The sequence below is a fragment of the Paenibacillus sp. FSL R10-2748 genome (assembly GCF_038005565.1).
Lineage (GTDB): Bacteria > Bacillota > Bacilli > Paenibacillales > Paenibacillaceae > Paenibacillus > Paenibacillus polymyxa_B.
Genome location: NZ_JBBOTK010000001.1, coordinates 1,268,774 through 1,326,444, shown reverse-complemented (window position 1 = coordinate 1,326,444; position 57,671 = coordinate 1,268,774). Strand labels below are relative to the sequence as shown.

The following is a 57,671-nucleotide window of genomic DNA, read 5'->3' as shown; positions in this document are numbered from 1 at the left end:
CCCAAGAGACGGTGTACCGCATGCGTTTCGATCTGTTTTCACATTTGCATCGACTACCGATTCCTTTCTACGGCAAACGTCAGCAGGGAGAGATTATGAGCCGTCTGACCAATGATATCGAAAATGTCAGTTCTACGCTTAACAGTTCCGCCATTCAGATTTTTTCGAGTATATTGACGTTAATCGGTACACTCACGGTGATGCTGTGGTTAAGCCCGCTGATGACCCTGCTGACCTTTATCGTGGTGCCGCTAATGGCTGCCGGGATGCGCTGGATTACACGTCGCACCGGGCCCTTATATAAGGAACGCCAGAAGAATTTGGGCGAACTGAACGGATACATCGAAGAAACACTGTCTGGGCAGCAGATTATTAAAGCATTTTCGCAGGAAAAGAGAGTCATCCGTGGTTTTGGCGAGCGTAATGACCGTATTCGGCTATCGGGCTTCTGGGCACAAACGATTTCAGGCTTTATACCGAAGCTGATGAACGGACTGAATAATCTCAGCTTTGCTATTGTAGCGGGGATCGGTGGGATTTTGGCCATTCGCGGCTCCATCACTATAGGTACAATTATTGTATTCGTAGAATATGCCCGCCAGTTCACCAGACCGTTGAACGATTTGGCTAACCAGTGGAACACCCTGCTGTCCGCTATTGCCGGAGCTGAAAGAGTATTTGAAATATTGGATGAAGATGAAGAGTCCAAGGATGAACGCGGCGCAGTGGAGGTAGAGCATGTGGAGGGGGCGGTGCGGTTTACGGATGTTTCCTTCGGTTATGATGAGGGAAGCGCTACGCTGGAAGGTATTTCTTTTGAAGCCAAACCTGGTGAAATGATCGCACTAGTCGGCCCGACCGGGGCAGGAAAAACGACACTGATCCAGCTCCTTTCCAGATTCTATAGCCCCGACCAGGGAACGATTACGCTGGACGGGCGCGATATCACTACCATACAACGTGAAAGCTTGCGCTCCCGCATGGCATTTGTGCTACAGGATTCCTTCCTGTTTCAGGGGACGATTCGTGAAAATATCCGCTTCGGCAGACTGGACGCCACCGATGAAGAGGTTGAACAAGCATCGAAACTGGCCAACGCCCATTCCTTTATCATGCGGATGAAGGACGGATACGACAAGGTGCTGCAAGCGAACGGCAGTGGCATCAGTCAAGGGCAAAAACAACTGCTGGCTATTGCCCGTGCTATTTTGGCCAACCCTTCCATCCTTGTACTCGACGAGGCAACCAGCAGCATCGACACCATTACCGAGATGAAGATACAAGAAGGACTGGAGCGGCTCATGCAGGGGCGAACAAGTTTCGTCATCGCGCATCGGCTGAATACCATTCGTCAGGCTGACCGGATTCTGGTCTTAAAGGATGGCCGTTTGGAGGAGCAGGGTTCTCATGATGAACTGCTGGCTCACAAAGGCTTTTACAGTAATTTATATTATGGTCAATTGAGTAAGCAAAGCTCTTAAGCCGGCTCGCGATCTACAGATTTACATGCATACTTAAAAGGACTACCTCGGGGGTGGCCCTTTTTAAGTATGCCTTTTTACAGGTACGTACTCTTAAAGAGGCGTTTGAAATGAAGATACTGCTTTCACACCATTAAATATACCCATACCCCGTATATGTATGTTAGTATGGATGTGCAAGAATAAAATCCCACTTCAAAGGAGAGATCATCATGAAAATCGCAATCATGCTTTTCGATGGAATTACGGCATTAGATGCAATGGGTCCATACGATGTATTTGCTGCTACACTGAAATGTGAAGTGAAGTTTGTCGCTAAGAAAAAAGGGTTAATCAAGCTGGACTCAAATATGGGTTATTTGCATGCCGATTACAGCTTTTCTGAAGTTAGTTCAGCTGATATTCTTGTTGTTCCAGGTTGCAGTCCGCCAAATTATAAAACTCCAATGAATGACGAAGAAACGTTAAATTGGATTCGCCAAATACATGAAACTACGAAATGGACCACGTCGGTTTGTAACGGCTCTTTGATTTTGAGCGCCGCAGGCTTGTTAAATGGAACCGTAGCCACCAGTCATTGGGGTTCCTTAGACCTGCTCCAATCTCTTGGAGCCATTCCAACAGATGAGAGAGTGGTTCGTCAGGGCAAAATCGTTACAGCAGCCGGTGTCTCCTCTGGTATTGATATGGCACTCCAGCTATTGGCATGGGAATTGGGAGAAGATATGAGTAAAGGAGTTCAGCTGATTTTGGAATACGATCCTCAGCCTCCGTTTGACACGGGTTCACCAAAGAAAGCACCTGCTATATTGGTAGAACAAATAAGAGGTATGTTACAAGAGTTTGCAAAACAGGAGCCTAATGTGTAAAGCAAGAATAAAAAGATCTCTTTCTGGTATTAGCTTGGCATAATAGGTTTGTAATTTTATTTACAAGGGTCCCTATTTCAACTAATATAGTTTACACATAGTAAAGGGTTACATAGTGTAAATGGTTGAAGGGGGTTACAAACATGAGCAGCTTACCTAAGTCTGCTACATTTCCACTTTTCATTCTGATGCTGAATTTGTTTATTGCTTTATTGGGTCAAGGTATGGTGATTCCCATTCTGCCTGAATATCTGAAACAATTTAATGCGGCAGGAGCTGCTGCGGGGTATCTTATTGCCGCTTTTGGAGCAGCACAGTTTATTTTTTCGCCCCTAGGTGGGCAGCTTTCGGATAGATGGGGGCGGAAATCCATGATCATCACCGGTCTGTTTTTAACCGTCATCTCGGATCTTATGTTTGCTGTTTCTACGACATTGCCTCTTCTATATATTGCCCGATTTATCGGGGGGATAGGTATTGGCTTAATGGTTCCTTCCAATATGGCCTACGTCGCTGATATTACCACTTCTGAAACCCGAGCTAAAGGAATGGGATACTTGGGTGCCTCCATGAATTTGGGTATGGTGCTTGGTCCGGGGTTAGGCGGTATGATCGCTGAGTTTGGCATAAGGGTGCCCTATTTTTTTGCTGGTGGACTTGGACTTGTAGCTACGCTGCTTAGCTTGTATATGCCAGAGACACTACCTAAGGAAAAACGAAAACCCGCTAGCCAATGGGTCCGCCGGGAGCCAATTCGCAACCAAATCCTAAATTCATTTCGGACATCTTATTTTCGTTATCTTCTCCTCATTCTGATCATGACATTAGGTTTGATGAATTATGAAACGGTGTATGCTCTTTTTGTGGAACGAAAATATGGTTTTGATGCCACTAAAATCTCAATGATCATTACGGTTGGTGCAATTATAGGCATCGTTGTGCAGATATGGCTACTTGATTATCTCATCAAGAGACTTGGTGAGATGAAGCTTATACGTCTTTCTTTGATCATGACAGCCATCGCTTTACTGTTAATGATAATTAAGATCAATTTAGGTTATCTGCTGGCGGTATCGGCGCTGTTTTTTGCTTTTAATGCCTTCCTAAGGCCAACCGTAAGTACAATGATCGCGAACTCAGCTGGTGATCGTCAAGGATATGCCGCCGGATTGAATACGACGTATACCAGCCTTGGCAATATATTGGGACCCATTTTAGCGGGTTTGTTGTTTGACAAACACATTCATATTCCTTATATTTTTGGTGCACTTATCCTTGCATCTGCCCTTTTCTTAACCTTACAAAAATCGAAAAATGAGAAACGGATGGTTGTTAATGACTGAGAACTGGCACCAGAATTTGAAAAACAAAAATCGGGAAGAACTCATTGCGGCTGCCAAGGAACTTTTTATGAAGCAAAGCTTTCTCAAAGTTAATATTAAGGATGTATGCAACGTGGCTGGTGTAAGTCGGGTCACATTCTATAAGCACTTTCAGTCCATGAACGAACTGATCTTTGAGGTTCAGATGGAAATCCTTGAGAGCATGACCGAATTTGTTAGAAGGGCACCTTCAGCCGAAATGAGCGGTAAGGAGATGCTTACTTTGATGCTTGATGCATGGATTGATTACGCTTGGCAACATCCAGAATACATCAAGTTTATTATTCTATTCGATCTGCATTACGAAGCTTATGATTCAAATCAAGAACTCAAAGAACAGTACAAAAATTTTGTTAACCGGGAAAAGGAACGACATTTCCTGATGGATGCTCTGGAAGTTGGATTCCAAGATGGATCATTAAAGTCCGACACAGAACCCTTGAAGACCGCTCATTTTATCTTCACGTCTATGATGGGTATACTCCAGAAAATGAGTCTGACGTCCAAGGACGATTGGAATAACGAACTTGATGATATAGAAATTGCTAACCGATTTGCGGGAATGTTGATTCAGTATTTAAGTCCAAAAAGTGATAAATCCCCAACCTTTTAGGCAAGAGTCGCCTGCCGTATTCCAAAGGATTTCAGATCGTCCGATGAGTGAAATAGAAGTACAGGACTCAGTCTGTTAAACTGTGAAAATAGAGCGGTTGCAGATACGTTGTCGTGTTAGCCTTATCTATTTTTGTGGAGGTGCGGGGATGAACGGAAGTCTGTTTGAGCCACGGCTGCGTGACGGGGATTATATTCCCCGTTTTTTTGCTTACTATTACAAGCAATGGCATGACTACACCATGTCTTACCACGATCATCATTCTACCGAAATTATGTACATGATTTCCGGCTTTTGCAGGGTAGATGTACAAACGGGAGAGAATGTGGAAGAAAGCATCACGCTGCGTAAAGGCGAGTTTATTATGCTGGACGCTGGTGTACCGCATCGACTAGTGGTGGAAGGAGAACAACCGTGCCGGATGCTAAATGTAGAGTTTGGTTTTACGGAGGGAGTGAGGGTAGGGCCGTCTATCCGACAAATGGCAGCAGAGGAGCAGGAGGTCACGACTCTCATGTCACGTCCGTTCCCGTATCTGGTACTATCGGACCCGGAAGAGGTATATTATGCGCTGAAAAGTCTCGTGCTGGAGCTGGATCAACGAAAAGAACAGCCGGGTGCAATGGCAGAGATGCTTTTTATGCAATTGCTAGTACGAATTGCACGTCTACGGGAAGAGGCAGAGCGCAGCAACACGCAGCAAACGGATATGTACATCAAACGATGCATTGAATTTCTCCATCTAAACTATGACCGAGATATTGTGGTTAAGGACATGGCGGCAGCCGTGAATCTGCACCCAGGTTATTTGCACCGTATTTTCAAAAAGCATACTGGGCTAACACTCACCGCGTATTTAACGATGCTGCGAATGGACAAGGCCCGTATGCTTCTTCAGCAAACGGACATTCCCATTCAAGAAATTGCCGATTATGTAGGCGTGGCCAGCAGGCAGTATTTTCATATGTTGTTCAAAAAGCACACAGGCAAGACGCCTGTTGAATACCGCTCTGCTGTAGAGCGCAATGTGAGGAACTATGCGGAGGAGGATGGGAACTGATAATAAGAAGCCTCTGAACCATTGCCGATTTAGGTCGGTATGACTCAGAGGACGTGTGTTTTGAAGCATTATAACATGTGTCCGGGCTTCTTGAGAGCTAAAGTTGGGTCATTTCCCAAGCCACATATTTTCCATCTGTTCAAGTGATCTCCCCTTGGTTTCGGGAACCTTGCGCCATAAAAAGACTACGACGAACAACGAGATGGCTCCGAATAACCAGAAGGTATTGGACGGGCCGGCTGAACTCAGCAGAGGAGGGAATGCCTGCGATACCAGATAATCGCCGGCCCACAATGCCATCGAAGCGATGGCGACCGCTTTGCCGCGAATGCGGTTCGGAAAGATCTCCGAGATCATAACCCATACGATCGGCCCAAGTGATATAGCATAGGAGGCCACGTAGATCAATATCATGATGAGCACAAGCGGTCCGGTGGTCAAACCCATTTTGAATGCGGCTCCAATAATGACCAAACAGAGGGTCATCAACGAGGTGCCAATTATCAGCAGGACTTTTCGTCCCGCTTTGTCGATCAGCCATACGGATACGATGGTGAACAACACATTGATCAACCCGATCCAAATGGTCTGGGTCAAAGAAGCGTCCGTACCGAGTCCCATTCCCTTAAAAATAACCGGCGCGTAGTACAAAATGGCATTGATGCCGGTAATATGCTGCATAATGGCGAGCATAACACCGATAAAGAGAGCGACCCGAATACCAGGAGCGAACAATTGTTTCAATGAGTTGTTCTCATTTTTGAATGATTCCTTGATATCAAGCACTTCCTGCTTAGCGGCTTCTTCACCGTGAATTTTCAGCAAAATCGGCAGCGCTTCATAAGGCCGATTCTGTTTAATAAGCCATCTCGGGCTTTCGGGTATGAAGAGCATCAAGAGCATAAAGATCAGTCCCGGAACGGCTCCCACTCCGAACATCCAGCGCCAGGCTGTTGAGACACCCCAGGCTTCATCCCCCATGCTGACGATCCACGAATTCTGAAAATAAACCAGGAAAATCCCTGTTACGATCGCCAACTGATTTAAAGCAACCAAACGACCTCGGTATTTGGCGGGAGCGATCTCCGCGTTGTACACCGGACAAACGGTGGAAGTGATTCCTATGCCAATGCCGCCGATCATGCGAAAGATAACATACCCGGTGAACGTGTCTTGAAGCGCAGAGCAGATCGAGCCGACGACGAATAAAAATCCGGCGGCCAGTAATACCTTTTTTCTGCCGATCTTTTCACTCATGTAGCCGGAGAGAGCCGCTCCGGTGACACTCCCGACAATCAGACTTGACACCGCCCAACCAACCTGAAATTCGCTCAGCGAAAAACGCTGCTGCAGGAATTCGACTGCTCCCGAAACAACCGCGATATCAAAACCAAACAGGATACCTCCGAGCGCAGCTACGATGGATACCAACGTCACAAAAAGCATATTGGGTTTTTCTGATTGAAGCGCTTTCTGTTGAGCGCTTTCATTATTGATGATTACTGCCATATGATCATCTCCCCTCCAGATCTCTGGAACCTCATTCCGTTCTTCGAGGAGAAGTATAACATGCGCTTATAAAAGAAAGGCCGGTTATCGTCTTCATTAAACGGACCTTTTCCTGCACGATTTTGGCTTCGATTTCCGAATTGGAGACGGAGGGGCTGAACCTAGCATTACCTTGTCATTCGAGCTTAAAAAAATCCATGCCGATAGTCGGCATGGATGAATTTCTACTATTTTTGGCTTTTGAACTCAGTGGGAGGAACACCCGTTATCTTCTTAAAGACGCGGCTAAAATAGTTCGGGTCCTTATAACCCACTTCAAAGCTGATTTCCTTAAGAGTAAGGTTGCCGGCCTTAATCAGAGAGATGGCTTTATCAATCCGCAGCCGGGTTACGAAGTCGATGAATGTTTCTCCGTATTCCTGTTTGAAAATTTTGCTGAAGTAGTGAGGATTCAAATGGACAAAATCAGCCACTTCTTCCAGCGAAAGATCATCGTTGAACCGTTCCTCGATATACATTTTCGCCCTACCCAGCATAGTCAGTGTTTGAACCTCTCGCTGTTCGCGTATCCGTTGCAGTGCTGACATGACGTATGTCTGCTGAAGCATTCCATTCTCCGCTTTGATGGCAAGCAAAGAAGCGTTTCCAGCCTCTGATGACTTCAGTTCGTCAAAGTGGCAGAAACCTCCATCCCGCTTGCGTAGGGTGGAGGCAAAAACGGCTTCGAAATAGGACTTGCGAAGTCCTTCCTCGCCGCTATGCAGCGATCCGATTCCAATGGCCGTCTTTATACCAAGTTGCTGCTGGGCAAGCTCGGAGAGCTGCTGAACAAGGTGATTCACCAACTGCCGCCAGTCGTTTTCGCCGGTGACAGGTGGCTTTCGTAAAAAAGTGGCTACATGATGGTCGATCAAGGAGCTTACAATGGCATTCGGGCCATGCGTTTTTACATAGCTTCGGAAATGATCGTAAATTTTCTTTTTATCCTGCTCGTCCGTATATCCGTCAAAGGCGGCAATGATGGCGCTTCCCTGATCAAGAGGAAAGTCCAGCCATTCCGATAGCTGGGAAGCGCTTGAATCCACGGTCTGGTCGACCATAAGCATTAAAGCCAGCTCATTTTCTGCGAGCGGCATCAGCTGTGAGATTTTGTGCCTAAGCTCCAATTCTTCCGTACGTGCCCGCTTCTCGCACTCAATTTCTTCAATCAGTCGTTTCAGTGTACCGATGATCAGTTCTCGCTTCGCCGGCTTCAGAATATATTCTTTCACACCCAAAGAGAGCGCCTCCCGGGCATAGGCAAAATAATCATAGGCAGTAACGAGCACGAATCGGGTATCGGGAAGCCGTTCCTTTAATTCACGAAGCGCCGCAAGCCCGTCAATTCCAGGCATATTGATATCCAGAATGGCAATATGGGGACGGTGCTCTTCCGCACATTCAATCGCCATGCGGCCGTTGCCGGCATGAATAAACCGGAATATCCCCGGCATCGCCCGTTCCACTGTCAATTCCAGTCCTTCTCTCTCCAAAGCCTCGTCATCCGCGATCAACAACCGATACATCAGTCTGCTCACTCTCCTTCTTGACTGGAATTCGTATTGTTATGGTAGTACCTCGTCCGATATTGCTATTGATTTCAACCATTCCTTCCTTTCCGTAGAACAACTGCAGCCGCCTAAACACATTTTGCATTCCAAGTCCTGTTGAACTGCCGCTTTCGACTTCGCCTTTAAGATGGAGTACCGACAGTCGGGTTTCCTCCGTCATGCCCTTTCCGTTGTCCGAAATTTCAATTTGTACATCTTCGTTTGCTCTCGATAGCGTTAACATGATAATGGCTCCGTCTTCCATATCTGCCACACCATGAAGAAAAGCGTTTTCAATAAATGGCTGGATCGTCAGGGCCGGAATTTGCTGCTGAAGTACGGAAGCGTCAAAGTGAAGATCAAAGCGAATTCTGTCCCTGAAGCGCGCCTGCTGGATGGTTACGTATTCGCGGATATGATCCAGTTCCTCCTGGAGAGTTACGGGTTTGTCCAGCTTCTGCAGGCTGTACCGTAGCAGATTGGACAGCGAAACGATCAGGTCGCTGGTTTTCTCCGCCCCTTCCAGGATCGCCAGCTTGGAGAGCACATTTAAGGTATTGAATAAAAAGTGCGGGTTAATTTGATTTTGCAGAGCCAGAAGCTCCAGTTCCTTCACAAGCCGCCGCATTTCCAGACTCTGTTTATCCTTCTCGATAAGGATACTCAAATCGGTGGACATTTGCGAAATGGCGTCCGACAGTACGCCTAGCTCGTCATCCCGTCGCGGTTGGGGCTTGATATTCAGATCACCTGTGGCGATTCGCTTCGCCAGTCCGACAAGTCTGCCGACAGGGCCAGTAATGCTGCGCGAGACCCAGATTGCAAGCAAAACCCCCATCAGCGCGTTCATGCCGAACAACGCCACTCCCCATCCGTTCATTCGCTCATTCTTGTTCCGGATGTTCTCAATGATTGGCCGGTAATAAGCCAGTTCATCATCGATCAGTTGCTGACCCTCCTCATGAATATAGCTGACGGTTTTCTCCGCTTCAATATAATGTTCAAAAGCCGATTGAGGATCTTGTGCCTTTGCATCCAGAACTGCGGCTTGTTTCTCTTTAAGAAATGTAGCCAACAGATTCACGTAGTCCTCCTCGGCGAAAGAAGGGTCGGTCGAGGAGGAGACTTCCTGAATTCTGCCTTTCAACTGCATCAATTGGTATTCTGTCGGGCCCTGCACAGCCTTATCGCCTCTTGGATTAAGCAGATAGGCATATAGGAGATTTAAGTTGCTCTCCGCCGATTCGGAGGTTTGCTCGATGAGAAGAATGCGGCCAAGCATTTCATCGTAGCTCTGTTGTACGACCTTTCCGCTTTGGAATACAAAATAAGCGATGATATTGGCGAACACAACTAGAAGAGGGATGAACAGAAGCAGCTTCGTTCTGATCGTCATCGTCTGTCATCTCCGGTCATGTTGTCGGGAGTGTCCGCATGCATCTCATATATCCTGGTGTATGTTAATTCCTGGGGGGGATTCCCCTTTAGATAATCATTCAGTAATTTTATGGACTTAGCCCCCATTTCCTCTGGCTGTTGAACAATGGTCAGTTCGATTTTGCAATCTCTGATGGCTTTCAACGTCTCGGCCATATCGTCAAAAGCGAAAATCTGCAAATTCCGCGCTCCGCGTCGCTCCGAGGCTTCCAGAATGCCAAGGCCGTCCAGCGCACTGAATCCGACCATGTAGCGGATCTGCGGATACCGGGTGAGCATGTTCTGAGCTTGCTGTGCTGCCTGAAGCCGTGAAATATTTGAGGAGCGAATCTCCACAATGCGGAGCTTGGGATAGCGACCGATCACGGAACGAAATCCAGCAAGCCTGAGTCGCTGATTCTCGACGCGCTCGCTACTGATCATAACTCCAATGTCGCCACGCTCTCCAGAGGCTTTCGCTAACAGCGCGCCCATCCGTTTTCCTGCTCCTTCGTTATCCGTTCCCACGTAAGCTAGTCTACGGGAATCTGGTTCATCCGTATCGATCGTGATGACGGGGATGCCAAGTCCGGCTGCTTTGTCGATTAATCGGCGATACTCTGGATCATTTATTCCTTGAACCAGAATTGCATCCGCCTTACTGGCGATCGCTTTATCCAGCAGTTTGACCTGCTCGGACGGATTAATGCGGTCCGGCCCGATATAATCGAGCCGCATACCGTACTGTTCCGCTTCTTTTCGGGCTCCTTGTTCGATTGACCGCCAGTAATAATTATCCAACTCCTGGGATATCAGTACGACTTTTGTATCGGAAACCCCGTCTTTTGGAGAAACCGTCTTCAATAACTCTGCAAATTGGTGAATTTGAAAAGAAGACAGAGTGAACTGGAAGAGCAGCCAGGCAAATAGCAGGAAGACTGGGATAAGGATAAATGTCCATTTACGGTTTGACATGTCTTGCTCCTTTGTAAATATTTACAGACTCACTCATTATACAGCAACAAAACAACCGCACGCAGCTATCGTCAGCATAAGCGCGGTTATTGAGGAGGAATTCCATATTTTAATCAAGGTACATGACCAAAGTAGAAATCTTGAAGGGTAAGCAACAACAGATATTTGAAGAATGGTTTGCCCATCTTACAAGTAGTGAGGAGATGGAAGCCGAGCAAGTACTAAGTGAATTCCGTGGAAAGATAGCATTGGAGATAGGCCCCTGCCAGTAGAATTAGGACATTTTTAAGTCCAGAAACTACTGCAGGGGCTTAAGTATAAAAAAATAACCTCACTAAATCAGACCATGCTTTTTAAAGCTGTGAAACAGTCCATCTTCATCGACAGCATCCGTAATGTCATCTGCAATGGCTTTGAGGCCCGGTTTGGCATTTCCCATAGCAATTCCTAGCGCACAATATTCAATCATTTCAGCATCGTTCATCCCATCTCCGATAGCAATGGTGTCTTCTTGGGATCTTCCCAAATGCTCAATAAGCTTTTCAATAGCTACGGCTTTGTGAATACCGGGAACCATTAGCTCGCCGCTGTCTTGCCCGAAAGCAGATACAGTACATTGAATAACCTCAAATTTCCCTGCAAATTCCTTTTTGATCTGTTCGAAAGGAACATTTTTGTTTTCCAAAAAGCATGCTTTGTTCACGTCACTACGATACAGGTTGTCCTCTCCTATAGTTAGGCCAGTGATAAACGGATGCGGGCGTTGTTCTTTTTTTTCTCTGGCTACGGGATCATTGTCCACATCACCATAGATAAGCCGTTCCACATGGGGCAAAAAGTTTTTACTCGCAAACAGTCCCCCGTTCGATTCCAAATAAAAGTCCAAATCATGTTCATCAAAGTAATCGACCATATGTTTAACATCTTCATCCGATACTTTGTGGTGATATAACATCTCGCCTTCGATTTCTACAAAGCCCCCGCCAGCTCCGATGATCCCGTCAAAACCGACCTCCATGATAAAATCATAAATCTCCGCTTTGGATCGGCCAGTGCATAAATAAATCAGATGTCCGTTCTTTCTCGCTTCGATACATGCTGTTTTTGCAGATTCGGGAATCATACCATCATCATCCACTAGCGTTCCATCTATATCTAAAAAGATAATCTTTTTGTTCATCTTAGGCTGCTCCTTGCTCTCCAATGTTTTCTTTTATGTTACTACATTTACCGCACTTAAAGTACATATTGAACTGAAAAAACACTAGATAGAAAGAGAGAAACGGATGGAGCAAAATGGAAATGGGCAACCCTCTGCTAAAGCGAAAGTTAGGATTTTTGACACCTAAATACGAAACTGGTCATGATTTTGATAACGCTTTCCGCAGAGCTATTGCTACAATGACGGTATATACCAATTCTAATTACCGGAGGTTGAATGCCGTGTCATTTAAAGTAGCTTTTATTGGAGCAGGAAGCATCGGTTTTACCCGTGGAATTTTACGAGATTTGTTATCGGTGCCGGAATTTAACGATATTGAAGTGGCTTTTACGGATATCAGTCAGCACAATCTGGATATGGTTACTGAGCTGTGCCAGCGGGATATTCGTGAGAATGGTTTGTCCATACAGATACAGTCCTCTACGGACCGAAAGATAGCTCTAAAGGATGCCAAATACGTCATTTGTACCATCCGGGTAGGAGGGCTAGAGGGCTTTGCAACCGATGTGGATATTCCGCTGAAATATGGCGTGGATCAATGCGTGGGCGATACACTGTGTGCAGGAGGGATTATGTACGGTCAGCGTGGTATTGCTGAAATGCTGGCCATCTGCAAGGATATCCGCGAGCTAAGTGCACCGGATGTATTGTTGCTGAACTACTCGAACCCGATGGCGATGATTACGTGGGCCTGCAATAAATACAGCGGTGTGCGTACAATCGGCCTATGCCACGGCGTCCAGCATGGGCATCACCAAATTGCCGAGGTGTATGGTCTGGAGAAGCAGGATGTGGACATTGTGTGCGCCGGAATCAATCACCAGACGTGGTACATTCAGGCGTCACATGAAGGCAAGGATCTGACAGCTGGACTGCTGGAGGCTTTTGAAAAACATCCCGAATATAGCCGCACCGAAAAGGTACGCATCGACATGCTTCGTCGTTTTGGCTATTACAGCACAGAGTCGAATGGCCATCTAAGTGAATATGTACCTTGGTACCGGAAGCGTCCGAATGAAATTCTGGACTGGATTGATCTAGGCAGCTGGATCAACGGAGAAACAGGCGGCTATCTGCGTGTATGTACAGAAGGACGTAATTGGTTTGAAACAGATTTCCCCAACTGGATGAAAGAAGACCCATTGGAGTACAAGGCGGAAAATCGCGGTGAAGAGCATGGTTCATACATTATCGAAGGTCTAGAAACCGGACGTGTATACCGGGGGCATTTTAATGTCGTAAATAACGGTGTGATTTCCAATTTGCCGGACGATGCGATTATTGAAGCGCCTGGATATGTGGATCGGAATGGTATCTCCATGCCACATGTAGGAGACCTTCCGCTCGGTCTTGCTGCCGTCTGCAATGTAAGTATTTCCGTCCAGCGTTTGGCTGTTGAAGCGGCTGTGCACGGAGATGATAAGTTGCTGCGGCAAGCGTTTATGATGGATCCGCTAGTGGGCGCGGTGTGTAATCCGAAAGAAATTTGGCAGATGGTCGATGAAATGCTGGTGGCCCAGGAAGCATGGTTGCCGCAATACGGAGCAGCAATTGTCGAGGCGCGTCAACGTCTGGCTGCAGGCGATCTGATTCCAACCCGACCTTATGAGGGAGCAGCGCGACTTAAGGTGAAGACGGTTGAAGAAATGCAGCTGGATCGGGATGCCGCCAATAAAAATGCAGGGCAATCCGATAAGGGCAAGGATCGCGAAAAAGTGTAGAACAACAAGAGCATAGATTGACTTCACAACAATAAAAGGGTGTTTTCACGGTCATGTGGCCTGAAAACACCCTTTTGCTGTCGATAGATATAACGATTTGGCATAGTTGGCGTTCTGGAGTTTATCATTGTCGATTTGAGCTGACGGAAATTAAAGAATGCAGTCTTGCTTTTTTTGAATTCGCTCTTTTGCTGTCGATCCTAAATCTCCTGAGAGCTTGTCATAGCAGGGATGTTCAACAAATGAAGGAACCGGTTTCAGAAAAAGAGGTGCCACAACGAACCGTTAGAGTGGCAATTCATATGCCTAATTAATAATGTAGTCCTTAATTTATTCAATTTACAGCAGATTTCCAGCTCACTATAATCTAACATAGGAGGTGACAAAAAGGGGAAAATGTGAGCGCATGGACAAATAGAAAGCGCTTACCTTTCGCAACTATGAACGCCGCTTTTTTTTTGGAGAGAGTAGGCGTAACTCACATTTAATCATGTAACAATCAGGTGCCGACATAGGAAGATTCAACAAAATCCACGGAAAGATAGGTGAAGCAATTGAAAACAAAGCAAGTGCTTCGTAAAAGCATGAAGTATGCTTTTGCGCTATCACTCGTCGCAAGCAGCTTTCTACCAGGTGCAGGATTTACGGATAAAATACATGCAGAATCCCATGTGGACAATCCTTACCAAGGGGCGACAAAATATGTTAGTCCTGATTATGCGGCTAGTGTTGATACATCGATTGCCAAGATTACGGATGCCAATCTGAAAGCAAAAATGCAAACGGTCAAAACATTCCCGACAGCCGTATGGCTTGATCGTATCGCTGCTATTAACGGCGGTGGAGGCAAGCTTGGCCTGGAAGCGCATTTGGACCAAGTATTGGCGCAAAAGAAAGGCAGCACACCGATTACGGCGGAATTTATTGTGTATGATCTGCCCGGACGGGATTGTCATGCCTTGGCTTCCAATGGTGAATTACCGCTGACTCAGGCAGGGCTGGAAACATATAAAAAGGATTATGTTGACAAAATTGCTTCTATTTTTGCAAATCCCAAATATAAGGATATTCGTATCGTAGCGATCATTGAACCAGATAGTTTGCCAAACCTGGTAACCAATCTGGATGATCCTAAATGTGCGCAAGCCAAGTCTACAGGGATTTATGAAGCTGGCGTTAAGTACACAATGAATAAGCTGAACGAGATTCCGAATGTGTACAAATACGTAGATATCGGTCACTCTGGCTGGTTAGGTTGGGATAACAACCGTGCAGCAACGGTATCCCTGTTTACAACTATCTTCAAAGACACTAGCAAAGGTCTGTCCAGTGTAGATGGCTTTATCACGAATACAGCCAATACTTCACCGCTGACAGAACCTAATTTGCCTGATCCAAATCTGAATGTCGGCGGACAACCGATCAAATCGTCCAAGTACTATGAATGGAATCCTAATTTCGATGAATCGGATTTCGCAGAGTCATTGCATAGAGATTTTGTCAGCGCAGGCTGGCCGAGCTCACTCGGTATGTTAATTGATACAGGCCGTAACGGATGGGGCGGACCTAACCGTCCGACTTCCGCAGTCGGCAATGATATTAACTCCTATGTAAACTCAGGCCGTGTTGACAAACGCTCGCACCGTGGTAACTGGTGTAATAACAGCGGAGCAGGTATGGGAACACCGCCACAAACGGCTCCAGCTGGCCATATTGATGCTTATGTATGGGCGAAACCTCCGGGTGATTCCGATGGTTCCAGCTCACTCATTCCGAACGATGAGGGTAAAGGCTTTGACCGTATGTGTGATCCTACCTATACAACCAAGGATGGCACATTAACAGATGCTTTACCGAATGCACCTATTTCAGGAGCATGGTTCCATGATCAGTTTGTGATGCTGGTACAAAATGCGTACCCTGCAATCGTGCCTTCCACTGGTGGTGTGGACCCAGCGCCTACAGCTCCAGCTGTACCGTCAGGCTTAAAGGCTGTTGTGGGTAATGCTCAAGTAACGCTGACTTGGAATGCGTCTACTGGTGCCGATAGCTACACGGTAAAACGTGCCACTAGCGAAGCAGGTCCTTTTACAGCCGTTGCGCCTCTTGTAACGGAAAGAGAGTACACGGATAAGGGGCTGACGAACGGAACAACTTACTTCTATGTTGTAAGTGCTACGAATGCGAAAGGAACAAGTAAGGATTCCGCAACGGTAAGCGCTGAACCTAAAGGTACACCGACTGATCCAACCGACCCTACAGAACCAGCGGGTGATCTGGTTGTAATGTACCGGGCTGGTGACACCGACCCAGCTAATAACGCAGTCAAGCCTTTCCTTAACCTGAAAAATAAAGGTACAACACCCGTGAAGCTGAGTGAGCTGAAAATCCGCTATTACTTCACGAAGGATGGCAGCCAAGAGCTGCAATCTGCAGTAGACTATGCGCAAGTAGGCAATGATAACGTGCTGCGTACCATTACAGACAACTATATTGAAATTGGTTTCAGTACTGCTGCCGGCACGCTTGCTGCTGGAGCGCAAACAGGTGATATTCAGATCCGCATGAACAATAGTGACTGGTCTAACCTGAACGAATCCAATGATTACTCCTTCGATCCAACGAAAACCTCTTATGCAGAATGGAACAAAGTAACGTTGTTCCACAATGATAAGCTGGTGTGGGGAATCGAGCCTTAGGATTTAGCCAGAACAAGTGCCCTTGAGTGATTTAAAAGTATTAAAAGAAGGCTACGGCATAGCTGTCGTAGTCTTTTTTACGTCTTCGAATAAAGAATTTGATGACCAAGGGAATAAGCATTGAAATTGTGTATAATGAAAAAAAGAATGCTGTTCTACTGTGGAGGGTCATCATGAGCAAAAAGTTAATCTTAGATGTAGATACTGGCATTGACGACGCGCTTGCTATTGCGTATGCGGTCCATTCGCCGGAATTGGAGCTACTCGGTATTACAACCACCTTTGGTAATATCTCGGTGGAGGAGGCAACACGTAACTCACTGATTCTGCTGGAAAAACTGGGGGTAGAGGCTCCGGTCGTGTCTGGCGCTCACAAGCCGTATGCTCGGGAGTTGTTCAAACCTTATTCCCGGCATATTCACGGTGAAGACGGTATTGGCAATCAATTGAAAGGAGCGCCCTCCCGTCAGGCTGCGTCTGGGGATGCGGCTGACTTTATTATCGGACAGGCTCGTCGCTATGAAGGCAAACTTACCCTGGTAGCTGTGGGACCGCTAACCAATCTTGCGATTGCATTGGATCGCTGCCCCGAATTGCCCCAATTGCTTGACCGCCTGATCATCATGGGCGGCGCGGTTACAGTGAAAGGGAATGTAACTCCGACGGCTGAAGCGAATATTTACGCCGATCCAGAAGCCGCAGCCTATGTGCTGGGAGCGGGCTTTCCGCTTACGCTCGTTGGGCTGGACGTCACGATGCAAACACTGCTTCCCCAGCAGGATGTGGACAAATGGCGTGAGCAAGGGACCGAGCTGGGTGCGTTTATGGCAGATATGACAGACTTTTATATGGAAGCCTATCGCAATTTCAGACCTGGTATTGCAGGCTGTGCTTTGCATGATCCACTGGCTGTAGGATTAGCGATAGATTCTAGCTTTGTGGAGACGCGTCCAATGCACATTGCCGTTGAGGTGGGCGATTCCGCCGAGGTTGGTCGCACACGTGAGGTGCAAAATGAGAACGAAGCTCAAGCACTGACTACGGTTGATGTGGCACTTAAAGTCGATGCGGAGCGATTTTTGCGTCATTTTCTTAGCCGGGTGGTATAAAAAAATAATTCGAAGATTGCCGATGAACCTACATCGGCAATCTTTTGTGCATACATGTTTTAAGGGCCTTCATCTAGAGGTGGACTCACCGCTATAAAAATCCCATATCATGTTATAATATGTACAATTGGATAAAACTGCCAGACTACAGAGGAGGAGATTGATTGTGTTTTCTGCTGCTCGACGACTACCTTTGCTGGAACATATGTATAATCATGCCCCGACAGGAATCGTGATTTTGTCGAGGGAAGGGAAGTGCCTGTACGTCAATCCCGCCTTTTGCAAAATGGTCGGATATGAGCAGGAGGAATTACTGGATATCCGATATTACCATCTCTTGTATAAAGAGGCTCAGGATCAGCGAGGGTTGAGGGAGGCTTATGCAGGTTGGCTACAGGCTACGGATCAAGTCTATAAGACAGAGCTGCGTTTGAAACATAAAAGGGGAACATCCGTCTGGCTATCGCTGGAATTAACCATATTTGATGATGAGGCTACCGAACAATCTTATTTGATTGCGTATGCAATGGATATCACGGAGAAAAAAGATATGGAGCAGGTGCTCTCGGATAATGAGGATTTGTACATGCTGATTACGGAAAATACGCCGGATGTTATCTCATATAGCACGGCGGACGGCATACTCCAATATATTTCTCCTTCGGTGGAAAAACTCCTAGGCTATACAAAGCAGGAAATGCTCGGCAAAAAGCGGCTCCAATTCTACCATGTTGAAGATGCCGATTATATGCGTGTACATGGACTCTTCAAGGAAACAGGCATCATGAAGCGGCGTGTTCGTCATAAGGACGGGCACTATTTGTGGCTGGAAGTATCGTACCGCATTATTCGGGATGAACAGGGCAGAATCAAGCGAGTACTGTCCATCGGACGCAACATCACAGAGCGCCAGAAGAGCGAGGAGAATTTGGCAAAAGCTCAACGGTTGGCGATGTTCGGCTCATGGGACTGGGATCTGGTCAACAATGTTATGCATTTCTCCAAGGAATTTCGCAGCATTTTTGGTTATCGTGTCAAGTCGGTTGAAACAAGTATTGACGCGTTCATGGCGGCTGTTCATCCAGAAGATACAGAGCGCATGAAACAGATTATCACCAACGTTATATTAAAGGGAGTTCACGAAGAAACCTTTTACCGGATTGTATTGCCGAATGGGGAACAAAAGGTACTGCGTTCAATCTGGGAAGCTGAAATGGACGAGCATGCAGGCAAGCCCGTTCAAGTGGTTGGAATGATCCAGGATGTTACAGAGCACCGGGAAATGGAGCAGCGTCTGCGCGAAAGTGAAAACCGTTATAGGTCACTGTTTCAGCATAATCCACTCGGGATATGCGCCGTGAATATGGAAGGTCATATCTTGAGCGTGAATCCGAGCTTGGAGGAGCTTACGGGTTATACGAAGGATAAGCTGCTTGGGGCTGACATACTCATCATGGCTTCCTCTGAGGAACAGGACAAAATCAAGCGTCACATGGAGCTGGCCAAGCAGGGTGAGACGCAAACCTATGAATCGGAATTTATACATAAGGAGGGGGAGCGTCTATTCATCAAGATGACGAATATCCCGATTTTCGTGCAAGAGGAAATTGTAGGCTGCTACGGGATTATAGAAAATGTTACCCCTCTTAAAAGCTACATTGCTCAAATTGAAAAGCTCAGTAATGAGCATTCGCTTATTTTGAATGCCGTATCCGAAGGAATTGTAGGTTTAAGTACCGAAGGACATGTCCGCTTTATGAACCCGGCAGCTGTTGAGATGTTTGGCGTAGGATCGGCCAATCCGCTGAATGGCGCTTGCATAGACATGATCCTCCATGCTGACGAAATTGGCAGTCATTTTCCGGACGAACAGTCCTCTATTCTTCAAGCGATTCGAAGCGGAGCCTCTTATCAGGCAGAGGAAGCTGTATTTTGGAAAAAAGGCGGGTCCAGCTTTCTGGCCTCCTATCGAATCAGCCCTTTGATGGATAATGGCGAGCGAAAAGGGGCTGTGATGGTTTTTGTAGACAGGACGAATGAAAAGGAGATCATTCGGGCCAAGGAGTCTGCCGAACGCGCCGATCGGGCCAAGTCAGAGTTTCTTTCTGTGATGAGTCATGAGCTCCGTACACCGATGAACGGCATTATAGGCATGGCGGGGTTACTGGCAGATACTGAATTGGATGAGGAGCAGCGTAGCTATATAGACATTATTACCAGTAGCAGCGGTGCTTTAATGCAGATATTGAACGAGATACTGGATTTGAGCAAAATCGAAGCTGGCAAAATGTCTTTGCTGCACGAGTCCTTTGTGCTAGATGATGTGGTGGGCAGTGTGGCTGACCTATTCATGACGCAGGCTATGGAAAAAGGCATTGAGCTGGAATGGCATGTGGATCAGGAAATGCCGGGGATGCTGGTCGGTGATCATGTGCGTATTCGACAGGTGCTGGTGAATTTGGTGAGCAATGCGATCAAATTTACGGAGCGAGGGCGTGTAAATATCTTTGTGGAGAGAAAGGCTTACAGCCGTCGTAAAAATAGATGCCTGATTGAGTTCAGTGTAACGGATACTGGAATCGGTATCCCAGCAGACCGCCAGCATCTATTGTTTCAGCCTTTTTCCCAGCTTCATCCGGCACTGAACCGAAAATATGGAGGGACGGGACTAGGATTGTCCATCTGTAAAAACTTGGTCAAGCTGATGGGGGGGGCTATTGGTGTAGATAGCGATGAGGCCAGAGGAGCGACGTTCCGGTTCCAGCTGGATCTTAAGCTGCCGGAAGGTTCAACGCTTGCGAATATAAGCCGTGATGAACCTTATGAGTCAAAGGAAGGCTAAAAAGAGATAGCCGTGATGCGTGATGCATCACGGCTATTTTTGTAAGGAATAACCAAAGAAAAGATTGACAAACTGTTCTAACTGTACTATTAATGATAGTACAGTTAGAACAGTTCAGTATATACAAGTGAATCAGAATAAGTCTTGAAAGGAGGAAGTCCATGTTCGAGCTGGATATCCGCAGCCGCAAGCCGATCTACGAACAGCTTATGGACAGGGTAAAGGAAATGATCGTGTACGGATCACTTCAGCCGGATGAGCAATTGCCTTCCGTACGGACATTGTCCGCTCAGCTTACGGTGAATCCGAATACGATTCAGAAGGCGTATCGAGAGTTGGAACGAGAAGGATACATTTATTCCGTTCAAGGCAAAGGCAGCTTTGTCACACCTGCCGAGCATCAGCCGCAGCAAATAAAGCGGGATGAGATTCGGGCGGCATTGTTAAAACAGATGATCGAAGCCGTCCATTTCGGTTTTACGCAGCAGGAAGTGGACGACATATACGTGGAAGCTATACAAACAAAGGAAAGGGGGATGTCCCTTGATTGAATTAAGGGAAGTCACAAAGACATTTACAGAAGAAAAGGCTGTCGATCAGCTCGCCCTTACGGTGAAGAAGGGCTCTATTTTTGGGTTGCTGGGCTCGAACGGGGCAGGGAAAACGACACTGCTCAAAATCATCGCCGGGATTTACCGACCGGATGCAGGAAAGGTACTGATTGGCGGACAGTCCGTATATGAGCAGCCTGAAGTCAAGCAGTACATTCTGTTTATGCCAGACACCCCCTATTTTTTTCCGCAAGCGACAATTCGTCAGATGGCCCGGTTTTACCGCTCCATTTATCCGAGCTGGAGCGAGGAACGCTACATACAGCTTACGGAGATTTTTAAGCTAGATCCTAAACGAAAGCTTCACCGTTTTTCCAAGGGGATGAAGCGTCAGGCTGCTTTTTTGCTTGCCTTGAGCTGTATGCCTGAGCTGCTCATTTTGGATGAACCGATTGATGGGCTGGACCCGGTGATGCGTAGAATGATCAAAAATTTACTGTTCCAGGAAACCGCTGCACGCGAGATGACCGTCGTGATCTCATCTCATAACTTGCGTGAAATAGAAGACATGTGTGATCACGTCGGCATTATGCACCAGGGTCGGATGCTGCTGGAAAAAGAGGTCGACGACCTCAAGTCTGATACGCATAAGGTACAGGTTGCCTTTCGTGACAGCACGCATGAGGAAGCCGTATGTGGACAACTTTCGGTTGTACATAAGGAGCGGAGGGGCAGTGTTCTACTGCTTATTATCCGGGGTGAGCGAGAGCGGATTGCAGAGACGATTGAAGCGTATGAGCCGCATGTGTTCGATTTGCTACCGTTGACGCTTGAAGAAATTTTCATTTATGAAATGGAGGACGCAGGTTATGACATCCAACCGATTCTTCTGTAGCGGCGGCGTAATTCGCCAAAGCCTGAGACAGCATGGCTGGATCGGTCTGTTGTACTTGGTGGGATTGCTATTTACAGTACTGCTGCCATTGTTTATGAGCATTGGTGATGAACAACCACGAGTGGTTTTAAAAAGCTTGTTCGATAGCACAAGCTCAGGTAATGAATTGCAAAAATTAATTTTAGTGACCGTACCGGTGCTGGCAGGTGTGATGCTGCTTCGTTTTATTCAGCGACAGGGGCCATCCGATTTGTATCATAGCCTACCTTTGCGTAGAGAGCATCTATTAACGGCACATTTGATTAGCGGTCTTATTCTTTTACTTGTACCTGTATGGCTGACTGCGGGAGTAACTGCCTGGGTTAACACGTCAGTCGAACTGCCTTATATTTTTCATATCAATGATATTGGATCGTGGGCACTGGTCGTGTCCATCCTTACGATTTTCCTGTTTACCTTTACTGTGTTTGTAGGTATTTGTGTGGGACAATCGTTGCTACAGACTGTGGTAGTGTATGTTTTGCTGCTATTGCCTCAGTTTCTATTCATGATGATGGGGCGTTTTCTGGAGCGTAATTTATACGGATATGTGCAGGTGCGAGAAACCATTGTTCAATATATTAATGGTGGGGAGTTTCGCAGCAGTAATAATATTTGGGATAACTTATCGCCGTTTGTACGCATTATGGACAATTTGCCGCATCGCGCCTTTTCCTACATGGAGCTGCTTGCCTATATAGGTATCTCCCTGCTGTTTGTCGCCTTGAGTTATGGTTTGTACCGTAAACGCTTGGTCGAGAAGGCGACTCAGGCCATGGCGTTTTCTTTCTTTCAACCTTTGTTCAAGGCAGGAGTTATACTATGCACCATGCTTGTACTAGGCGATTATTTTTATAATGCAAGTACAAGAGGAGCAAATTGGTCGATTTTTGGGTATGCACTTGGAGCTATTTTAGGCTATATCGTTGTAGAGATGGTCGTCCGCAAGACGTGGCAAATTGTGCGTGTTCGTGCTTTGGTGGAAATGGTCGTTTACGGTGTGATCATGGGGCTGGTATTATATATCCCGATTTCAGGTTGGTTGGGTTATGAGGACCGGATTCCAACAGCACACTCCGTAGAAAAAGTTTATGTGGGGCAAGAGGAGCCTCTGGGGAGAGATGCACAAAAAGAAGCTTATTTCTCCCAAGACAGGGCCTACATTGCCTCTGTACTGAATTTACATCGTGAACTCGTACGTGCACATGCAGCAGGTGAGAAATCGTTGTCCAAAAATCTGGCGGTCGAATCGGCAGTTATAGTCTACCGTTTGGATGATGGTTCCACCATGACTCGCCGCTATACATTCCCTGAGAAGCCTTTCCGGACGGAACTGACTAAAGTGATGGAAGCTGAGCCTTACAAAACGGTAAGATATAAGCTGGATAAGCTACAAGGAAAAGCAGAGACGATTAATATCGAATCCTTAGATGATAATGAAAGACGAGTGGTTTTAACCAATCCCAAAGAAACTCGTGAATTTGAAGCCGTACTCAGAGAAGAAGTATTAAATATGAGTTATAGCGAAATGCAATCAGAGGAATATCCATTAGGAAGTGTTTCTATTACAAATAAAGAGTCATCTTTTACCAATGACGAACCGAAATGGAAGCGTGAACTCTCATTTAATTGGCCGGCTTCCTATCACAAGCTTACAGATTGGTTAGAACAAAAGGGATATGCGGATAAGGTCATCATTGATGCTAAGGATATTTTTTCGATACGGGCTGTTCCTATTATTACTGAAGAGCTTGAGCCTTATCGACCCAATCAGTATATTGAAGACTATAAACTATTTAGAAGCATTCAGCAGAAGCACAAAGCAATAACTATTGAAGATCCGAAGCTTTGGAGTACTGTATTGGAAAAGCGCAGACCCTATAGCTATACTCCAAATATGGCGAAGGGTACTTACCTATTTCAGGTCAAGATCAAACCTTTATTTAGTGCAGATCCCCACACAGGCTATTGCTATTTAACTCCAAACGAAATGACACCGGAGCTTGCAAAGGCTTTACCGACAGTTCCTTAAGCCCACGATATGGCTATACAGGATGACGATTCCCTCCCGTTTGGCGATGCCGGGTTCGACCTCGTGCTGAATAAGCATGAGTCATTTTCGCCAACGGAGGTACGACGTATTTTGCGCTTGTCTACTATTTAAAAGCTATTGAATGGCAGATTGCAGACTTTCAGCCAGAGAAATATATAGAACAGCTGTATGGTCTGTATTTGGATATCCAACGTGATGGGTACTGGGACGTGAAGCAGCACCGTTTTTTGATCCATGCCAGAGCAATATAAAGAAGATTCGATACCAAAAAGGCCTTTCCCGTGGGGGAGGCCTTTTTTGCCATAAGCATTAGGGTAAGAACAATATCAGAAGCCACATGGCGGTTGGCAGTGAAATACCAACGGCTATCGCTATATAGGGCAAGGGAGTTCGAAAGTAGTTTTTACAGTCCGCCTCCTTGTCCTTTTTCTCGTGATAGAACGCTACCTGGGTTGCAAAGCTGTGAAGTAGCTTGAGTGCTTCATCGCTGGGAATATGCTGTAAGGAAAGCCATAGATCATCGTGTGCTTTCCGGAGCAAGGTTACATCAGATGTATTATTCGGATGATCGGATAAGGACATTTTTATCCTCCTCTCGTATACTAATCTTTACCATAATTGTACAATGAAGAAGCAATGGCTTACAGTCTCATTTCATTCATTAGTTATAGGGGGATGTACATGTCTGATCCAAAGGAAGTTATAACCAAGCCGGAAAAGAATGAGTCTGTGCGGATAGCATGGTTTTGGCCATGGCTGGGTGGTACGTTTATGTTTGGATTGTTTTCAGTCATGTTTAATGTAGTTTGGAGTATGGTTGTGGCACCCCAAGTGCAGCTTCTGCTGAGGCATGAAGGTGTCACAGATACAACTGTGTTTGTAATACTACTTCTATATGCATGGATTATCGGTCTCATTTTTGCAGCTTATGGTGCCTTGAGTGCGCGTATGTCCAGCATGGGCAAGCTTTCGCTGATGCTGACCGGGCTATTATCATTATTATGTGGGCTGTGGTTGTGGATTGTAGGCATACAAGGGTCTGGTGGCCAACCTGCTGAAGTGGGAGGGGCGTGGGAGCTCTTTTCACTCTATCACGCTTGGGCGGAGCCTGTGTTGGAGGTATTGGGGCCATATACACAGCATGGTGAAATCTGGTTTCTACTGGCTGCACTGCTGCCGATAGCTGGCATGGTAATAGGAGTTGGGGTGAATCGTTATCCAGCGGTGACCGACAAGAATGGTAAGGTGGATCATAGATGGCAATGGAGTGTTGCCGCAATATCTGCTGCGCTCGTCATTGTGCTGACGATTACACTGATGCTTCCTCAACGCCCGTACATTGCAGAGAAGGATTTTCCGGTAGTTGACGGGGCTACGGCGGCCATTCCGTTTGCGCAGGATATGCTGCATGAACTGACTGGAATGAGCAAGGCGCGAGCGGCGCACGAGCTGAGATTCAACACGACCCATCAGGCATATGTCAATTTAATCGAAAAGAAGGCGGATCTGATTCTGGTGGCCGGTCCTTCCGATGAGGAACTGCGTCTGGCGAAAAGTCGGGGAATACAAATGAGGCTCACGCCCATTGGGTGGGATGCGTTTATTTTTCTCGCTCATCAAGACAATCCGGTTAAGGGACTTTCTTCGGAGCAGGTTCGTCGTATATATGAAGGGGCTATCCATAATTGGAATGAAGTAGGGGGCAAGGATCAGCCGATCATTGCTTATCAGCGAGAAGAAAATTCAGGCAGTCAGACATACATGCAAAAGAAAGTGATGGCAGGCCATGAGATGGCTGACCCGCCACGTGAACTACAAATTGGCATTATGGGTGGTATGATTAATGCAGTCGCAGATTTTAACAAGGATCACAACGCGCTCGGATATTCATTTTATTATTTTGCAAATGTGATGCATAATCGTCAAGAGGTCAAATTTTTGTCTATTGATGGAGTAGAGCCGAACAAAGAACACATTCGCTCGAAGCAATATCCATTCACAGCTCAACTGTTCGTGGTCACACGGGAAGGCGAGAAACCAAGCCCTTCGATGCAACGATTACTCGAATGGCTGCAAAGTGAAGAAGGAACCCGGGCCATCGAAAAAGGCGGCTTTGTTCCTGTAAACTCGTAAACCTGAAACGATGGTTCGCATACAGTCACCCGTATATTCACCTTAAGAGTGAAACGAAGACAGCAGGGTAATACATAGAATATGCTTTGCTGTGAATACAATACCCGCACAGCATGTATATCACCAACATAAGGGGATGAACGAAAATGAAGAAAAAAACATCGGTATGGGTGCTTTTGCTCGCCGTAGCCATAGTGACAGCGGGGTGTGAAACAGGCTCGCAAACAGGACAAACGGCTCAAAATGAGCAAAAGGGTGCCGCCTCGGCACAAGCGAATGGTTCGGGAACAACTGTAGATACACCGAAAACAGGAGGACAAGCAACCACAGACTCTACTATAGCGAAGGTCCGCATGGACAATATTACCGCGCTGCGTTTGATCGACGGTCAATCCGGCTGGATCGGCGGAAATGGCTGGATTGCCCGAACGGACGCGGCTGCATCCGGTTCAGTCGGATCGACGTGGAATGTGCAATATCAGGGCCAAGGTACGGTTCAGCAGATTTTTGCCTTGAACGGACAGCAGGCCTGGGCTGTTATGGCAGACAGCGGATCGCTGCTGGCCACTCGCGATGGCGGCAAACGCTGGGAGGTTGTGGGGACTGTACCTGAGCAAGGGCAAGCGGGCTTTTTACACTTTGTATCATCCAAGGAAGGGTTCAGTGGCAGCCAATATACGAAGGATGGCGGGCATAGCTGGTCTTCGCTCCCCATGCCTGGCCACATGGTAGGACAGCCATATTACCATGATCGGCAAAACGGCTGGGCGGTTACGCAGGACACAGACCGTTCGTTTCAGATTTTACACACTGTTAACGGGGGCCAAAAGTGGACTACTGTCATGTCACGCACAACGGAGGCGCCTCTAAATGGAGCCATTATTCGTTCGGTAGAACGTGGCAACGCATGGATCGAGCTGGTTGGAGATACGGGGATGAATCAGACGTCGTATTCGCTTTGGCATACTGCCGATAGTGGACAAAGCTGGCGTGCTGTGCTGGCGAATGCCACCGCTGGCGGCGGTCCGGCACCAGGTATTAGCCAGCAAGAGAACCAGGTTGCCAAAAATGAAGGGACGGCACCAGGTATGCTCTATCCGGTTAATAGCAGTACCGCATGGATGGGTGGCTACTGCGCACCGTGCGACAAGCCTAATACGATCGGCTGGACGACTGACGGCGGCAAGACGTGGAACAATGGCAAGCAAGGCTTTGACGGTTATGGCGGACAGCAAATCGGGATGGCAAATGCCAAGGAAGGCTGGGCTATTTTCTCAGATTCAGAGCAGGCCCCAGTTATGTATACCACCTCGGATGGTGGACAGCATTGGACGCAGAGCCATGTATTTGACAAGCCTGTGGCATCAGGATCCTAAGGAGGGATGAATATGAGCCATCATAAGAAAAGTGTGATTAGATGGACTGACGGTCGTGAAGTACCGTTAATCGGGCAGGGTACGTGGAATATGGGTGAAAAAGCGTCACTCCGGCAGGAAGAGGTGCGCGCGCTTCAACTAGGCTTGGAGCTGGGTATGACGCTGGTGGACACGGCTGAAATGTATGCGGAGGGCGGCGCAGAAGAGATCGTCGGAGAGGCCATTCGGGGTCGCCGGGACGATGTCTATCTTGTTAGCAAGGCGTATCCTCATCATGCGGACCGCCAAGGACTGGCTCAAGCGTGCGAAGCGAGCCTAACCCGAATGGGAACAGAGTACATGGACATGTATCTGTTGCATTGGCGCGGGAATATTCCGCTGGAAGAAACGGTACAAGGCATGGAAAAACTGCGTGAGCAGGGCAAAATCCGCAGCTGGGGAGTGTCCAATCTGGACAAATCCGACATGGAGGAGCTATGGAGCCTGAGTAGAAGCGAAGCCTGCGCTGTTAACCAAGTGCTGTATCACGCAGCTTCGCGTGGCATCGAATATGATCTGCTACCTTGGAGCCGTACGCATGGGGTGCCTGTGATGGCCTATTGCCCGATTGCCCAAGGTGGCCGCCTGCGACGGGGTCTGTTGGAGCATCCTGTTATGGTAGACATTGCTGCCAGCCACGGGGTAACTCCATCCCAAGTTGCGCTTGCGTGGGTCATACGGGACGGTGATGTCTGGGCAATTCCGAAGGCGGTGCAGGAATTGCATGTACGACAAAATGCAGCGGCAGCCAGTATTCGGCTCACTCCTGAACAACTTCAACAAATAGACAAAGCTTTTCCTCCGCCAACGCGGAAGCAGCCGCTGGATATTGTTTGACGAAGGAGGAGCCCATGACAGAGCGAGAGACAGAACTGCATGAGGTAGATGATCATCTGGATTATGGATTATCCGTTGTATTCATCGGCTTTAATCCCAGCTTGAAATCAGGCGAGGTAGGACATCATTATGCGAATCCGCGCAACCGCTTTTGGCGCATACTGGAGGGAGCAGGCTTGACACCTCGCTTGTACGATCCATCGGAAGATCGGGAGCTGCTGAAGCTGGGCTTCGGCTTTACGAACATTGTTTCCCGTCCTACGAGGGGAGTAGAGGACATTGCACGCGAGGAATACGCCGAAGGACGTCTGAAGCTATACGAGAAGCTAAAGGAATACCGCCCGAGGGTTGCTTGCTTTGTCGGCAAAGGCGTGTACACCGAATACAGTAAAAAATCCAAAGTAGATTGGGGATTTCAGCCTGAACCGCTAATTCCCGAGATGCATGAATTTGTGGCACCTTCGTCTAGCGGACTGGTGCGCATGTCGCTGGAAGAAATCACAGATATTTATCGCCATCTTCAAACGTTCCTTTCGTCAGAAATCGTCTGAAATGCAGTAAGTATGGTGAATACAGCTAGCACAAAAAGAACCACACGCTCCAGTCCCTGCTGGGAAGAGCGTGTGGTTCTTTGAGCTGTTTCTATTGTAAGGCTTTCGCCTGCCATGCCTGTTCCACGGGAACATAAGGATATCCCAGATCACGTGCGACCGCTTCGTAGGTAATATGTCCGTTCAGGACGTTGGTGCCGCTAAGCAGTGGCTTGCTTCTGCGAAGCGCCTCTTGCACACCCAGATCTGCGAGCTGGAGAGCAAAGGGGAGCGTCGCGTTCGTCAGAGCGAGCGTCGAGGTTTGCGGTACCGCGCCCGGCATGTTTGCTACCGCATAGTGAATGACGCCATGCTTCACATAGGTAGGCTGGTCGTGTGTCGTGATGTGGTCAATCGTCTCGACTATGCCGCCTTGGTCGATGGCGACATCCACAATCACAGAGCCGGGCTGCATCGTCTGTACCATCGCTTCCGTTACGAGCCGCGGGGCTTTGGCACCAGTGATTAGGACAGCACCGATCAGCAAATCACTTTGCGCCACGGCTTCAGCAATGTTGGACGGGGTGGACACCAGCGCATGGAGCTGATTTCCAAAAATATCGTCCAGTTGGCGCAGTCTTGGCAGGCTCAGGTCGATCAGTGTCACATCTGCCCCGAGACCGATGGCGACCTTGGCAGCATTGGTGCCGACCACCCCTCCGCCAATAATGGTCACTTTACCGCGTTTGACCCCCGGCACACCTGCCAGCAGGATGCCTTTGCCACCCTTTGGTTTTTCCAGCAGTTGTGCTCCAATTTGTACAGCCATTCGTCCGGCAACCTCACTCATCGGAGTAAGTAGCGGAAGGCTGCCTTCAACATCTAGCGTCTCATAGGAAATGGCGGCTACGCCGTTGTCTGTTAAAGCGCGGGCCAGTGCTGGCTCGGCAGCCAAATGCAGATAGGTGAATAAAATCAATCCTGGTCGAAAATACCCGTATTCAGAGGGGAGCGGCTCTTTTACCTTGATAATCAGATCCGCCTGGGACCACACGTCCGCAGCTTGTTGCACAAGAGTCGCACCCGCAGTGGCATAATCTCCATCCGTAAAGCCGCTTTCAACACCTGCATGGCTTTCCACAAATACGTGATGTCCATGTTGAATCATTTGAGCTGCACCTGCAGGCGTTAGAGCGACACGATTTTCGTTGTTTTTAATCTCTTTCGGAATCCCAATTTTCATTTCATTCACCTCTCCTAAAAATAATTGTTAAGAAAATTACACTATCATTTTTGTGCAGTTTGCCGATTAGTTACATGGACTCAAGCCGATAAATGCAATTCATGTTAGATTAGGTACAGTTTACAAGGGGGGGAGCTCCTTGACATCATACATTTTGTCGGATTATCTGACTTAAAGGCTCGACTTTTTGATGAATATATGTCATATAAAATGACATAAAGACATATACATAAGGAGAATGCCGATGAACGGTAAAAAAACATTTACCATTGCGGATGTGCTGGAACGTCCCGTTTTCCGGCGGGCAAAACTGGCGGCGGGGGAACAGGGCGTAAATCGCCGTGTGGGTTGGGTACATGTACTAGAAATCACAAATGTTTCTCCGTTTGTGAGCCGTCATGACTTGATTTTGACGACCGGCCTGTGGCTCACACGGAAGGGGGAAGAGCGTGCCGAGTATATGGAGCAACTGATCCGCTCGGAAGCTGCGGGATTGTGCGTGGAGCTGGGCACGAGCATTCATGAAATCCCCTCTGAAATTCTGGAGTTGGCGGAACGACATCACTTCCCGGTCATCGTATTTGAGCAGCCAGTGCGTTTTGTTGAAATTACACAAGATATTCATTCCCTACTTATTAACCGACATCATGAACTCCTAAAAGATCTGGAGCGATTTTCACGTCAGCTTCAGCAGGAGACCCTGCGCAGCACTGATATGAACGCCCTCTTGCGTGTGCTTCATGACTATGCAGCCCGGCAGGTCATCTACATGTCTTCCATTGAAACCAATCGATTCGTACCTTCCGTCCAGCCGGATCTAGCGGACCGTATTGCAGATTTTTATGCCAATGAAGTGGAATCTAGTATGACCGCCGATCGGGAGGGGCATCTGCTGTTTCACCTGAATGAATCCACCGCCGTCTTGTTCCAGCCCGTTGTATGCTTCGGTCAGGTGTTTTCCGCAGTAGGTTTGGTGCTGCATAGTGAAATGCCAACGGAAGAAATGTCGCTGTTACTCGATTACACTGCCAAGGCAGCCGCTACATTGGTGCTGAGAACACAGTTTCTTGAAGACCGATTGCTGCGTAATCAAAATGAATTGATTCAGGATGTATTGAGCGGACAGCTTCCCAGTGAAGAACAGGCCCAGACCCGAATGGGCCTGCGATTGTTATCGAAGGGGCAGTATTTATTTTGGGCAGGGGTCATTGAGGTAGAACATCAGGACAAGGATGCCAGTCAGGTACGCAAGGAATCCATCAATCAGGATGTGCTGGTGCTGCTTCGTTCATTGTTGAAAAAAGAAACGTTGCACAATCTGCTGATGATGAAGGGGAGTCAATGCTACATCCTTTGTGCCAAGGAGGAATTAACACTGCGTTCCGCAGCGCAAATGAAAAAAGTGCTTGCCCATACTGTTCAATATATTCAGAATTATGCCGCAGGACAGCTTGATAAGGTGCGCATTCATGCAGGCTTTGGTAAAGTAAGGCATCGCATGACGGGGACGGATCGCAGTTTTGAAGAGGCATATGAGGTCATTGAAGTGGCACGAAGCGTCCCAGTCATGAAGGATCGGTTATTTTACGACAGCATCGGAATCTATCAGTTGTTGAAGGCGGTGCCCCGCATTCCTTTTCTACAAGAGTTCGTAGAGGACCATTTGGGCGGGCTGATTGCGCATGATCGTGAGCACCATATGCAGCTTCTGGATACACTGGATGCCTATTTTCAATCCCATGGCTCCAAGCGTGATACCGCCGGAATTTTGTACATTCACAGACAGACCCTTTATAATCGGCTGGATAAAATTAATGAAATCATAGAGGGAAATCTGGCAGACCCTGACAAACGTCGTTGCCTAGAGATGGCGCTACTGGCTTACCGAATGCTTCAGGCTGAAAATTGATCCTAAATAACTAGTTCTATTTTCCATTCTACTCATTTACAATGCGTGTTAACACTGAGATAATAGAAGAGATAACGGAAATATCTTGAAAGGGGATTAATATGAATATAAAAAAATGGATCGCCGTCCCTCTTATTCTGTTAATGGTAGCTTTGACAGGTTGCCAGGCAGTAGGTGGATTTGATGTAAGTAAAAACTTATTGGGAACACTTGATGTGAAATCCCAGCAGACAACGGAGAAAATCTCTCTTAAATTGACTCCAAAAGAAGGAATCTCGCAAGGAGATAAAGAAATCGTAGATTTGATTAATTCGATTTCTGTCACTGTGGATGAAGCCAAGGTACAATCGGAGGAACTTGCTTCTGCCAAAGGTACATTGCACATCGATAAGTATAATTTGCCGTTTGAACTTGCTTTAGACCGCCAAGGTTTGGCTATTCAACTGGAAGGTGCCAAAAAACCTTATTACATATCTTTGAACTCGCAAGAGAGTTTGAGCGGTCTGCCTGCTGGATTTGATCCATATGTATATTCCAAAGACGTGAGAGAACTGACGAAAACAGCCGCTGCACTTATGCTCAAGCATGCGCCTAACCCTTCTACCATTTCTGCAACGTCTGTAACCGAGGAAGTATACGGTGAAAAAGACAAAGTGAAACTGACCCATCTGCATGCTGAACTTCGTGGTGATGAGCTGGTAACATTAGTAAAACCGTTCCTGGCGAATCTGGCGAAGGACGAAGCAGGCTTGAAAGAGCTGATCGGGCAAGCCATTGATATGACTAAAACGATTGCTTCCGGCATGAATATTGAAGGTAGTGATAAAGTAACAACGGAACTGAGTGCTAACAAAGAAAAAATGGTCAATGAGGCTTATACCGAAGTTAAAAAGTATTTGGATCTGGCCGTTGATCAGTATGATGTAGGCGTTAGCACCATGTATGCACAGTCCCCTGAAATCAAAACGGTTCTGAGTGCTAACACGGTTCTGAAAAGCGACATGTATTTTGATGAAAAAGGAAATGTTCGCAAAGCAGCGACAGACTTGACAGTTGCTCTGCCAGATGTGGACGGTCTTCCGGTGAAGTCCTTCACAATTCTGACCGAAACTCAATCCTGGAACGTCAATGGTAGTGTGACGGCTGATAAAGTGGATATTTCTAACGGTGTTATTGACTTGAATAAACAAGCTGAATTAACTCCGGGAGCGACGCTGCGCAATTTTGAAGCGAATTCTCCGATCTACAACATTTTAAAAAATGATTTGGAAATTACAAAAGTAGAAACCATTTTCGATCCTAAAGACGATTACTACGTCTTGGAGAATCGTGGTGGCACTGCCTTTATTCCATTGCGTGAACTGACGAGCGAACTGAACTCCGAGTTAAAATGGGATGCAGCTGCTAAACAAACTACTGTAATTGATGATATTACAGGTAAGACGATTAAGCTGAAAAGTGGCTCCAAACAGGCTGTATTGGAAGGAAGCACATTGACGCTGCCACAAGCTCCATATACGGATGAATATGGCACATTGTATGTTCCTTTCAAATCAGTTGCCGAGGCGCTTGGCGCCACAGTAACTCGTAACAATGATGGGGAATATGTACTGAAACGCGACTAAAAAAGATATTCAAGGAACCGGCCCAATTAGGGCTGGTTCTTTTTTAGTTAAATTGGTAAAATGCTCAGTAAAGCGATTAAAATAAGCGCTTACAAATTTTAAAAGTGCCATACTTTTATACAGGGAAAATTGAGATAATTATAGTATCATTCCAGCATAGGAAAACACATACAATTAGGGGGATATACGATGAAAGATATGGAACTATTGAATTCCAGAGAGGGACAAATGGTGCTTGCCCGAATGTACGGTCAACAGCAAATCTCTGAGCAAACGACTCGATATGAATCACTTATACAGGCGTATCGGGAGCATTTTGGTGTAGGGGATATTGAACTGTTTAGTGCTCCGGGACGTTGCGAAATTGGTGGAAATCATACAGACCACAATCACGGGAAGGTGCTGGCAGGCAGTATAACACTCGATACCATCGCTGCAGCTTCTAAAGTGGAGGAGTCTGTAATTACATTCTTTTCTGAAGGCTATAAGACGAAGTACGTCATCGATTTAACCGACTTGTCGCCAAAACCGGAGGATGACAGTACGATGCTGCTGGTTCGTGGTATTGCCGCTGGTCTACTTGAATTCGGATACCGTATCGGGGGATTCCAAGCTTATATATCAAGTAATGTATTCTCTGCTTCAGGTTTAAGCTCTTCCGCTTCTTTTGAAATGTTGATATGCACGATATTAAATCATTTTTATAACGAGGGAGCGTTAGATGCAGTTGCTAAATCCAAAATTGGTCAGTATGCGGAAAATAGCTATTGGAACAAGCCGTCGGGGCTGCTTGATCAGATGGCTTGCGCGTATGGCGGCTTGATTTCCATTGACTTTGAAAATCCCAAGGAACCGATCATAAATCCTGTTCATTGGAATTTTGAACAAAACGGATATTCCCTCGTTATTGTAAATACAGGCGGAAATCATGCTGATTTAACGGACGATTACGCGGCGGTGCCCAACGAAATGTTTGCAGTGGCTCAATCTTTAGACGCTTCGGTTTGCCGTGACTTATTGCCAGAGGATCTATATGCCAACCTTAAAATGGTCAGGGAAAAAGCAGGAGACCGTGCAGTACTGCGGGCGTTGCATTTTTTTGAAGAAAATAGGCGTGTGGATGAACAGGTGAAATCACTGGAGGAGGGGCGCTTTACTGATTTCCTGAGGCTCATTACCGAATCTGGTAATTCCTCATGGAAATGGCTCCAAAACGTATATAGAAGTGGGGTTGCGCGGGAACAAGACGTATCGGTTGCACTGGCTTTAACGGAAATGTATTTAAAATCAATAGATAACAGCGCATGCAGGGTACATGGGGGTGGCTTCGCTGGTGTCATCTTGACGATTCTTCCGAATGATCATGTGGATGATTATAAGGAGTGGATCAGCGGAATGCTGGGAACTCCGGTACTTGTTGTCAACGTCCGTGAGGACGGTGCCGTTAATGTTAGTGATTTGATAAATGTTGAACGGACTCATTGAGAGTTTACAAACTAGTCAGTCAGTAGAAGACTTTAACCCATGGGTTAAAGTCTTTGTCCTTTTTATCGCCGATACAGCTTAGGTTTGCGTTATAATAAAGAGATGATAGTTTTAATGAAGGAGGGCCTGTCATGGCTATATACCCGTCCTGGTCCTATTCGCAATCGAGGGCTCAAACGTTCGATGAATGCTTACGCAAATACTATTATCATTATTACGGCTCGCATAATGGCTGGAATTCGGCACAGGGCACTGAAGAGCAAGTTACGTTGTATCGGCTCAAGCAACTGAGCAACTTATATATTTTATTCGGGAATATCACGCATCAAATGTGTGAATCAGTCATACGTGGATGGATGGAAAAAGGGGCTATCCCGCGTACAGCATACCTCGAGACAGCTATGAAGAACATGTTGAATGACAGCTACAAGGAATCGCTACACCGTGAGCTATGGCTACAAGATCCGAAAAATCGCGTCATGCTGGCGGAGGTTTATTACGACGACGAGGTGCTTTCGGAACGAATCGCCCTTATTAAGGAGCGACAGCACGCGGTGATACACAATTTATACCGTACTGCGGTTTGGCATGAACTGCAACAGGGAAAGGCCCGAATTGTAGAAGTGGAGAAGTGGGATACGATGCTCCTTCACGAGACGAAAGTGTATGTCAAAATGGATTTGCTCTACCGTAGAGACAATGGAGACTTGGTCATCGTGGATTGGAAAACAGGCAAGGAAGGCGATTTTTCCGACCAACTTTTTTTGTATGCTTCCTATGTGCAGGAGCACTATCAGCTTCCATTGGAGAAGATCGAGGTACGTGTGGAGTATCTGATGACAGGAGAGCATGAGGTGTATCGTCCCGCGCAAGAGGATATCGACAAAGTGGTTGGTAATGTCGGACGATACATCGAGGAAATGAAGTCCTGTCTCGATGACGATTACTATAATCGCCCCAAGCCTGAATCTTTCTTCACTCCGATGCCTTCACGCAGAGCGTGCGGAGGCTGTAATTTTCGTGAGGTATGTAAGTACCGAGCGGTGTGAAATGACTTGATCGCCTTTGCCCCCGGATTCCTACCCTAATTAAAGCTAGTGAATCCGGCCATATGGCAAATCTATAATTCTTCTATGTTTTGAAACCGCTTTATAATTTAGAAGCTGCGAGGTATGATAAGGGTATTATTGGAAAATGCGAAGGAGGAAGTTAGGAAGATGACGAGTATAGAACACGCACGTATTCTTTTTCAGGGAGATTCTATAACAGACGGAGGAAGGGGACGAAATGAGGACGCGAACCATTGGCTGGGTCAGAGCTATGTGTATCTGATCGCAGGTGCGTTGGGGAGCCGTTTGACTACCACGCAGCCAGAGTTTGTGAACCGGGGAATTTCGGGGGATCGAGTTTCGGATTTGTATGCACGTTGGAATGAGGACACGTTTAGCCTGAAGCCGGACCTGCTCAGTATTCTAATCGGAGTGAACGACGCCTGGCGGATCGTGGAGCAGGAGCCGTCCGGGGTGACGGACCGATTTGAACGAGCCTATCGCCACCTTCTGGAAGAAACGCGTGAAGTGATGCCTGATCTGGGACTCGTGCTGTGCGAGCCGTTTATTTTGAAAACGGGAGCTACCGAGGCGCGATGGGACATTTGGCAAGAAAAAATAACGGGATACCAGCGTATTGTACGTCAGCTTGCGGACGAATTTGGGGCCGTATTTGTGCCGCTCCAGAGCATGTTGAACGAAGCCGCTATCCAGGCGGACGCCTCCTATTGGCTGCATGACGGGGTTCATCCGACAGCGGTTGGGCATCAATTGATAGCTGATCAATGGATAGATATTGTGCAAAAGAGTCCGCTGGCGATTCGCTAACAGGGGCATACATAGTCTACTCCTTGTCATTTTTGGGTAATACACGATTATGGACATCATTACTTATGTTATGGTTCCATCCAAAAATGAATGTCAAAGGGGGGGCTTCTTGCTTCGTCATGAACGGAGCAAGAGAGGGCTATGGAAACGATAAATATCATTCTGGTTATATTGCTTATCGCATTAACTGCTTTTTTTGTGGCCTCGGAGTATTCCATTATTCGTGTGCGAGTATCTCGCATCAATCAATTGGCCTCTGAAGGCAACAAAAATGCGAAAGCCGTTAAAAACATTCTGTCTCGGCTGGACGAGTATTTATCTGCTTGTCAGCTCGGAACCACATTAACCTCAATGGCGCTAGGCTGGCTAGGGGAATCTACTGTTGAACATCTGCTACATCCCCTGTTTGTGTTGGCTCATATTCCAGCAGGCCTGACGGGAGTGCTCTCCTTTTTGCTGGCTTTTCTAATCTTGACCTATTTCGAGGTGGTCATTGGGGAGCTGGTACCGAAAACATTCGCCATACAGATTGCTGAACCAATGGCATTGTTTTTTGCCCGTCCAATCACGATATTCTATAAAATGACCTATCCCCTGAATTGGGTGCTCAGTCGTTCATCGCGTGTCATTACGGGTCTCTTCGGGCTCAAAAGGGTATCTGAAGAAGATGCGGCACTCAGTGAAGCCGAGCTTCGTTTGGCGTTATCTGAAGGCTTTCGTAGTGGTGAAATTACACCGACAGAATATCGATATCTGAACAATGTATTTGATTTTGACGACCGTGCGGCGCAGGAAATTATGGTACCGCGCATCCACATCCGTTCCATCTCCCACCAGGCAACAGTGGCCGAGTTTATGGAGCTGATCGAGGACAAAGTTTATAATTTTCTACCTGTAGCTGAACATGGCGACCGGGATCGTATTATCGGGATGATTCGCGTCAAGGAAGCCCTGCATGATTTGGCACGTGGGCACAGCACAGGGAATACGACGATGGCTTCTTATATTCACCCGGTGCTTCAGGTTATCGAGACGGTTCAGGCTCGGGATCTGCTGATTCAGATGCAAAAACGACGCATTCCAGTAGCGGTGCTGGTGGACGAATATGGTGGAACATCTGGACTTGTCACACTGGAGGACATTATGGAGGAGATTGTTGGAGACATTCCTTCCTATACCGACACCGAAACCCCCGCAGCGTTAACTCCACTCATTACAAAAACAGACGATCATCGTTACATACTCAAATCACAGGCGCTCATTCATGAGGTCAATCGACGCTTGGAGACGGATATTGAGGCCGGGGACGTATATACAATTGGGGGATGGATGCTTTCAGAGCGTTTTGATATCCAGCAAGGAGAGAAGCTGACCATCGGTTTATGGGAGTTTACCGTACTGGAAAAAAACAGTCACCAAATAGACGCAATTGAAGCGATTAAGAAAGCAGTCGTTGAACAGAAAAATGACAATGATTTTTAATAATGGAAAATGACTTTGTCGAGTAACAGCTCGCTTAAGATGTGACGAATGGCCTGTAAAGCTTGTGACAGCGCGATTCGTCCGTTTTAAGATGCAAGCTGCTACCTGGTAACATATTGTTTTTTGTGATTAGGATAGGGGACTTAAGACTCTGTATCTTTATGCTCATGAATATATCTGTCTATGAAAAATACTACTAGAAATGTAGCAATTTTATGGTAAAATGGAATCAAATTTGAGTTTTTTGGGGTGGGCTACAGTACATGAAGATGTCACTAGGTACGAAAATGGTTACTGCATTTGTCTCAATTTCTGCAATAACCTATGGAACAAGCGCTTTTTTTATTTTTGTACTCAAGGACTGGCTTGCTCAAGGTACACAAGAATGGGTGTACACTTCGATCATTCTGTTATTGGGTGTTCTGTGGAGTGGCATTTTGGGCTGGTTGATCTCAAAATTACTCACACGGCCAATTGTTAGGTTGGCAAAGGCGGCAGAGGAAGCTTCGGCTGGGAACCTGTCTGTTGTGATTCCTGAACGTCGTTCGGAGGATGAAATTAAAGTTCTGTATGATGCATTTCGGCATATGATGCTGAACATTAAAGATATGTTCAATGAGATCTCGTACAGCACCAAAACAACTTCGCAAAGTGCGGAAAATCTGAGCTTGGCTATTGTGCAGGCTACCACACAAATTGAGTCCATGTCTTCGGTGGTAGAAGATATTTTGAATGGCGTGGAGCAGCAAAAGCAAGCATCTGCCCAATCTATTAAAACAGCAGACCGAATGCTGGGCGATTTTAAAATGATGCGTAGCAAATCGGGGCATATGCTGGAACTGTCAGGCCATATGGAGCATTCAGTAGATTCGACGCAGACCGTATTTTCATCCCTGATGGATGGAATGGGAGAGCTGACAGCATCACATGGTCGTTCGCAGCAGGTAATTGCCCGACTGGAAAAAGAAGCTTCCCAAATTGAAGCGATTACAAGCACCGTGAAGGATATTGCGGAACAGACCCATTTGCTGGCGTTAAATGCTTCCATAGAAGCGGCGCGTGCGGGAGAAGAAGGGAACGGGTTTGCTGTAGTGGCTCACCAAATTCGCGCACTTGCTGCCCAAAGTACGGAGTCTGTGCAGCAAATAAATGCCATCGTTAGCCGTGTCCAGTCACAAATCGTAGAGACAGTGCAGTTGATGCATCAGCAGACGTCATTGGTCAGTGCTGAGGCGGAACGGACAAGCTCTGTGGATCAGACGCTGAACCGTTTGAACGCTATTGTACGTGAATTTGTCGAGAGCATCCGTTTAATGGAAGAAGCCGTGACGGAGCAGACGAACCGGGTAGATCAAACCTTTGAGCAGATCCATCGTATTCAGCAAATGTCAGGGGCCTTCTCTGAAGGAGCTCACAAAATTTATACAGCTGCTCATGAGGAGACAGCAATTATGCAGGAAATTTCGTCTTCTTCCGAGGATTTGAAAGTGCTTACGAATAAACTCATGATGAAAACACGGGGAATGCAACTATAACAGAAACCGTCATGTGAGGCATGATATATACAAACAAAATATAGCCGCTATACACCGGAAAACGAAGCAAAATGGTTCCCCGGTGTGTAGTGGCTATTTTTTAATTTCAAAAAACTCACATTGTTTTCTGGGGTGGTAAGCCAGATCACTGACGCTGGATTGCACGACAATGGTTTGATCGTCGAAACGGATTATGATTCCGCCAGAGCCAATCAATTGGTCATCCTGAAATACTCGGACACGAAGATGACGTTCCAGTGCCTCATTGAAATCCTGATCTGTAATTAATCGGCGATTAATGGCCATGAGGGTTCTCCTTTAAATATAATATCTTTTATCATAAAGGTAAGGTATTGAACAAGCAAGAAACACGGCTAGAACATAATCGGCTATTGGGTATAAAATAGAATGCAACGAAGAGAGAAAGAGATCAAAGGGGGCTAGCTATGGATAGGTCGTGGTCAGGTACTTGGTTTGATGCCAATGCGCCAGAAGGGTTCGAGGCTTTTACTCCGTCACATGGGTTGGCTATATTGGGACTCATTGTATGCGCTTTGATGCTGTGGCTGACTCGGGGATGGATTCGATCGAACAAGCCTGTAAGCGAGGGAATTCGCTGGTTGTTAATTACAGTCCTCATTCTGTCAGAGGTGACTCTGAATATTTGGTATGTGATGCAGCATATTTGGGATGTCCAGACCTCATTGCCATTAGAACTGTGCAGTGTGACACTGCTGCTGTCTATCCTGATGCTTATTTTTCGAAGCCGCTGGTTATATCCGATCATCCTTTTTGCCGGAATTGGAGGGGCGCTCCAAGCCGTACTTACGCCTAATTTGGCATATGCATTTCCGCATTATCGTTTTATCCATTTTTTCGTAGCTCATAGTGCTATTATTTTGGCAGCCTTGTATATGAGCTGGATAGAAGGACTCAAACCGACATGGAAGAGTGTGGGGGGAGTTATGCTTTTTCTGAATGGCTTGGCGCTGATGGTGTGGATCGTAGACGATGCTCTCGGTGCTAACTACATGTTTCTAGCTGGAAAGCCGTCGACACCGTCGATATTGGATGTTTTGGGGCCATATCCTCTGTACATTCTGGCAGAAGAAGCCATTGCACTGCTGTTCTTTTCGCTTCTGATGCTGTTGTTCGAGGTGCTTCCAGGAGGCAGGCTGTATGTCCGCTTTCGCAAAGGAGCTCTGCATGGTGCTGACAGGTCGATATAAGCCGTTGTAAAGCGATATAAAGGCAGCCTATTCCACAAGTATATGACCAGGGATAAGGCTGCTAAGAATGCCTAAACAGTAGTATAGGTATAACGTTCCCCATTCTAATACTTAACGCAGTAGTGATTCTGCTCCGTCTACATAAATTTCCGTACCCGATACATGAGATGACTCGTCTGAGGCGAGAAACAGGACCAGATTGGCAACCTGCTCTGGCTCACCAGGGGCATCCTCTAGCGGATGCTCTCCGCCCTTCGGAAATTCGACTGGAATTTGTACCTGCTTCAAGTCTTCCGAAGGGTACGTGTTATCGTCAATTTCCGTGTCGATAGCTCCCGGGCATATCGCGTTGACCCGAATTTTGTAACGTGCCAGCTCCAGCGCTGCCATTTTCATAAAAGCAACCTGAGCTGCCTTGGTGGAGGCGTAGGCTGAGAATCCAATACCCGAAAAGGTTCGATTACCGTTGATGGAGCTGGTAATGATAATGCTGCCACCGCGTTCTTTCAGGTAAGGGACGGCATATTTAACGGTAGCAAAGGTGCCGCGAAGATTAATGTTCATCGTGCGGTCCCATTCCTCCAGCTCCAGTGTCTCAATAGGGGCCATGGTGCCGTTAATGCCTGCGTTGGCGAATACTATGTCCAGCTTTCCGTACGTTTCCACGACTTTAGCGAACCCCTGCTGAATCATGTCCGGCTTGGAAATATCACATTCCAGTACAAGTGCCTCGCCGCCAGCCTGCTCAATGATTGCTTTGGTCTCCTCTGCATGCTTGGGTGTCCGATCCAGCATGACCACCTTGGCGCCTTGTTCTGCAAAACGGATCGCGGTTGCCTTGCCGATCCCTGAACCTCCACCACTGACCACTGCTATCTTCCCTTGCAATCTCTGCTCTGCCATTGACTATTCCTCCCATTCCGTTCATAAACTAAACCTGACTCGTTATTCCATACCTCTGTACGTTGATGGTGAAACAGTCACACTGGATTTCATCCCATTTGCGAAATATGGTAACATAGGCGAACCAGCAGGAACTTATAGCAAAAACATATAGCAGGAACAAGTATGGAGAAGACCGAGTGACGGAGGTGGATCGAATTGAGCTATAACGCAAATGACCGACCCGAATCGACAGACGCTATAGCACTGACCGGAAAAATGAAACCGTGGGCACTGAGCGGCCCCAGTATTCAAATCGATCCGTTGTTTCCCTATTACGCCAACCGTTCGCGGGACAGTATAGCAGATGAGATCGCCCTTGCGGGCTACCAGACCGTTCATTATTTTGTCGTGCGTGAAAATGAAGTGGATGGAGCGCTTGTTGCTGCTTTTCAACGCAGAGGCATAGCGGTGTGGGCAATGGTGCTAGGCAACGGTTCTTTTGGCGTGTCCCAGCTGCCGCCGGAGTGGAGAGAATGGCGCATGGAGCTGCTGCGCGAACCGAACGACGGATTTCAGCGGCTTTCGCATTTTGCTCAGGAGTATGTGGAATGGAAAAAGAAAGCCGCTGCCCGGCTCGTCACCGACATTCCGTTCGACGGGTTCGAGGTGGCGGAGCCTTATTTCCCCGAATGGAACGGGCTGCGCAGTGGAGTGTACGGGGATGTTGGGCCGCATGCACAGCGTGCCTTTCGCGAGCGTAGCGGTGAGGACATTCCGGATTTCCGCGACAAGCATGCGCGGAATTATTACCGGAAGGTTCCGAAGCTGTACGCGCAGTGGGTTGATCTGCGTGTGGACGCCGTGAACGGCCTGATCAGCGAGCTGGTGAACGGCGCGGGCGGTGTACGTGATGTCCGGCCGGACATCTGCGTGGCGACATGGTCGCTTGCTGTGAGCGGACGCGGCGATGTCCCAGGCCAGCTGCGGGAATGGCAGGGTCTGGACGCGGTAGCTATGATCGGGTGCGTCGCCCCGGATATGCACGTACTCCAGACCCATTGGCCGGACTGGATGCGCCGCCGTCTACCGCCACAGTATACCCGGGGCTATGCTCGCATCGCGCAGTCGATACGGGCCGCTTATCCGGGCCTGCCCCTCGGGGTGCAGGCGGATATTGGCTCCCTCGCGCGTATGGTACGTGACCGCGAGTGGACGCAGCGGTTTGGGGCTACCGCCCTTGAGGGCGGCTACGACGCCTGGACCGCCTATGAATACCATTTGGGTGGTTACATGTACGATGAGCCGCCCAAACCGCTTAAGGCGGAACGTTCAGCCGAAGATGAGGTAGTTATTTCTTTCAGCAAGCGGATTGCCACACCGTCTGTAGATGAGCTGCGTATTTGGAGCCGGGAGGACAGAGCAGGTACAACACGCGAGCTGAGCCGCCACCTAAGAAACGATTCACTAACGTTGCTGGAGCTTGTGGATGCCGTAGCAGACGGAAACCGTCTATTGCTGCGTATACACAATTTACCAGCAGAGGCGTTCAGCTTGCGCCTTGATGGTGTACAGGATACACCGGAGCTGTGGTTGCTCAAGGGGAGGAAGCTACATCGCAATCTGCCAGAGGATGAAGTGAGGGTTCCTTAAAATTTGGGTAATAACAAAATAACAGCTGTATAAACGGCTCATTTGCCATAGCATTTTAGAATTGTATATTTTTGAGGAGCAGCATCTTTTCAAAACATAAACGATAGTGGAGTGAAAAAAGTATGTGGGATTGGGATTACCTGATTCGGGTCATGTTTGCCGGACTATGCGGCGCCTTAATTGGCTATGAGCGCAAAAGTCGCATGAAAGAAGCGGGCATTCGCACCCATTTCATTGTCGGTATTGGCGCAGCGCTCATGATGGTGGTATCCAAATATGGTTTTCAGGATCAAACCGTCTGGTCGAACCTGTCGCTGGACCCTTCCAGAATAGCAGCACAGGTTATAAGTGGAGTCGGCTTTATCGGCGCAGGGATGATTTTTACACAAAAAAATAGAATTAAAGGACTGACCACTGCCGCAGGCATCTGGACTACCGCCGGAATCGGTATTGCCGTAGGTGCAGGGATGTATGGGCTTGGTGCAGGTGTAACGCTGTTTATTTTAGCGGCTCAGTCCTTGCTCCATAGTCGTTTTTATCAGATGGCTACTCCGTCCACGCGACAAGTAGTTGTTCAGGTCGACAATGAGCCGGGCGTGCTGAATCGGATCAAAGAACTGCTGGAGCACAAGAAGCTGACGATTCACAGCTTTCACGTCGAGCGCATCAATAATGGTGAGCAGTTGGTTATTCATATGCTTGTAAAGCTGTCCCGGTCAGAGGGAGTGGAGGAACTGCTGTCACTGCTGCAAGAGATGGAAGGTATTCGTTCAGTCGAGACTAAGTCCAATTAGACGAATTTACTGCTCATACAGTAGCTTTTTTGTCGAACGCTGACAGACCCATTTAACAGTAAAAAACTTTAAAAATAATGATTGAAAACGCTTCCTTTTGTGTATATACTCTTACTACATCACAGAGACAGCAGCTTAGAAAGCATCAGGGGATAAGCAAAAACGACCTCATGCGTATGCACAAGGTCGTTGCTGTTATCCCGTTCTGAAAGACTGATTTGATGTCTTACTTTACTTTGACTGGAGCTGGATATTTTTTACCCAGCGTATCCACAGTGACTTTTTTCATCGTAGCCGGTTTGATCGGTTTGTCATTGCTATCTCGTTTGGAATTGACGATAGCATCGACCACATCCAACCCGGACGTTACTTTACCGAAAGCGGCATATTGACCGTCGAGGTAGTCCGCATCGGCAACCATGATGAAAAATTGCGATCCGGCCGAATCCAGATCCGCTGAGCGGGCCATGGATAATACGCCACGTGTATGTTTGAGTGTATTGTTAACACCATTGCTCTTGAATTCGCCTTTGATACTGTAGCCGGGGCCACCTGTACCGTTACCTTGCGGATCACCACCCTGAATCATAAAGCCTGGGATGACACGGTGGAAAATGGTACCGTTATAGGCTCCCTTTTGCACCAAAGAAATGAAGTTGTTAACCGTGTTCGGTGCTACTTCCGGATACAGCTCAAGCTTAATTTTCTTGCCATCATTCATGACAATCGTGACAATCGGATGGGAAACAGCCTTGCTTTTGTCTTTAGTCGCAGCAGGAGTTGTAGTGCTTGTCCGGCTGGCAGCTTCCACATCGGCCGCTTTTGTGCCGCATCCAGCAACCAGCACGAGCATGATGGCCAGCAGGCACAGCGTGTACCATGGGCGTATCGTTTTTCGGTTCATTGATATTCCTCCTGAAAGGTTGGATGGTGTAACATCCTAAATTATAGTTTGGGGGCAGCGCAGAACACTTTTCCATTTTCTATCATACCTTTTTTGCTGGGGATAAGGAAATACGGGTTTGAAAGCCGTATTCTTGACCCATACTGCTGCTATTCCCAAGGAAAGGGGCAGGATCATGATGGAGGTAGACAAAAAGCTGGCGAAAGGTCTCATATGGGGTATGGCGTTCAGTCTGCCGGTTTGGGTAGGGGTGCTGTACTCAGTACAACATATTCGTGACTGGCTATAACATAAAGCGTAAAGATAGGCCAAAACCGTTGTGGTTTTGGCTTATTTATATTTGTGCCAGTCCAAATTGCTGTTATTCAGTAGATGCTCGAAGTTGTTATCCAGCTTCTTCTGTTCAGCTTTTTTTGCTTCGACGGCACGCTGCCGTTCGTCTTCTTTACGCTTGTCCTGTTCTGCTTGGGCTTCATTGGCTTGAGCCTTAAGCTTATTCAGCACATCCTGACTCAACAGATCTTTTAACGTAGCAGGTTTGTCCTGAGCCGCAGGAGCAGGGGAAGACGAATTTCTCTTCTTAGCCATGTCATCATCTCCATTCCATTCGATTATATCAGCTTCTGCACGGTTGTTCCACGATTGAAGGATGAGCTGGGCGGTAGACTTTTCTAATTTAGAGGGTAATAATGGAATGAGCAGAAGGGACGTGTGGCATCATGCATCTATATTGGAAGCGAAACCTGGTCATTTTGTGGATTGGAGTATTGTTTTGCAGCATGGCCTATTCCGTGTCTATTCCGTTTTTACCTATTTTTCTGAATACGGAAATGGGCGTAAATGATCATCTGGAACTGTGGTCGGGGATTGCCTTTGGAGTCACTTTTTTAGCCAGCGCGCTGATTGCCCCATTTTGGGGTTCGCTTGCAGATAAGTATGGACGTAAGCCGATGTTGATTCGTTCAGGCTTTAGCCTGGCGGTGTTGTACCTGATATGTGCTTTTGTGACAGATCCGTATGTGTTCGTAGGAGTACGGTTGTTTCAAGGCCTTCTATCCGGGTTTATTCCTGCTGCGATTGCGCTGGTCGGAACGGGCTCGCCTGAGGAGAAAACCGGCTATGCACTCGGTATTATGGCGACCGCTGGGGCGACAGGCAGCATTATAGGTCCGCTGATTGGCGGTGTAGTGAGCCATTATTATGGCAATCGGAATGCCTTTTTTTTCTCTGCAGCTCTTGTGCTGGTATCTGCGTTAATCGCGACTTTTGGCGCTAGAGAGGACAGCTTCAAGGGAACCAGTACCCGCTCGCATGTTCGTGATGATATCAAGGAGGCTATTGCTAATCGGCCTTTGTGCTTTTTGCTTATTCTGGCGGGATTAAGTACCTTTTCCGTCATGATATTGGAACCGTTAATTACGGTATATGTGCTTGAAATGGGAGTTGACCGTAGCCGGGCGTCTTTAAGTTCCGGGATTGTATTCTCAGCCGTTGGTATTGCGGCGGTGCTCATGGCTCCCCGATGGGGACGGATTGGAGGCCGGACCGGATTTGCACACGTGCTGCTGATTGGACTGATCGGTTCGGGAATCGGGAACATCTTACAATTTTTTGTAACCAACTTTGTTGGTTTTGGTGCGCTTCGGTTTGGATATGGATTGTTTTATGCGTCCGTCATGCCGGCTATCAACGCAATGACTGTTGAGGTCACCAAGCCGGAGTTTCGCGGACGAGCCTTTAGCTTGAGCCAATCAGCCACTCAACTCGCGACCATGGCGGGGCCGTTGATTGGCGGTATGCTTGGCAGCTGGATGCCAATCCGCTGGATCTTTGTGTTAAACGGTGGCATACTGCTGCTTGCAGCGTTGTTGCTATGGGCGAAGGGAAAAAATGTGTTCCCGGTTTCAGCCAGGAAGAACGTAACGGATCAGGATATTCATTCTGCCGGATAAGCGAATCACACAGGATTGTCTAAGAGGACAACCTTAGAGCTCATAGAGCAGGTCTTTTTTTGTGCTATTAGATAATTATCCCAAACCTTTACTTTTAGTATACTTATTCATAACCCTCTACACTGATAATATGACAAGGAGGGATATATTATGATAAGAGACGACATTTTGCGTCAACAGCTTGAGAAAGCTCGTCAAAAGCTGTATATTTTGCAAGCAAAACATGGCTTTAATCATGCCAGTGTGCTCAGACAGTCTGTAATTATGGATAACCTCATCAATCAATATAACCACCTTTTTTATATAAAAGAAAAAAAGCCGACTGCATAAATGCAACCGACTGGGCGAGAAACTTTTGGTGAGGTCACTCGCCCTTGTACTGTAGCGCTAATACCTATACAACGATGCTTATCTTAACTTTTATAACTAGTGTGCAATCTATCATTTTAGGTACGGTTCGTTTGATGAGCACTCAGTAGGACACCTATAATGACGACCAAACCACCAATGATTTGGCGCCATGTAATCGTTTCTTGCAAAAGCAACACAGAAAATAAGACTCCAAATATCGGAACCAAATTCATCAGAGAAACGGAACTGCTCGGTGACAGCTTGATTAATCCGTAATTGTAAAGCAAAAATGCGATAACGGAGCAGAATACGCCCAGATATACTAACAACATAAACGATCCTGTTGTCGGAGCCTGCCAACTATCCTTTTCTAATAGAGCCAACGGTATAAAAAAGATACTTCCTGCAACAGTTTGATAAAAAGATAACGTCACAGGCGGATATTTGTCCACTACCTTGCGCGTCATGAAAGTGTAAAACGCCCACGCAAAACCCGTTCCAATCAATATTAAATTTCCGATTAGTTGATTCTTACTATCCGAGCTTTCGCCAACTGAAGTCAAGAAATATACCCCGATCATGGCCAATGCTATACCGCAAATTTTATATTTGGATATTTTCACTTTATACAAAATAAGTTCAAGCAGCGATGTAATTGCGGGATATGATGCAACAATTAATGCTGCGTTGGAAGCGGTAGTCAAGCTAACCCCTATATTCTCCATTGAAAAATAGAGAGTGATTCCCAAAACACCACTAAACGAAATCGTAACCAAATCTTTTGGCTTTACTTTGATATGTTCTTTTTTAATCAGCAAAACGATACCTAGCACAACGGAAGCTATAATAAATCTGGATAGACCCAAGGTAAGAGGGGGGAACGTCGTGTAGGCTGCTTTGGTGGCAATAAACGATGTACTCCAGATCAATAGGGCCAGAATCGTAGAACCGTAGTAAATCCGGCTGCTTTCGCTGTGATGAGCTATGACTTTGTTCAAGTTAAATCCTCCCTGAGGTAATCCCCTGTGAAATGATGATAGTAGCTACTAAAGTGACTACTATAAAAACGTTACTAAAAAGATAGTGTGTATATCAGTTTTTGTCAAGGGGAAGTGATATAGTAAGGATGAACACGAATTGAGGAGAAGACGTCATGAAACCAAAACCAAATATATTAGAAATTCTACGGGATTTGAATTTTAGTGAATATGAAGCCAAGGCTTATGTGACCTTATTGGAAAGCTCTCCACTTTCGGGATACGCCGTTTCATTGAATTCCGGGGTACCGAGATCCAAAATTTACGAGGTTTTGTCTGGAATGGTCAACCGTGGGGATATCATGGTCAGTCAAGAAAATACGCCTCTGTATGTGCCGCTCCCGCCACATGAATTGATTGCCCAGAGAAAACGCAAAGCAGAGCAGATTTTCAATGTGGCGCAAGAGAGTTTGGAGCAGTACACAGCATCATTTCAAAATAGAGAGAATATTTGGAATATTTCGGGGTATGAAGCCATTATCAATCGCATAAATGAAGGGGTAAAGGGAGCAAAACACCGAATTTTATTGGAAATTTGGAAAGAGGATGCCGAGGTGTTCCGAGATGCCTTAGAGCAAGTCGCTCAGCAAGGAATTGAAGTGATCATTGTAGCGTATGGGGAGCTTAATTTTGATTTCGCTACTGTTTACCGCCATGATATGAGTGAGGAGATTACGTCTGAAATTGGTGGTCGGTGGATTGTACTTAGCGTAGACGACCGGGAGGTCGTAGCTGGCATACTTTCACTTGGTGATGACAGCCGCGCTGCATGGACGTTGCATCCGGGTCTGGTGATGCCGATTACAGAAGTGATTATTCATGATATTTATATCATGGAAATCCTATATGAGTTCCGTGAACAATTAGAGGCGAAATTCGGCCCTAATCTAATTCATCTTCGCAATAAATTTGCTATGGGTCCGAATGGCAAAGGATATTATGTTCCTTTGACTGAAAAAAGCATTAAACGTGTATAGAGATTGTCTGAGTTCCGATGTGCAAAAATAAACAGGCCCATGGAGTGTTATTCCATGAGCCTAATTTTATTGGGTGTTGTGTTCAATTATTTTACGGTTACAATCACACGTTGATAATGCTTTAAAGGATGTTTTCCATTGTCCTGTACTTCTGCAATGATATGAAGCGTATTCCCTGACTTAGCATCTGCAGGAACTGTGAAACTAACTGCATTCGTATCACTACCTTGCAAGTCAATCGTGTTTACTTTCTCGCCTTTAGCTACTTCTCGATGAAGCCCAAGCTGCATTTCCCCCAGCAATTCAGGTTTAACTTGTGCTGGTTTTACTTTAGAATCCTCATACGTGTCTGCTTCAAAATATCTCCACCATTTATAGGTCAATTGATTACCGTCGGGATCTGAACCTTCTGCATGCAGGGTTATTTTCTCCCCTGGACTAGCGGTTAGGTCTAATCCTTCTTTAATGGTCAACGTTGGATTGTGGTTGGCATCTTTGTAGTCGGATGCAATAGCCCAATCTGCACGAGCAGCAAAGTCATTTTGAATATCATCAAACCAACGCATCAGAGAATACTCTGCTTCGAATTTTTTCGTATGCACATCATAATCTAACACGGTATTTCTAAATAATTTATCGTTAACGACACCGAAACGACCTCCCCAGCCACCATAGGTTGGGTTTTCCATACTCCGCAATCCGTTATCAATTAAATAGAAGAAGGATGGAGAATCACCTTCAGAAATAAAGTCATACTTGTCGTATTGTGGATTTTTCTTTAAGTAGGCTTCACTGCCTCTTTGTTCTTCATCCAACTCGCCTTTGATGATATTGCCATCGCCCATCAAGGCATACATATTGAGCAACTTGCCATGACCATCTTTAATATTTTTGAAGTTCCATTCCCCGTGCAACTTGCTGTTTACTTCTTCTGTGTGCATTTTCCAAGCATAAGCGAAATGCCAGAAGTTAGATTGATCATTAATAATTCTGATGTCAGGCCAATTTTTAGCGATGTAATTATTGTAGCTATCGTCCTGGTCCAGAATGATGTACAGTACGAGTTTATCACTTACTTTTTTTCGAATCGTTTCCCATTGATCTGTATTTTTATATTCGTCTTCAATGGACTTTAAAGCTCTGGCCGTGGTATTGGTTCCACCCCAAGTTTGTACGTACAAATCTCTTTTGTCATCGTCCAGGAAAAGTGTTTTAAGGAAATTGGAGCCTTCCGTTTCTTTGTCCATTTCACCTTTATTTGAAATGTTACCTATTTTGGTAACGCTCTTGATATATTCAGGCTTTGGATATCCCTCGGCATGTTTGATTAAGTTGGGGTAAATCTCTCCGTAGGCATCAATCATGTCCGTTACCCATTGCGTTCCGGTCCATCTAAATGGCTTGATGCCAGCCTTTTCATCACCTGCATAATGATATACGGAGCTAGTCAGTACAATCCCCGACAAATCCATTTCATTGGAGTAAAGAAGAAAGCGAATGACAGAGTTCATATCATCTACTTCTCCATCGGTAGTGATTACCGTTCTGGCCTTGGTTGCTTTATTTTCCGTTTGTTTTTCTGTTGGAGCAGCGCTTTCATCCTTCACAACGGCGGGAGCCTTACTACTACAGCCACTGATGATCAAAATACAAATCATGGCTAATAAAAAAATGCTTAACCCTTTTCTTTCTCTCATTTCTGTTCCCCTCTCTGAACGTTCCTATGATGTTTTTTTAGGATTATAACCATGTAGGTATTCTTTTTATTCAAGAATTAGGCATAAAAAAAACCTAAACATATATATGCCTCAACAAAAGTCGAGCATACATACATTTAGGTTTTGCCTGCATGATCAGTCACAATCCTGATTCAATTTTACATCATTGTCCGAGAAAATGAAAGCGGTTTATGAATCCCGGCATAAAATTAGTTTTACGCTTTGAATAAACCGGATTCTTTAACTTCAGACAGGAAGTTGTGGAACTCAGGAATGTTCAGCTGTTGCTGAGCATCGGACAAAGCGACTGCCGGGTTCGGGTGAACTTCCACCATGATACCGTCAGCTCCAGCAGCCAGGGCAGCTTTGGCGCAAGGGGCCAGGATGTCCTTGCGTCCTGTGGAGTGAGTCACGTCCACCAATACAGGCAGATGGCTTTCCTTTTTCAAAATCGGAACAGCGGAAATATCCAGCGTGTTACGCGTCCATTTTTCGTACGTACGGATACCGCGTTCAATCAGCATGACTTGCGTGTTACCACGGGAAACGATGTATTCAGCAGCATGAAGGAACTCTTCCATTGTGGCAGCCAGTCCGCGTTTGAGCAGAACCGGAGTTCTGGTTTCACCCGCAGCTTTGAGCAATTCAAAGTTGTGCATGTTGCGCGCGCCAATTTGGATAATGTCGATGTATTGGATCGCTTCCTCCAAATGTCTTGGATCGACGATTTCACTGATTGTAGCCAGCCCGAACTCGTCGCCTACACGTTTGAGAATTTGCAGTCCTTCCACGCCCAGTCCTTGGAAATCGTACGGAGACGTACGTGGTTTGAACGCGCCACCACGAAGAATCGGCACACCGGCTTCCTTGAGAGCCGCACCTACTTCGCGAGTTTGCTGGTAGCTTTCCACCGAGCAGGGACCTGCGACCATAATGGAAGCTTTGCCGCCCACCAGCGTATCTTTAACCTTGATAACTGTGCTATCCGGTTGATTTTTGCGGCTGACGATCAGATGTTTTTTGTGTTCTTCTTTTTGATAGTTCAAAGAAGCCTTGAAAATATTTTTGAACAGCTGGCGAATCGTAGCATCGTCAAAAGGCCCACGGTTAGCCGCGATCAGCTTGTCCAACATTTGTTGCTCACGTACCGGATCAAAGTCAGGTACCCCTTGAGCTTCCTTCAATTTTCCAAGTTGTCCCGCCAGTTCAGCGCGTTGGGACAGCAACTCCAGCAATTGCAAATTTGTAGCATCGAGCTGTTCACGCAGCAGCTCCAAAGAATTTTCATTTGTAGACATACAGTACACCCTTCCCGAATTTAAATTTGTTTTTACTGCTAGCCCATGGACTTTTTTGCAGAAAATAACACAAAAAGGCACTCGTCGCAAGGGACGAATGCCGTGGTACCACCCTAATTACAGAAGTATACATACGAATCGTCAACGTCGTTCAGTCGACGGCAGTAACTTCTGAGCTTGATGCCCGTAACGGGGGCTTCCGGAAACCTCTACTGCGGACAAAGGAATGAATCCTTCTGTCGGTTCAAGGCTCGACTCGGGAGTGAATTTCAACGCGGGATTGCGGTACGCTCTCAGCAATTCGTACCTTTCTGTGGGAATCCGTTAGACGTTTACTTGTCTCCGTCACTGTCTTTGTTCATGGTATTCAAAAGATTTGACCTTATTTTAAACAAAGTAGGTGCAGAAGGCAAGCCCTGATTATCAGGTTCAGTTTTCGCACCGTTTTGAATCGGTTATAATGTGAACAGCAACGGGCCCCCCTTGCAATCTAAAAGACGTGATGTCCGAGGAGGAATTATGAGCAAAATCAGAGTATCGGCGGTTCAATATCATCTGCATACGATTGACTCATTCGAGCAATTTGCCCTGCAATCGGAACATTATATCAAAACAGCGAAGGAATTTGGTGCGGAATTTGTTCTGTTTCCCGAGTTTTTTACGACCCAGCTTATGTCGATTGGTGATAGTGAAGGCAAAGCTCTGACGATCAACTACCTGCCGGATTTTACGGACCGGTACCTTGAATTATTTACTTCGTTCGCACGTCGAACCGGGATGCATATTATCGGTGGCACTCATGTAGTTAGGAGAAACGAACGTTTATATAATACGGCACATTTGTTTTACCCGGACGGGCGTGTGGCCACTCAGGACAAAATTCACATTACACCGACAGAGGTGCATGAATGGAATATGGCTCCCGGTGAGGGGCTGAATGTGTTTGAGACGTCCAAGGGCACCATAGCGATGCTGACCTGCTATGATATTGAATTTCCCGAAATCGTTCGCATGGCGAAGGCCAAGGGAGCAGATATTATTTTCTGTCCTTCCTGTACGGACGATCGTCACGGATTTTACCGGGTACGATATACAAGCCACGCCAGAGCGGTTGAAAATCAGGTGTATGTCGTTTTAACGGGAACTGTCGGCGCTTTGCCTACGGTTGATTTTATGCGTGCCAATTATGGACAAGCCGCAGTCATTACACCCAATGACATTCCTTTTCCGCCACGCGGCATTATGGTGGAGGGTGAACTGAACAACGATATGATTGTGACAGCAGATCTCGATTTGCAGCTGTTGTACGATGTGCGCGAGCGGGGCTCGGTTACAACCTGGCGTGACCGTAGAACAGATTTATACACAGACTGGAGCTAATGAAAGGAAATAAGCCATGTATCGCAAAGAATGGTTCATCTTTGACGGCGATCGGCCGCTACGGGCGGTGATTCGTAATTATTCTACAGCCGATTATGAGGGATTGCTGCGTATTCAGCAGGAGAGCTTCCCCCCACCTTATCCGCAGGAGCTGTTATGGAGCCGGGAGCAGATTGCTAGCCAGACAGAGCATTTTGCAGATGGAGCGCTGTGTGTGGAAATTGAGGGGGAACTGGCGGGTTCGGTAACCAGCCTACTGATGCATTATAACCCCGAACATCCCCAGCATACATGGGAGGAAGTAGCAGATGACGGTTATATTCGTACGCACTGTGAGGACGGCAAGGCGCTGTATGTGATTGATTTGGCGGTACGTCCTGCTTACCGCAGATTGGGTCTGGGCAAATGGCTGATTTTTTCCTTATATCATCTTGTGATTGAACGGAGACTGGATCGTTTGCTGGGCGCGGGGCGTATGCCTAGTTATCAGCATCATGCCGACCAATTGAGCGCAGAAGCGTATGTGGATGCCGTAGTGTCTGGTGAGCTGAAGGACCCGGTATTAACTTTTCTGCTTCGTTGCGGACGGGTGCCTGTTTGTATCCTGCCGAATTATTTGGATGATGAACAATCGCGTAATTATGCTGCCCTCATGGAATGGCGAAATCCGTTTCATACCCATCACTAATTGTAGAGGAGCGTGTCCTATCCTATGGAATATCATCGCATTACTCATATTAAAGACCCCTTGTTTGCGAGCATGCATCAGCTAATGCAGGAAGTATTTCCACCAGAGGAAGTGCTGGAGTACAGTCTGTGGAAGGAACCGCTGGAAGACCCGGGTATTCGTGTCTTTGTTGCGGTACAGGATGATAAGGTAGTTGGTGCAACAGAGTATCGTTATTATGAGGACTTTAATGTAGCTATGACAGATTTTACGATCATCGGACAACCGGGACTGGGCATTGGACGTTTTCTTTGGACACGACGCCAGAATGACTTGCACGCGCTTGCTCAGGCCAGCGGACAGCAGTTACAGGGGATGTTTGCTGAAATCTATGACCCTTACCGTGGCAACGAGCATCCCTTTGGTGGTGTCAAGCCAATGGACCCGTACGTGCGACGTGAGGTGCTATCTCATCTGGGCTATAAGCGTTTGGATCTGGACTACGTACATCCGTCCTGGAATAACGATGGTGTAGCAGTAGAAGGGCTGAATTTAGGCTTTATGCCTGAGGATGATAGCGTGGAAGAAGTGAGCGCCAAATTGGTGGCAGCTTTTATACGTCGGTACTATACAGTATTGCCGAACAAGCCTGCTGTCTGGAACGAAATGGTAGATGGATTGGAAGCTAAATCGACAGTAGCATTGCTGCCATTGTAAACATATGAAGTACAAAAAGGGTGCACTCAAGCCATGTATCATCTGCGTGGCTTAGGTTGCACCCTTTTTGCATTCCCCTATCTGTTCTTTCATTTTCCCCGAACCCTGGGAACAGGTTTGGGTGATGCGACTCCTCGTGGGTTGTCTTCGTCCGCCAGACTTTGCGAGATATCGTCCGTAATTGTCTTGTCCGCAGTCCTACGTTCGTCTGCTTCCACAGGATTCAAGGTTTTGTAGCGCTTATACTCCATATCGGCCTGAGACATCGGATCTTTATACATAGGAGATCAGTCAACTCCTTTCTGTTATACACTTCATTACCCGCACAGCAGAATGGGTAACCGTTTTCTTTCACCTGATAAAATGAAGTGGTTAATCCAGCATATCGTCGCTGTCCAGTTGCTCTTCTTCGTCCCCATCGGTACCATTCAGCAAATCGGTACCATGCAGGAATTCAGCAGGAGCAGAAGGATCGACAGGACTGTTCGGTGTCAGTTCATCGGCATCTGGAACGTCCTCCAGAGGAGTATCCGGCCCTTCCGTAAGATTCTCCCAGTTGGTTTCTGCATTTTGCAGAGAAGGCTCAAAATCATTGTCATGTAGCTCATTAGCTCGATCATCACGATTGACCATGTTGCTCAGCTCCTTTACTTTTTGTTGCTTATTCCGACCTTACCCAAACAGAAGAACGGCTAAACCTTAAGTTAGTGTGTCTGTAGGAAGTTAAAATCATGCGAATAGGGATATGCCCATTCTCAATTAGCGTTTTTTTGGTAACTGCTGTGATATGATAAAGAAGATAGGGAGGGATATGAATTGGAATGGTACATGTTTGGTCCGATGATTAGTCGTATCCGAGTAGGTCAAAAGGCATCTACCCCGGGATTTTCCCGCACCCTCATTCGGCGCCCGGAAGGCTTATACTGGACAGATGGCGGACAAACGGGAAAAATAGTAGAAATACGCGATTATTTATTTTCCGATATTTGGACGATCTATGAAGATGAAGATTGTGAACCGTGGTTGGGGCTTAGAGAGCAGAAGGAGCGGCGCGAACAGGAAATGATCATTAATCAATATGAAGATTTTACAAAAAATGAGTAAAAAGAACATGATACCCTTCTTATGAAGAAGGTATGCACATCATCGTATAGAATAATATAATTTCAGGACGTAAAAAATGTTAAAACGTATACAAACTTGTAAATCCTACTATGTAACTTTGAGGTGCTTAACATGAGGCATGTGCCCAAAGCTGTCGCCACCCTGCTAGCGGTCATTGTGTTGCTGTTGTCGCTGGGCCACTCCGCCTATGCGGCCAAAATGACCCCGGAAAGGGATTATAAAATACCCTCCTGGGATATGAGATGGGGAGCGGTAGACGAGGATGGCTCTTTAGATGAGGTAAAGGATCGCAGCAAGGTCTGGATGCATATTGAAGATGATACACAACTGCTTAGGCAGCCCGGTAATATAGGCTCCGCCTGGATTCGTATTAAGTTACCTTCGTTAAATGATGAAACGCCAGCGGTACTTTTTGAAAATATTTATGGCAGGCATATTACGCTGTATAAAGATGGGACCAATTTTTACGAATCCTACCGTGGGTACAATTATGAGAATAATCGTATTCTGATTCCGCTGAAGCCGGAAGACAGCGGTAAAACATTATACATATGGACGGAAAGCAGTAAGAATAGACTGGGCATTATCGGCAATGTGATGACCGGTGATTATCGTGATTTATTGGGAACCTTGGTCAGAATGGATGTTTTAGATATTGTACTGGGCAGTACGTTTATCTTTATCGCCCTGGTATTACTGATCTGCTCGTTTTTTCTGTTCCGTCCGAGTATGGCCATGTGGCTGTCCCTAAGTGCGATTGTATTGTCTATTGGTCTGATGATCGTAACGTATTCACCATTCTTGTATACATTCTATCGCGGCTATGGCAAGCTGTACTTACAACTTTTTGATGTGGCACTATTTATTCTGCTACCTTCATTAGCCTACTTT

The 57,671-nt window shown here is 46.7% G+C and carries 50 protein-coding genes and 1 other annotated feature (2 of these 51 running past the window's edge); of the genes, 34 read left to right on the top strand and 16 right to left on the bottom strand.

Annotated elements, in window-relative coordinates:
• From NSS66_RS06075 to NSS66_RS06055, 5 genes are all read left to right on the top strand, one after another.
• Positions 1–1,481 carry the 3' portion of an ABC transporter ATP-binding protein gene (locus NSS66_RS06075; RefSeq protein WP_076264450.1) on the top strand. Its footprint begins 358 nt before the window's first position, so only the last 1,481 of its 1,839 coding nucleotides appear in the window; its start codon lies beyond the left edge, outside the window; its stop codon occupies positions 1,479–1,481.
• Between the two features lie 212 nt (positions 1,482–1,693).
• On the top strand, positions 1,694–2,350 hold the full coding sequence (locus tag NSS66_RS06070; protein ID WP_023987280.1) for a DJ-1/PfpI family protein: 657 nt from the start codon (positions 1,694–1,696) through the stop codon (positions 2,348–2,350).
• Positions 2,351–2,493: 143 nt separating this feature from the next.
• Entirely contained in the window at positions 2,494–3,693 is a 1,200-nt protein-coding gene (locus tag NSS66_RS06065; protein ID WP_023987281.1) for an MFS transporter, read from the top strand.
• Positions 3,686–4,345 (top strand): TetR/AcrR family transcriptional regulator, encoded by a 660-nt coding sequence (locus NSS66_RS06060; RefSeq protein WP_075153832.1) that lies wholly within the window; start codon positions 3,686–3,688, stop codon positions 4,343–4,345. The genes NSS66_RS06065 and NSS66_RS06060 overlap by 8 nt, the downstream gene beginning before the upstream one ends.
• Positions 4,346–4,493: 148 nt before the next feature.
• Positions 4,494–5,405 carry an AraC family transcriptional regulator gene (locus NSS66_RS06055; RefSeq protein WP_028543213.1) on the top strand — a complete coding sequence of 304 codons (912 nt, stop codon included), beginning with the start codon at positions 4,494–4,496 and terminating at the stop codon, positions 5,403–5,405.
• Positions 5,406–5,513: 108 nt separating this feature from the next.
• On the opposite strand, the gene NSS66_RS06050 is transcribed toward NSS66_RS06055, so the two are convergent.
• The 5 genes from NSS66_RS06050 to NSS66_RS06030 all read right to left on the bottom strand — a co-directional run bounded on the left by NSS66_RS06050 (position 5,514) and on the right by NSS66_RS06030 (position 12,074).
• On the bottom strand, positions 5,514–6,914 hold the full coding sequence (locus tag NSS66_RS06050) for a sugar porter family MFS transporter (protein WP_053324769.1): 1,401 nt from the start codon (positions 6,912–6,914) through the stop codon (positions 5,514–5,516).
• A gap of 227 nt (positions 6,915–7,141) precedes the next feature.
• Positions 7,142–8,479, bottom strand: a complete 1,338-nt coding sequence (locus NSS66_RS06045; RefSeq protein ID WP_076264449.1) for a response regulator transcription factor — start codon at positions 8,477–8,479, stop codon at positions 7,142–7,144.
• On the bottom strand, positions 8,454–9,899 hold the full coding sequence (locus NSS66_RS06040) for a sensor histidine kinase (protein ID WP_071559103.1): 1,446 nt from the start codon (positions 9,897–9,899) through the stop codon (positions 8,454–8,456). The genes NSS66_RS06045 and NSS66_RS06040 overlap by 26 nt, the downstream gene beginning before the upstream one ends.
• Entirely contained in the window at positions 9,896–10,894 is a 999-nt protein-coding gene (locus NSS66_RS06035) for a sugar-binding protein (RefSeq protein WP_023987287.1), read from the bottom strand. Before NSS66_RS06035 ends, NSS66_RS06040 begins: the two co-directional genes overlap by 4 nt.
• 334 nt (positions 10,895–11,228) lie before the next feature.
• Entirely contained in the window at positions 11,229–12,074 is an 846-nt protein-coding gene (locus NSS66_RS06030) for a Cof-type HAD-IIB family hydrolase (protein WP_023987289.1), read from the bottom strand.
• 263 nt (positions 12,075–12,337) lie between these two features.
• On the opposite strand from NSS66_RS06030, the gene NSS66_RS06025 reads away from it, so the two are divergent.
• The 7 genes from NSS66_RS06025 to NSS66_RS05995 all read left to right on the top strand — a co-directional run bounded on the left by NSS66_RS06025 (position 12,338) and on the right by NSS66_RS05995 (position 24,004).
• Positions 12,338–13,837 carry an alpha-glucosidase/alpha-galactosidase gene (locus tag NSS66_RS06025; protein ID WP_028543208.1) on the top strand — a complete coding sequence of 500 codons (1,500 nt, stop codon included), beginning with the start codon at positions 12,338–12,340 and terminating at the stop codon, positions 13,835–13,837.
• A gap of 545 nt (positions 13,838–14,382) precedes the next feature.
• Positions 14,383–16,536, top strand: a complete 2,154-nt coding sequence (locus NSS66_RS06020; protein WP_340958570.1) for a glycoside hydrolase family 6 protein — start codon at positions 14,383–14,385, stop codon at positions 16,534–16,536.
• 173 nt (positions 16,537–16,709) lie between these two features.
• Positions 16,710–17,645, top strand: coding sequence for a nucleoside hydrolase (locus NSS66_RS06015; protein WP_028543206.1), 936 nt, complete (start codon positions 16,710–16,712; stop codon positions 17,643–17,645).
• 166 nt (positions 17,646–17,811) lie between these two features.
• Positions 17,812–20,487 (top strand): PAS domain S-box protein, encoded by a 2,676-nt coding sequence (locus NSS66_RS06010; RefSeq protein WP_028543205.1) that lies wholly within the window; start codon positions 17,812–17,814, stop codon positions 20,485–20,487.
• A gap of 161 nt (positions 20,488–20,648) precedes the next feature.
• Positions 20,649–21,038: a GntR family transcriptional regulator gene (locus NSS66_RS06005; RefSeq protein WP_023987294.1), complete on the top strand. Its 390-nt coding sequence runs from the start codon at positions 20,649–20,651 to the stop codon at positions 21,036–21,038.
• Positions 21,031–21,933 carry an ABC transporter ATP-binding protein gene (locus tag NSS66_RS06000; protein ID WP_071559100.1) on the top strand — a complete coding sequence of 301 codons (903 nt, stop codon included), beginning with the start codon at positions 21,031–21,033 and terminating at the stop codon, positions 21,931–21,933. Before NSS66_RS06005 ends, NSS66_RS06000 begins: the two co-directional genes overlap by 8 nt.
• The gene (locus NSS66_RS05995; protein ID WP_340958569.1) at positions 21,908–24,004 is read left to right on the top strand and encodes a DUF6449 domain-containing protein; all 2,097 of its coding nucleotides are present in this window, start codon (positions 21,908–21,910) and stop codon (positions 24,002–24,004) included. The genes NSS66_RS06000 and NSS66_RS05995 overlap by 26 nt, the downstream gene beginning before the upstream one ends.
• 330 nt (positions 24,005–24,334) lie before the next feature.
• Here NSS66_RS05995 and NSS66_RS05985 read toward each other — a convergent pair whose 3' ends face one another.
• Positions 24,335–24,607 (bottom strand): hypothetical protein, encoded by a 273-nt coding sequence (locus NSS66_RS05985; RefSeq protein WP_069079703.1) that lies wholly within the window; start codon positions 24,605–24,607, stop codon positions 24,335–24,337.
• A gap of 99 nt (positions 24,608–24,706) precedes the next feature.
• On the opposite strand from NSS66_RS05985, the gene NSS66_RS05980 reads away from it, so the two are divergent.
• The 4 genes from NSS66_RS05980 (at position 24,707) to NSS66_RS05965 (ending at position 28,961) form a co-directional block, all read left to right on the top strand.
• Entirely contained in the window at positions 24,707–26,158 is a 1,452-nt protein-coding gene (locus NSS66_RS05980) for a PstS family phosphate ABC transporter substrate-binding protein (protein ID WP_279832050.1), read from the top strand.
• Between the two features lie 146 nt (positions 26,159–26,304).
• On the top strand, positions 26,305–27,534 hold the full coding sequence (locus NSS66_RS05975; protein WP_340958568.1) for a hypothetical protein: 1,230 nt from the start codon (positions 26,305–26,307) through the stop codon (positions 27,532–27,534).
• A gap of 12 nt (positions 27,535–27,546) precedes the next feature.
• Positions 27,547–28,410 (top strand): aldo/keto reductase, encoded by an 864-nt coding sequence (locus tag NSS66_RS05970; protein ID WP_340958567.1) that lies wholly within the window; start codon positions 27,547–27,549, stop codon positions 28,408–28,410.
• 14 nt (positions 28,411–28,424) lie between these two features.
• Complete coding sequence (locus tag NSS66_RS05965) at positions 28,425–28,961, top strand: mismatch-specific DNA-glycosylase (RefSeq protein ID WP_028543200.1); 537 nt, start codon at positions 28,425–28,427, stop codon at positions 28,959–28,961.
• Positions 28,962–29,052: 91 nt separating this feature from the next.
• On the opposite strand, the gene ald is transcribed toward NSS66_RS05965, so the two are convergent.
• Complete coding sequence (gene ald, locus NSS66_RS05960) at positions 29,053–30,183, bottom strand: alanine dehydrogenase (RefSeq protein WP_068938480.1); 1,131 nt, start codon at positions 30,181–30,183, stop codon at positions 29,053–29,055.
• 244 nt (positions 30,184–30,427) lie between these two features.
• On the opposite strand from ald, the gene NSS66_RS05955 reads away from it, so the two are divergent.
• The 7 genes from NSS66_RS05955 to NSS66_RS05925 all read left to right on the top strand — a co-directional run bounded on the left by NSS66_RS05955 (position 30,428) and on the right by NSS66_RS05925 (position 40,096).
• Positions 30,428–32,092, top strand: coding sequence for a PucR family transcriptional regulator (locus NSS66_RS05955; protein WP_028543198.1), 1,665 nt, complete (start codon positions 30,428–30,430; stop codon positions 32,090–32,092).
• Positions 32,093–32,193: 101 nt separating this feature from the next.
• Positions 32,194–33,717: a copper amine oxidase N-terminal domain-containing protein gene (locus NSS66_RS05950; protein ID WP_340958566.1), complete on the top strand. Its 1,524-nt coding sequence runs from the start codon at positions 32,194–32,196 to the stop codon at positions 33,715–33,717.
• Positions 33,718–33,906: 189 nt separating this feature from the next.
• Positions 33,907–35,202 carry a galactokinase gene (locus tag NSS66_RS05945; protein ID WP_028543197.1) on the top strand — a complete coding sequence of 432 codons (1,296 nt, stop codon included), beginning with the start codon at positions 33,907–33,909 and terminating at the stop codon, positions 35,200–35,202.
• A gap of 131 nt (positions 35,203–35,333) precedes the next feature.
• Positions 35,334–36,251 carry a PD-(D/E)XK nuclease family protein gene (locus tag NSS66_RS05940; protein WP_340958565.1) on the top strand — a complete coding sequence of 306 codons (918 nt, stop codon included), beginning with the start codon at positions 35,334–35,336 and terminating at the stop codon, positions 36,249–36,251.
• 168 nt (positions 36,252–36,419) lie between these two features.
• Positions 36,420–37,079: an SGNH/GDSL hydrolase family protein gene (locus NSS66_RS05935; protein ID WP_179085432.1), complete on the top strand. Its 660-nt coding sequence runs from the start codon at positions 36,420–36,422 to the stop codon at positions 37,077–37,079.
• Between the two features lie 141 nt (positions 37,080–37,220).
• A complete protein-coding gene (locus NSS66_RS05930; protein ID WP_340958564.1) occupies positions 37,221–38,561 on the top strand; it encodes a hemolysin family protein in 1,341 nt (446 codons plus the stop codon).
• A gap of 263 nt (positions 38,562–38,824) precedes the next feature.
• Positions 38,825–40,096, top strand: a complete 1,272-nt coding sequence (locus NSS66_RS05925; RefSeq protein WP_076264445.1) for a methyl-accepting chemotaxis protein — start codon at positions 38,825–38,827, stop codon at positions 40,094–40,096.
• Between the two features lie 93 nt (positions 40,097–40,189).
• Here NSS66_RS05925 and NSS66_RS05920 read toward each other — a convergent pair whose 3' ends face one another.
• Positions 40,190–40,402 (bottom strand): hypothetical protein, encoded by a 213-nt coding sequence (locus NSS66_RS05920; RefSeq protein ID WP_013309048.1) that lies wholly within the window; start codon positions 40,400–40,402, stop codon positions 40,190–40,192.
• A gap of 140 nt (positions 40,403–40,542) precedes the next feature.
• Here NSS66_RS05920 and NSS66_RS05915 point away from each other — a divergent pair, with 140 nt between their 5' ends.
• The gene (locus NSS66_RS05915; protein WP_076264444.1) at positions 40,543–41,325 is read left to right on the top strand and encodes a YwaF family protein; all 783 of its coding nucleotides are present in this window, start codon (positions 40,543–40,545) and stop codon (positions 41,323–41,325) included.
• A 111-nt stretch (positions 41,326–41,436) separates the two neighbouring features.
• Here NSS66_RS05915 and NSS66_RS05910 read toward each other — a convergent pair whose 3' ends face one another.
• The gene (locus NSS66_RS05910; protein WP_279832022.1) at positions 41,437–42,228 is read right to left on the bottom strand and encodes an SDR family oxidoreductase; all 792 of its coding nucleotides are present in this window, start codon (positions 42,226–42,228) and stop codon (positions 41,437–41,439) included.
• Positions 42,229–42,486: 258 nt separating this feature from the next.
• Here NSS66_RS05910 and NSS66_RS05905 point away from each other — a divergent pair, with 258 nt between their 5' ends.
• Positions 42,487–43,860: an N-acyl-D-glucosamine 2-epimerase gene (locus NSS66_RS05905; RefSeq protein ID WP_338533693.1), complete on the top strand. Its 1,374-nt coding sequence runs from the start codon at positions 42,487–42,489 to the stop codon at positions 43,858–43,860.
• A gap of 122 nt (positions 43,861–43,982) precedes the next feature.
• Positions 43,983–44,654, top strand: coding sequence for an MgtC/SapB family protein (locus NSS66_RS05900; protein ID WP_053324781.1), 672 nt, complete (start codon positions 43,983–43,985; stop codon positions 44,652–44,654).
• A gap of 226 nt (positions 44,655–44,880) precedes the next feature.
• Here the strand turns inward: NSS66_RS05900 and NSS66_RS05895 are convergent, their stop codons facing one another.
• Both NSS66_RS05895 and NSS66_RS05890 read right to left on the bottom strand, forming a co-directional pair.
• On the bottom strand, positions 44,881–45,558 hold the full coding sequence (locus NSS66_RS05895; RefSeq protein WP_023987315.1) for a peptidylprolyl isomerase: 678 nt from the start codon (positions 45,556–45,558) through the stop codon (positions 44,881–44,883).
• 330 nt (positions 45,559–45,888) lie between these two features.
• On the bottom strand, positions 45,889–46,146 hold the full coding sequence (locus tag NSS66_RS05890) for a YqkE family protein (protein ID WP_023987317.1): 258 nt from the start codon (positions 46,144–46,146) through the stop codon (positions 45,889–45,891).
• A 131-nt stretch (positions 46,147–46,277) separates the two neighbouring features.
• On the opposite strand from NSS66_RS05890, the gene NSS66_RS05885 reads away from it, so the two are divergent.
• On the top strand, positions 46,278–47,510 hold the full coding sequence (locus tag NSS66_RS05885; RefSeq protein WP_023987318.1) for an MFS transporter: 1,233 nt from the start codon (positions 46,278–46,280) through the stop codon (positions 47,508–47,510).
• Positions 47,511–47,660: 150 nt separating this feature from the next.
• On the top strand, positions 47,661–47,840 hold the full coding sequence (locus NSS66_RS05880; RefSeq protein WP_025723205.1) for an aspartyl-phosphate phosphatase Spo0E family protein: 180 nt from the start codon (positions 47,661–47,663) through the stop codon (positions 47,838–47,840).
• Positions 47,841–47,956: 116 nt separating this feature from the next.
• On the opposite strand, the gene NSS66_RS05875 is transcribed toward NSS66_RS05880, so the two are convergent.
• Positions 47,957–48,859: a DMT family transporter gene (locus tag NSS66_RS05875; protein ID WP_023987320.1), complete on the bottom strand. Its 903-nt coding sequence runs from the start codon at positions 48,857–48,859 to the stop codon at positions 47,957–47,959.
• A 155-nt stretch (positions 48,860–49,014) separates the two neighbouring features.
• Between NSS66_RS05875 and NSS66_RS05870 the strand changes: the two genes are divergently transcribed.
• A complete protein-coding gene (locus tag NSS66_RS05870) occupies positions 49,015–49,875 on the top strand; it encodes a TrmB family transcriptional regulator (protein WP_023987321.1) in 861 nt (286 codons plus the stop codon).
• Between the two features lie 86 nt (positions 49,876–49,961).
• On the opposite strand, the gene NSS66_RS05865 is transcribed toward NSS66_RS05870, so the two are convergent.
• Positions 49,962–51,572 (bottom strand): DUF1593 domain-containing protein, encoded by a 1,611-nt coding sequence (locus NSS66_RS05865; RefSeq protein WP_340958563.1) that lies wholly within the window; start codon positions 51,570–51,572, stop codon positions 49,962–49,964.
• A 236-nt stretch (positions 51,573–51,808) separates the two neighbouring features.
• Positions 51,809–52,891: a bifunctional 3-deoxy-7-phosphoheptulonate synthase/chorismate mutase gene (locus tag NSS66_RS05860; protein WP_013309063.1), complete on the bottom strand. Its 1,083-nt coding sequence runs from the start codon at positions 52,889–52,891 to the stop codon at positions 51,809–51,811.
• Positions 52,892–52,977: 86 nt separating this feature from the next.
• Positions 52,978–53,249, bottom strand: a binding site (T-box leader).
• A 161-nt stretch (positions 53,250–53,410) separates the two neighbouring features.
• Here NSS66_RS05860 and NSS66_RS05855 point away from each other — a divergent pair.
• The 3 genes from NSS66_RS05855 to NSS66_RS05845 are packed head-to-tail and all read left to right on the top strand — an operon-like array spanning position 53,411 to position 55,655.
• A complete protein-coding gene (locus NSS66_RS05855) occupies positions 53,411–54,271 on the top strand; it encodes a carbon-nitrogen hydrolase family protein (protein ID WP_338533316.1) in 861 nt (286 codons plus the stop codon).
• A gap of 16 nt (positions 54,272–54,287) precedes the next feature.
• Complete coding sequence (locus NSS66_RS05850; protein ID WP_023987324.1) at positions 54,288–54,959, top strand: GNAT family N-acetyltransferase; 672 nt, start codon at positions 54,288–54,290, stop codon at positions 54,957–54,959.
• Positions 54,960–54,983: 24 nt separating this feature from the next.
• Entirely contained in the window at positions 54,984–55,655 is a 672-nt protein-coding gene (locus tag NSS66_RS05845) for a GNAT family N-acetyltransferase (protein ID WP_338533317.1), read from the top strand.
• An 89-nt stretch (positions 55,656–55,744) separates the two neighbouring features.
• Here NSS66_RS05845 and NSS66_RS05840 read toward each other — a convergent pair whose 3' ends face one another.
• The gene (locus NSS66_RS05840; protein ID WP_338533318.1) at positions 55,745–55,936 is read right to left on the bottom strand and encodes a hypothetical protein; all 192 of its coding nucleotides are present in this window, start codon (positions 55,934–55,936) and stop codon (positions 55,745–55,747) included.
• 91 nt (positions 55,937–56,027) lie between these two features.
• Entirely contained in the window at positions 56,028–56,288 is a 261-nt protein-coding gene (locus tag NSS66_RS05835; protein ID WP_338533319.1) for a hypothetical protein, read from the bottom strand.
• A 183-nt stretch (positions 56,289–56,471) separates the two neighbouring features.
• Here NSS66_RS05835 and NSS66_RS05830 point away from each other — a divergent pair, with 183 nt between their 5' ends.
• The gene (locus tag NSS66_RS05830) at positions 56,472–56,759 is read left to right on the top strand and encodes a hypothetical protein (protein ID WP_338533320.1); all 288 of its coding nucleotides are present in this window, start codon (positions 56,472–56,474) and stop codon (positions 56,757–56,759) included.
• A gap of 132 nt (positions 56,760–56,891) precedes the next feature.
• Positions 56,892–57,671, top strand: partial view of a sensor histidine kinase gene (locus tag NSS66_RS05825; protein WP_028543185.1) — the beginning only. Its footprint extends 1,110 nt past the window's final position; only the first 780 of its 1,890 coding nucleotides appear in the window; the start codon lies at positions 56,892–56,894; its stop codon lies beyond the right edge, outside the window.

Coding starts and splice junctions, on each gene's coding strand:
- NSS66_RS05835 (WP_338533319.1), bottom strand. CDS start 56,288: ATGGTCAATCGTGATGATCGAGCTAATGAGCTACATGACAATGATTTT.
- NSS66_RS05980 (WP_279832050.1), top strand. CDS start 24,707: ATGTCTGATCCAAAGGAAGTTATAACCAAGCCGGAAAAGAATGAGTCT.
- NSS66_RS05910 (WP_279832022.1), bottom strand. CDS start 42,228: ATGGCAGAGCAGAGATTGCAAGGGAAGATAGCAGTGGTCAGTGGTGGA.
- NSS66_RS05885 (WP_023987318.1), top strand. CDS start 46,278: ATGCATCTATATTGGAAGCGAAACCTGGTCATTTTGTGGATTGGAGTA.
- NSS66_RS05905 (WP_338533693.1), top strand. CDS start 42,487: ATGAAACCGTGGGCACTGAGCGGCCCCAGTATTCAAATCGATCCGTTG.
- NSS66_RS06035 (WP_023987287.1), bottom strand. CDS start 10,894: ATGTCAAACCGTAAATGGACATTTATCCTTATCCCAGTCTTCCTGCTA.
- NSS66_RS05945 (WP_028543197.1), top strand. CDS start 33,907: ATGAAAGATATGGAACTATTGAATTCCAGAGAGGGACAAATGGTGCTT.
- NSS66_RS05890 (WP_023987317.1), bottom strand. CDS start 46,146: ATGGCTAAGAAGAGAAATTCGTCTTCCCCTGCTCCTGCGGCTCAGGAC.
- NSS66_RS05995 (WP_340958569.1), top strand. CDS start 21,908: ATGACATCCAACCGATTCTTCTGTAGCGGCGGCGTAATTCGCCAAAGC.
- NSS66_RS05925 (WP_076264445.1), top strand. CDS start 38,825: ATGAAGATGTCACTAGGTACGAAAATGGTTACTGCATTTGTCTCAATT.
- ald (WP_068938480.1), bottom strand. CDS start 30,183: ATGAAAATTGGGATTCCGAAAGAGATTAAAAACAACGAAAATCGTGTC.
- NSS66_RS05965 (WP_028543200.1), top strand. CDS start 28,425: ATGACAGAGCGAGAGACAGAACTGCATGAGGTAGATGATCATCTGGAT.
- NSS66_RS05975 (WP_340958568.1), top strand. CDS start 26,305: ATGAAGAAAAAAACATCGGTATGGGTGCTTTTGCTCGCCGTAGCCATA.
- NSS66_RS05950 (WP_340958566.1), top strand. CDS start 32,194: ATGAATATAAAAAAATGGATCGCCGTCCCTCTTATTCTGTTAATGGTA.
- NSS66_RS05985 (WP_069079703.1), bottom strand. CDS start 24,607: ATGTCCTTATCCGATCATCCGAATAATACATCTGATGTAACCTTGCTC.
- NSS66_RS05850 (WP_023987324.1), top strand. CDS start 54,288: ATGTATCGCAAAGAATGGTTCATCTTTGACGGCGATCGGCCGCTACGG.
- NSS66_RS06040 (WP_071559103.1), bottom strand. CDS start 9,899: ATGACGATCAGAACGAAGCTGCTTCTGTTCATCCCTCTTCTAGTTGTG.
- NSS66_RS05895 (WP_023987315.1), bottom strand. CDS start 45,558: ATGAACCGAAAAACGATACGCCCATGGTACACGCTGTGCCTGCTGGCC.
- NSS66_RS05935 (WP_179085432.1), top strand. CDS start 36,420: ATGACGAGTATAGAACACGCACGTATTCTTTTTCAGGGAGATTCTATA.
- NSS66_RS05970 (WP_340958567.1), top strand. CDS start 27,547: ATGAGCCATCATAAGAAAAGTGTGATTAGATGGACTGACGGTCGTGAA.
- NSS66_RS05915 (WP_076264444.1), top strand. CDS start 40,543: ATGGATAGGTCGTGGTCAGGTACTTGGTTTGATGCCAATGCGCCAGAA.
- NSS66_RS05870 (WP_023987321.1), top strand. CDS start 49,015: ATGAAACCAAAACCAAATATATTAGAAATTCTACGGGATTTGAATTTT.
- NSS66_RS06005 (WP_023987294.1), top strand. CDS start 20,649: ATGTTCGAGCTGGATATCCGCAGCCGCAAGCCGATCTACGAACAGCTT.
- NSS66_RS05940 (WP_340958565.1), top strand. CDS start 35,334: ATGGCTATATACCCGTCCTGGTCCTATTCGCAATCGAGGGCTCAAACG.
- NSS66_RS06015 (WP_028543206.1), top strand. CDS start 16,710: ATGAGCAAAAAGTTAATCTTAGATGTAGATACTGGCATTGACGACGCG.
- NSS66_RS05955 (WP_028543198.1), top strand. CDS start 30,428: ATGAACGGTAAAAAAACATTTACCATTGCGGATGTGCTGGAACGTCCC.
- NSS66_RS06030 (WP_023987289.1), bottom strand. CDS start 12,074: ATGAACAAAAAGATTATCTTTTTAGATATAGATGGAACGCTAGTGGAT.
- NSS66_RS06070 (WP_023987280.1), top strand. CDS start 1,694: ATGAAAATCGCAATCATGCTTTTCGATGGAATTACGGCATTAGATGCA.
- NSS66_RS05855 (WP_338533316.1), top strand. CDS start 53,411: ATGAGCAAAATCAGAGTATCGGCGGTTCAATATCATCTGCATACGATT.
- NSS66_RS05920 (WP_013309048.1), bottom strand. CDS start 40,402: ATGGCCATTAATCGCCGATTAATTACAGATCAGGATTTCAATGAGGCA.
- NSS66_RS06060 (WP_075153832.1), top strand. CDS start 3,686: ATGACTGAGAACTGGCACCAGAATTTGAAAAACAAAAATCGGGAAGAA.
- NSS66_RS06065 (WP_023987281.1), top strand. CDS start 2,494: ATGAGCAGCTTACCTAAGTCTGCTACATTTCCACTTTTCATTCTGATG.
- NSS66_RS05900 (WP_053324781.1), top strand. CDS start 43,983: ATGTGGGATTGGGATTACCTGATTCGGGTCATGTTTGCCGGACTATGC.
- NSS66_RS05880 (WP_025723205.1), top strand. CDS start 47,661: ATGATAAGAGACGACATTTTGCGTCAACAGCTTGAGAAAGCTCGTCAA.
- NSS66_RS06050 (WP_053324769.1), bottom strand. CDS start 6,914: ATGGCAGTAATCATCAATAATGAAAGCGCTCAACAGAAAGCGCTTCAA.
- NSS66_RS06055 (WP_028543213.1), top strand. CDS start 4,494: ATGAACGGAAGTCTGTTTGAGCCACGGCTGCGTGACGGGGATTATATT.
- NSS66_RS05840 (WP_338533318.1), bottom strand. CDS start 55,936: ATGTATAAAGATCCGATGTCTCAGGCCGATATGGAGTATAAGCGCTAC.
- NSS66_RS05930 (WP_340958564.1), top strand. CDS start 37,221: ATGGAAACGATAAATATCATTCTGGTTATATTGCTTATCGCATTAACT.
- NSS66_RS05865 (WP_340958563.1), bottom strand. CDS start 51,572: ATGAGAGAAAGAAAAGGGTTAAGCATTTTTTTATTAGCCATGATTTGT.
- NSS66_RS06045 (WP_076264449.1), bottom strand. CDS start 8,479: ATGTATCGGTTGTTGATCGCGGATGACGAGGCTTTGGAGAGAGAAGGA.
- NSS66_RS05845 (WP_338533317.1), top strand. CDS start 54,984: ATGGAATATCATCGCATTACTCATATTAAAGACCCCTTGTTTGCGAGC.
- NSS66_RS05860 (WP_013309063.1), bottom strand. CDS start 52,891: ATGTCTACAAATGAAAATTCTTTGGAGCTGCTGCGTGAACAGCTCGAT.